The following is a 54318-nucleotide window of genomic DNA, read 5'->3' as shown; positions in this document are numbered from 1 at the left end:
CGGCAATTTCGCCATCGGCTCGGCCGGCTATTTCGGCGTCGTGCTGATGGTGCTGGTGATCGGCGCACTGACGGCGGCAACCTCCCATGCCACCGTCGTCGCCTATCTCAGCGACATCGACGTCCGCCAACCCGACGCATGAAAAGGGAGCGTCTCTGTGGGTTGAGGGCGCGGGTGGAAACGAGACGGATCACGGATGGAGAAACAGCGTAACGCAAAGTGCGTCTTTTACCTATCAAAGGCCGCATTTCGGGATTAACGATATGGCCATGGACGTGCGGGATTCGACCGGGACGGCTGGGCAGATGCCAGTGGTGGTTGCTCGTTCGCGCGACCACGGCAACGTTAGCCGTTTAAAGACGGCAATTCGGATCTCCGCGCTCTCGCTCCTCGTCCTCGCAACCTTGTTCGCCGGCGGCTTCGGCTGGTTCGCCAACAAGGTCAGCCATCTGACCACGCCTGCCAATCCGACCAAGGCCGATGCCATCATCGTGCTGACCGGCGGCCAGTCGCGCCTCGACGCCGCGATGGAATTGCTGGCATCCGGCAAGGGCGAGCGACTGCTGATCAGCGGTGTGCACCCTTCCGCCAGCCGACGCCAGCTCCAGGCGGCTACCGGCGGCGACAAGAAGCTGTTTTCCTGCTGCGTCGACATCGACCGCGCGGCGCTCGACACGATCGGCAACGCCGAGCAAAGCGCCAAATGGGTGACAAACCATGCCTATGGCACGGTGATCCTGGTCACCAACAACTATCACATGCCGCGCAGCCTGCTGGAAATGGGCCGGCTGCTGCATGGCGCAAGGCTCGAGCCCTATCCGGTGGTCAATTCCAATCTCGACAATGGCGGCTGGCTGACCAAGCCGCGGGCATTGCGGGTGCTGTTCACCGAATACACCAAATATCTGCTGGCGCTGGCGCGCGGCATCGTGCCCGTGAAGCCGACCCCAGACGGCATAGCGCTGGCCGAGACCGCGGCTGGCGGCTGAGCCGGTATCAGCCCTCGACCGCAGTCTCTGAAAGTCCCTTGAGACGCGCGATCTCCTGTTCGAGCTGTTGAATGCGCCGGTCCCGCTCTCCAAGCGCCGCCGCGACATCTGCCGCCTCGAAGCGCTGCGGAATGTGCTGCGGGCAATTGGCATCCCAGGCCGAAACCGTGAACAGGATGACTTGCTCGGGCCGCGCCTTGTAGTCCTGCGGCATCAGCCTCGCCATCAGCTCGGCGTCGTTTTCGACAACGCGCGCCGTACCCCATATCTTGATGCGCTGGCGCAGCATATAGTCGATCAGGAACAGGAAGGCCCTCGGATTGTCGGCCAGATTGCCCTGGGTGATGAACTGCCTGTTGCCGGAAAAATCCGCGAAGCCGATCGTCTTTTCGTCCAACACCTTGAGAAAGCCGGCGGGGCCACCCCGGTGCTGGATATAAGGTTGGCCGTCGCCATTGGCGGTCGACAGGAAGACGCTGGTCTGCATCTCGATAAATGCGGCAAGGTCAGGCGTGATGACGCCCTGCCAACCGCCACGCTCCTCGACCCGCGCATAGGACTGGCGCGAGCCCTTGCGGGCCTGGATCGCCTTGACGGTCGGTGTGAAGGCGACGTCGCTGGTGAAAGCATGTGCGTTCATCGAAACCTCCTTGATGTCTCCGGTCCAAACACTTGAGAGACGATGCTAGAGCCCGAGCTCCGACAATGTCGGGTGGTCGTCCGGCCGGCGGCCGAGCGGCCAGTGATATTTGCGGTCGGCCTCGCCGATCGGCAGGTCGTTGATGCTGGCGATGCGCAGGCGCATCAGCCCGTGTTCATCGAACTCCCAATTCTCGTTGCCGTAGCTGCGGAACCACGAACCTGAGTCATCGTGCCATTCATAGGCGAAGCGCACGGCGATGCGATTGCCGTGGAAGGCCCAGACCTCCTTGATCAGTCGGTAGTCGAGTTCGCGGCTCCATTTGCGGGTCAGGAAAGCCTGGATGGCATCGCGGCCCTGCAGGAATTCGGCGCGGTTGCGCCAGCGGCTGTCGGTCGTGTAGGCGAGCGCGACCCGTGCTGGATCGCGGGAATTCCATGCATCCTCGGCCATGCGCGCTTTCTGCGCTGCGGTCTCGGCGGTGAAGGGCGGAAGCGGCGGGCGGCTTTCAGACATGGATTCCTCTGCGGCATAAGGGCGGACCGGCTGACACCGCCGGCCCTGCCCTCATTCAGGCAGCATCGCGGGCGGAAACAACCGGAAAATCGATCGCGGTGCGGGCTACCTCATTGATATAGTTGGTCCAGACGTTCAGGGCGACATGCTGGACGATCTCGATGATCTGCCCGTCATCGTAGCCCGCCAGCCTTACAGCGGCGACATCCTCATCGCCGACATGCCCGCGGCTTTGCGCAACCCTGGCGGCAAAACGCACCGCCGCGGCCGCCTTGGGATCCGTGGAACCGCCAAGGCGATTGGCGACCATCTCGGCGTCGTCGAGCTTGGCGAGATTCTTGCCGAGATAGCTGTGCGCGGAAAGACAATAACTGCAGCCATTGATCTCGGCCACCGCCAGCGCGATGCGCTCGCGCGTCGGCGCCGGCAGTCGGCCCTTGGCCAGCGCACCCGACATGCCGAGATAGCCTTCAAGCGCGGCTGGACTGTTGGCGACCATCCGAAACAGGTTCGGCACGACACCGAGCTGTTTTTCCACTGCCCGCAGCATGGGCTGCGCGGCTGCGGGAGCGGTGGCGATGGATGAAGGCGTGGCGATGCGGGGCATGAGAATTCCTCTGGATTTGCCCCTCCTATATGCATCCTTCCATCTTGCGGATGTAGGTGCCATAATTGCAATTCATCCTTCCAATTTCTGGAAAAACCATGGATCGCCTCGAAGCCATGTCCCTTTTCGTCGCAGCGGCGGAGTCCGGCAGCCTTTCCGCCGCCGCGCGTCATCTGGGCACTCCTCTGGCAACCGTCAGCCGCAAGGTTTCCGAACTGGAACGGCATCTCAAGACACGCTTGTTGAACCGGTCGACACGGCGGCTGACGCTGACCGATGCGGGCCATGCCTATCTTGCCGCGTGCCGTCGTATCCTGGAAGACGTCGGAGACGCCGAGCGTACCGCTGGTGGCGAGTACAGCGCACCGACAGGTGAATTGATCATCACCGCGCCGATCGTTTTCGGCCGCCTCCATGTACTGCCGGTCGTCACGGCGTTCCTGGCCGCTTACCCCCAGGTGGATATCCGCCTGACGCTCGGCGACAGGATAGTCCAATTGGCCGAGGACCATATCGACCTCGCCATCCGCATCGGCAGATTGCCGGACTCGCGCATGGTCGCGACCAGGGTCGGTTCGATCCGGCATGTCGTCTGCGCAAGTCCAGCATATCTGGCCGGGCACGGAACGCCGAAAACGCCGAAAGACCTTGAGACCCATAGCTGCATCACCTTCGAGGGTCTAGGCTCGCTCGCCACATGGACCTTCGCGGCGGACAAGGCTGACGTTCCTGTCCCTGTCCGTTCCAGGCTCCGGGTCAACACCGCAGAGGCGGCGATCGATGCGGCGACTGCCGGGGTCGGGATGACGCGCGTGCTCTCCTACCAGATCGTCGCCGCTGTACGCTCAGGGGCACTGCAGCCCGTGCTCGAGGATTTCGAACCTGAGCCGTGGCCGGTAAACCTGGTGCATGCCGGCCAGGGCCGGCTGCCGGTGAAACTGCGCGCCTTCCTGGACTTTGCCGGCCCGCGCCTCAGGGAACGTCTGGCGCAGGCGACCTGGTAGAATGAGCCGTATTGTAGCGTTTCCTTTTTGCGCCTGCTTGGTGTAACCAACGCACACTTCCTCACCGGACCTCCCCCATGCTCTATGTCAGATCGCTGGCGTTCAATTTCGTCTTCTACGTCAATCTGATCGTCCAGATGATCCTCTGGACCCCCTACTATTTCCTGTCGCCACGTCACCGCGCCTGGTTCGTGCCGAAATTCTGGTCGCGCACCTGCATGTGGCTCTACGACAAGATCGCCGGAACGAAGAACGACATCACCGGGCTGGAAAACCTGCCCGAAGGTTCCTTTATCCTGGCACCCAAGCACCAGTCGTTCTGGGACGCGATCGCCTTCTTCCCATTCCTCCAGGATCCGCTCTACATCCTCAAGCGCGAGCTGACCTGGATCCCGTTCTTCGGCTGGTACATCATGAAGATGCGCATGATCCCGGTCGATCGCGGCAGCCGTTCCAAGGCCCTGAAGGCGGTGGTCGCGGCGACCAGGGAGGAACTGGCGCGCAACCCGCGCCAGCTGATCATCTATCCCGAAGGCACGCGCCGCGCGCCGGGCGACGAGCCGGCCTACAAATACGGCATCGTCGAAATCTACGCGCAGCTTGGCGTTCCGGTGGTGCCGGTTGCCCATGTCGCCGGCCTGTACTGGCCGCGCCGCAAGTTCCTGCGCTATCCCGGCACCATCAAGGCGCGTTTCCTGCCACCGATCCCGCCGGGCCTGGGCAAGGACGAATTCATGGCGCGACTGATCGGCGACACGGAAGCCGCGTGCGACCAGCTCCTCGTCGAAGCGTCCCAAGCGCCGAATCCGCCGGCGTTGCCGCCAACGGCGGTGAAGCGCCTGCGGGAGCTCGGCGCGAAAGCCTGAAGCCTTGCTGCCAGACAAGTCAGCCGAACACAGCCAGCACCGTGGTCAGCACCAGCGTCGCGGCAAAGACCAGATTGATGACCCGAGATGCCACCGGCCGGCGCAGAAAGCGCGCGAACGCGGCACCCGCGAGCAGCCACACGGCATGAATGACAACGATCATCACCGCCAGGACCGTCAGCTTCAACGACAGGCCAAGCTCGGCGGCGCCTTGCTTCGAAGCAGCGCCGGCAAACACGGCGGCGATCGCCACATAGGCTTTTGGATTGGCTATCGCCAGGAGGAACCCGGCCAGCCATGTCGGGCGCGACGTCTCGGCGGCATGCGCCGCCAGCGGCGGAGCGCTGGCGATCCTGAAGGCAAGATAGAGGATATAGGCGGCGGACGCGACAGCCAGCACCGGTGCCAGCTTCGGCATCGAGGTGAGCGCCGCCATGACCCCGGTCGCCACGACCAGCAGCACGGCGACGGTGCCAAGCACGATCCCGCAGGTGTAGAGCAGCGAGTGGCGCAGGCCGAAGGCGGCACCGACGGCGGTGACGCTTATCGTCGCCGGCCCCGGACTGCCCATGACGACAGTGGCGGCAAGCACCAGCGCGAGCAGCTGGCGCCAAAGCTCCGGCTGCGAAACAAGCGGTCCGGCCATCCGATCCTCTATCCTGCCCCGTGCGAAGGACGGTATGGCAGCCGATGCGGATCGTCTTGGACGTTCGTGCGCCGGTGGTTGCCGGAAGCTTCAGCCGCTCGCTTTGTCGAGTTCGGCCATGTCGTCCGCCGTCAGTTTCAGCGACACTGCCCTGATCAGGCTATCCATCTGGTCAGGCTTGGTCGCACTGGCGATCGGTGCGGTGATACCGGGCCGCGCGATCACCCAGGCAAGCGCCACTTCCGCCTGCTTGGCGGAATGCCTTGATGACACCGCGTCGAGTGCCGCAAGGATGCGCATGCCGCGCGCATTCAGATAGCTGCCGACATCTTCGCCGCGCTCGCTTTGGCCAAGATCCTCCTCGCTGCGGTATTTGCCGCTCAGGAAACCCTTGGCCAGGCTGAAATAGGTGATGACGCCGATATCCTCTGCCACGCAGAGATCGCGCAGAGGACCGTCGAAGGACGAGCGGTCGTAGAGATTGTATTCCGGCTGCAGCACTTCGTAGCGCGGCAGGCTGCGCAGGCTCGCCACGTCGAGAGCGGCGCGCAACTGGCCGGCGTCTAGGTTCGAGCAGCCGACATGACGAACCTTGCCCTTGGCGAGCAGCTTTTCGTAGGCGCCTAGCGTTTCCTCATAGGGCGTGGCCGGATCCGGCCAGTGCGATAGGTAGAGGTCGATGACTTCGGTCTGCAGCCGCTTCAGCGACGCATCGACGGCCTTCTCGATATAGGCAGCGGATAGGTCCTTGTGGCCCTGCCCCATGTCAGAGCCGACCTTGGTCACCACGACGACCTTGTCGCGATTGCCGCGGTCTTTCATCCATTTGCCGATGATGGTTTCCGATTCGCCGCCCTTGTGGCCGGGCACCCAGCGCGAATAGGCGTCCGCCGTATCGACCGCGTTCAGGCCAGCGCCGACGAAGCGGTCGAGCAGGTCGAACGAAGTCTTCTCGTCCGCGGTCCAGCCGAAGACATTGCCACCCAGAACCAGGGGCGCGATGGAAAGATCGGTGCGACCGAGACGGCGTTTCTGCAAGACGGATCTCCGTGATTGGCAGGGCGGAGGCCGCCCGTTGGCTGGGTTCGGAGCCTAACCTAGGTCTCGCGGCTTCGAGGTCAAAGGCCTGGCCGCCTTTTCCGCAGAGCCAGCGCTTCACAAAGGCGCTATCTCCCGCGCCACCTCTTCCAGCCAGTGATCGCGAATGCCGAGTGCTTCCAGGTGCTTCAGCGTGCTGAGAACATAATCCTCGTTGTCGCCGGACTGGCCGGCCGCGCCCCGCACCACCGCTGCCGCGTCCGCCGCGTCGAGCGCGCCGGCATATTGCTCATGCTTGCGATCGACGATGTAGGCCACCGCTTCGACTGTCCCGCCACCATCGAGGCGAACCTTCAGCGTCCGCTCGAGATAGACGCTGGTGACGAGCTCCCGCTCGCGCAGATAGGCAATGACCTCGTCGCGCAGTTCGCCGGGGACGCGGAACGCCAGGCCGACGCAGGAACCGCCATGGTCGAGGCCGAGCACCAGTCCGGGCCGCCGGCGCGTGCCGCGATGCACGAAAGAATAGACACAAAGCGAGCGCCGGTAGCCGTGCAGGCGGGCACGTCGTGTCTCGACATGCGCGAAACCGGGCCGCCAGATCAGCGAACCATAGCCAAACACCCAAAAATCGCCCATATCGCCGCGCCTGATTGCAAAAAGAATGACAATGCCGCACCGGAAACCGGTGTTTTTTCCGTCCGTCCCCGTCTACCTGTTCGTCAATATCTACCTGGTGTTGTCGGAATCGAAGGTCCGTCCACGATACCCATTGCGTTAATGAGAGCCAAAGCATGACGTCAAGTGACGAACGCCAACCAAAATCCCGCCGCGGCCTGTTCTGGCTTGTGGCGTTTATCGTTGTGCTGTTCGCCATCTACAGCGCCGGCTGGTTCTATCTGGCCAACAGGGTCAGGACCGAGGCCGACAAGGCGGTTGCCACGCTCAACAAGAGCGGCATCGAGGCCGGTTGCGCCAATCTCCAGGTCAGCGGCTATCCCCTGAACTTCACGGTCTCCTGCGACAATCTCGCCTACGAGGACGATGCCAAGAACATTGCGGCGTCTGCCGGCAGCTTCAATGCCGTCGCCCAGATCGTCCAGCCCTTGTCGCCGGTCGCCAGTCTGCGCGGTCCGCTCAGGACTTCCGTCCCGGGCATGATGCCGCTGTGGATCGACTGGGACAACCTGCAGGCCAATTTCAAATTGTGGTATCCGCTGCCGCACCGCATATCGCTGCAGGCCGAAGGCCTGTCGGGCCAGACCGATCCGGCCGACGACACCGACCCTGTCGAACTGTTCAGCGCCGGCAAGGCATCGGGCCAATTGCAGCCGAATGGCGGGAATCTCGACTATGCCGGCAGCTTTGGCGATCTGGAGATCGACGCCGACGCGATCGGTGGCCGGGTGCTGCCGGCGCTCGATGCAAGCGGCGACGTCACCCTGAACAACGGCGTTGCGCTGGTCGGCACACAGGTAAAAAGCCTGCGCGGCCAGAGCGTCGAGATCCGCAACCTCGATTTGTCGTCGGGGACAGCACGCGTCACCCTTTCCGGGCCGCTGTCGGTCGATGCCGAAGGCCTGGTCAATGCCGATCTGATGATCAGGATCAAGGATCCCAAGGCCGTGGCAGCCATTCTGGCCGGCGCCATACCCGAGCAGAAGAACGCAATCGAACAGGGTTTCGCAGCACTCGCCATGCTCGGCAGCGAACCGTCGATGCCGCTGAAGGTCGTCAAGGGCAAGGCCTCGCTCGGCTTCATTCCGCTGGGCAAGCTCAAGCCTGTCAATTAAGCATTCCGGCATGGACCAACCGGCAAAGCTTCTGAGCGTCGGCGCGCTGACGCTCGATACCATTCTTCGGGTCGACACCCTCCCCGCGCATCAGGGAAAATTCATCGCCTCCGACGGCGTCCAGATCGCCTCCGGCATGGCCACGAGCGCTGCCTGCGCCGCGCATCGCCTCGGCGCGGAAGTGTCGCTATGGGCGAGCGCCGGCGATGATCCGGTCGGCGATCAGCTGATTGCCGGGATCGAGGCGGAGGGCGTCGATTGCACCCATGTCCGCCGCGTCAGCGGCGCCCGTTCGGCGCTGGCTTCGATCCTGGTCGACGCGCATGGTGAGCGCATCATCGTGCCGTTCTACGACAGCAAGGCCCAGGCCGACCCCGAAGCGCTGCCGGTCGCCGACCTCTCCGCCTTCGATGCCGTGCTGGCAGACGTGCGCTGGCCGGGCGCGGCGGCACTTGCCCTGAAGGCCGCCCGCGCCGCCGGCCGTCCGGCCATCCTCGATGCCGACACAGCGCCGCTGGCGGTGGTGGAGCAGTTGCTGCCGCTGGCCTCGCACATCGTCGCCTCCGAGCCGGCGGTCCGCATCATATGCGGCCAGGCGCTGGATCTGGAGACCGCTTGCGCCGACCTTGCCTCCCGCACCGATGCTTTTGTCGCGGTGACTGCCGGCGCGTCCGGAACATGGTGGTCCGATCGTGCGGGCAGAGGTATCCGCCATGTCGAGGCGCCGAGAATAAAGGCGGTCGACACGCTGGCCGCCGGCGACGTCTTTCACGGCGCCTTTGCCGTCGGGCTGGCGGAAGCCATGCCGGCCGAGCAGGCCTTGCGCTTTGCCAGTGCCGCCGCCGCGCTCAAATGCCTGCGCTTCGGCGGCAGGCTCGGCGCGCCAAACCGGGCCGAGACACTGGCCATGGTTGCGGCGACCTGGCCCGAACAGGCTTAGCTTTTCGCGGGATGCTCGACGGCTTGGCGGCCGAAATCGGGCGCGTCGATGTCCTGGCCGGCCTCGATGATCGACCGGCGCACGGCGCGCGTCCGGGTGAACAGGTCGAAGAGCTTGTCTCCGTCGCCCCAGCGGATCGCCCGCTGCAGGAACGCCAAATCTTCCGAGAACCGCGCCAGCATTTCGAGGATGGCATCCTTGTTGTGCAGGCAGACGTCCCGCCACATTGTCGGGTCGGAGGCGGCGAGGCGCGTGAAGTCGCGAAAACCGGAAGCGGAATATTTGATCACTTCCGTCTTGGTCACCGATTCCAGATCGTCGGCGGTACCAACGATGTTGTAGGCGATGATGTGCGGCAAATGCGAGACGATGGCCAGCGTCATGTCGTGATGCTGGGGGTCCATCGTGTCGATGTTGGCGCCGCAGCGGCGCCAGAATTCCGATAGCTTCTCCATTGCGTCCGGATCAGTGTCCGGCAGCGGCGTGAAGATGCACCAGCGATTGTCGAACAGGTCGGCAAACCCGGCGTCCGGCCCCGATTTTTCGGTGCCGGCCAGCGGGTGGCCGGGAATGAAGTGGACGCCATCGGGCACATGCGGCTGCATCTGCGCGATGACCGATGCCTTGGTCGATCCGACATCGGTGAGGATCGCGCCCTTTTTCAGCGCCGGCGCGATTTCCTCGGCGACCGCGCCCGACGAGCCGACGGGTACCGAGACGATGACCAGATCGGCGTCGCGAACCGCTTCTTTCGCATCCGTGGTGTAGGAGGAGCCGAGCCCAAGCTCTTCAGCTCGCGCCAGCGTCGCGGCGCTGCGGGTCGAAATGGCGACGTGACGGGCCAGCCCTTCGCGGTGGATGACGCGCGCCAGCGACGAGCCTATCAGGCCGATGCCGACCAGCGCGATCTTTTCAAACATCGGTGACGTCATGGTGTTTCCAGCTCTGGGCGTTCCAGCTTTTTCGGCGTTCTGGCTTTTCGGCGTTCTAGCTTTTCAGGAATGTCGTGAGCGCGGCGACAACGCCGCGATTGGCCTCTTCGGTGCCGACGGTCATGCGCAGCGCGTTGGGAAATCCGTAGCCGGAAACGCGCCGCAAAATATAGCCGCGCGCCGTCAGGTAGTCGTCGGCCGCCGCCGCGGAATGCTTCTGGTCGTCGCGAAAATGGATGAGGATGAAATTGCCGACGCTGGGCGTCACCCGCAGCCCAAGTCCGGTCATCTCCTGGCTCAGCCAGGCGAGCCAGGTCTCGTTATGCGCCACGCTGCGCTCGACATGGGCACGGTCTCGGATCGCCGCGATGCCGGCCTCGATCGCCGTCGCGTTGACGTTGAAAGGGCCGCGCACGCGGTTGATCGCATCGACGATGTGCATCGGCCCGTACATCCAGCCGAGCCGCGCCCCGCCGAGGCCGATCTTGGAGAAGGTGCGCGTCATCACCACGTTCTCGGTGCTGCCGACCAATTCGATGCCCGCTTCGTAGTCGTTGCGGCGGACATATTCGGCATAGGCCGCGTCGAGCACCAGAAGCACGTTGCGGGGCAGGCCGGCATGCAGCCGGCGCACCTCCTGGAACGGCACATAGGTGCCGGTCGGATTGTTCGGATTGGCGAGGAACACGATCTTCGTGCGCGGCGTAATTGCGGCCAGTATCGCATCGATGTCGGCGCGCTCGTCGGTCTCCTTGACCGCGATCGGCGCGGCACCTGCCGACTGGATGTAGATCTTGTAGACCATGAAGGCGTGTTCAGTGAACACGGCCTCGTCGCCCGGCGCGAGGTAGGTCTGCGCCAGCAGGCCAAGGATCTCGTCGGAACCGTTGGAGCAGATGATGTTCTGCGGGTTGAGGCCATGCACCTCGGCGATCGCCTCGCGCAGCCGCCTCGCCGTGCCATCGGGGTAGACGTCGAGCTTTCCCGCAACCTCCCGCGCGGCCTCGATCGCCTTCGGCGACGGACCGAGCGGGTTCTCGTTCGACGACAGCTTGTAGACCTTGGCGACCCCGGCCGGCGCCGTGCTCTTGCCGGGCACGTAGGCATCTATGTCCATGATGCCCGCGCGCGGCGTTGGACGTGCCCGATCCGGTGTATGGTTCATTTTTTGCAAAATCCGTCGAAACCGCCTCCACCCGGAGGCCGCTGCGGAAATACAAGCCATGGCCCGCAATGTCGAGAGGTGCCATTGGTGCCGGCGGCCGGCCCAGCACCCGGCCCAGTGACCGGCCCAGGACCGGCATTGACGGCGAGCCAGGCGAGTTCTAGAAGGACAGCGACAGTTCCGTGGTGATTTGGCCGGTCGGCTTGCAGCCACGTTAAACAATTCGCTAAAGGGCCGTTTGCGTGACGTAACCGGCTTTGCGAAGGCAATGCCGGTTTTTTGTTGTCCGCTGCCGGCCGGACGAACGCATCGGCGACGCGGAGATCGGCAGCGATTTCCGAGAAAAGCACGGTGCAACAAGAGAGAATTGATGGCCGCTCTGCGCGCAGGAAAGACTAACAACGAGTTCGACACGCCGTCGAGCCCGGTGTTGCGTTTCGGGTCCGACAAGCCGCTCAAGCTCGACGCCGGCACGCTGCTGTCGCCGTTCCAGATCGCTTACCAGACCTATGGCACGCTGAATGATGCTCGCTCCAACGCCATCCTCGTCTGCCATGCGCTGACCGGCGACCAGCATGTCGCCAGCACCAATCCGGTGACCGGCAAGCCGGGCTGGTGGGAAGTCCTGATCGGCCCGGGCCGGATCATCGACACCAACCGTTTCTTCGTCATCTGCTCCAATGTCATCGGCGGCTGCCTGGGTTCGACCGGCCCGGCCTCGACCAACCCCGCCACTGGCAAGCCCTATGGGCTCGACCTGCCGATCATCACCATCCGCGACATGGTGCGGGCGCAGCAGATGCTGATCGACCATTTCGGCATCGAGAAGCTGTTCTGCGTGCTTGGCGGCTCGATGGGCGGCATGCAGGTGCTGGAATGGGCATCGAGCTATCCCGAGCGCGTCTTCTCGGCGCTGCCGATCGCCACTGGCGCGCGCCATTCCTCGCAGAACATCGCCTTCCACGAGGTCGGCCGGCAAGCCGTCATGGCCGACCCGGACTGGCATGGCGGCAAATATTTCGAGCACGGCAAGCGCCCGGAAAAGGGCCTGGCGGTGGCGCGCATGGCCGCCCACATCACCTATCTGTCGGAAGCCGCCCTGCACCGGAAATTCGGTCGCAACCTGCAGGATCGCGAAGCGCTGACCTTCGGCTTCGACGCCGACTTCCAGATCGAGAGCTATCTGCGACACCAGGGCATGACCTTCGTCGACCGCTTCGATGCCAATTCCTATCTCTACATGACGCGGTCGATGGACTATTTCGACCTCGCCGCCGACCATGGCGGCCGGTTGGCGGACGCTTTTGCCGGCACCAAGACCCGGTTCTGCCTGGTGTCCTTCACCAGCGACTGGCTGTTTCCGACCGAGGAGAGCCGCTCCATCGTGCATGCGCTCAACGCCGCCGGCGCCTCGGTGTCCTTCGTCGAGATCGAGACCGATCGCGGCCACGACGCCTTCCTGCTCGACGAACCGGAACTGTTCGCCGCCATCAACGGCTTCATCGGCTCGGCGGCAAGGGCGAGAGGGCTCAGCGCATGACCCCGAACAGTTGTAGACTGTTCGGATCGGGATCATGCGCCAGGCGTCAGCGCATGACCCCGAACAGTTGCAGACTGTTCGGATCGGGATCATGCGCCAGGCGTCAGCGCGTGACCCCGAAAAGTTGCAGACTTTTCGGATCAGGATCATGCGCCAGGCAAGGGGCGACATCATGAGCGTCAACGGCAACCAGCGCGTCGACCTCGAGGTCGTCGCCAACCTGATCCCGCCGCAATCGCGGGTGCTCGACGTCGGTTCGGGCGACGGCTCGCTGCTCGAACTGCTGCAGGACACCAAGCAGGTCGACGGCCGCGGTCTTGAGTTGTCGCAGCGTGGCGTCAACGAATGCGTGGCACGCGGCCTCTCGGTCATCCAGGGCGATGCCGACAAGGATCTCGAATTCTATCCCGACAAGGGTTTTGACTTCGTCGTCCTGTCGCAGACCTTGCAGGCCACCCGCAACCCGAAGCTGGTGCTCGACGAATTGCTCCGGATCGGCAACCGGGCGATCGTGTCCTTCCCCAATTTTGGCCACTGGCGGGTGCGGCTGTCGCTGTTCGTCAAGGGCCGCATGCCGGTGACCTCGGACCTGCCCTATTCCTGGTACGACACGCCCAACATCCACTTCTGCACTATCCGCGACTTCGTCAATCTGTGCGAGGAGCTTGGCGCTACGGTGGAAAAGGCAACCGCGCTCGACGCCAACGGTCAGAAGATCGCCCTGTCGATGCCCTGGTGGTTTTGGAACTTCTTCGGCCAGCAGGCAGTGTTCCTGCTGAAACGATAAGGCACCACGCATCTATTCCAGGACATCGATGGCCTTGTGCGGATGTTCGACACCATCGACGAAGACGACGTCGGATTGCGAATTGTCGGTCCGCAGGGCAAGGATCGCCTGATAGGCCGGCGAATTGTACCAACCGCGCACATGCTCCCTGTCGGGGAATTCGATGACGATGAGGTGGCCTTGCCAGTCGTTCTCGATCACCTCGACATCGCCGCCATGGACCAGGAACCGGCCGCCGAAGGGCTCCAGCGTGGCATCGATCTTGTGCAGATATTCGACAATCTGCGGACCCATTGTAGCTTGGCGCATATGGGCAACGGCGTAGGCGGTCATGATCTTGCTCCCTTCGGATCGAAGCCGATCAGCGGCCTCGCTAGAGCATGATGCCGAAAAGTGTGAAGCGGTTTTCGGATCATGCTCCGTTTCTAGGACAGTCTGCCCAAGCTCCGGCGGCGATGCGATTACGTCTGACGCAAAGGAATGCATGCAATTCCGCTCCGGGTTTGGCCATCTTCGCAAGATTGATTCCCGGGAAGACTGGGGGCGACGGTGTTGCATTTGAACTGCGCGCTGCACCAATTCGTCGTCTCGCGCGGGATTGAACCGTTGCACGACGCGTGACAGGAGTGGCTGTTTTTTATAACTTCACGCCGAACACCACCGAGGAGCACGGAGGGGGAAGTCCGATTCATTCGACCATCCTGAAGATCGATAGACCGGACAGGAAGGGCACATTTGCGCTGGAAGCGGCTAACGCGCCATGACCGCGAAAACGGAACGCTCTCCCCTCATCACGGTCATCACGCCGACCCACAACCGACGCGACAAGGTGTTGCGCGCCGTCGAAAGCGTGCTTTCCCAGAGCATGCCGAGGCTAGAGCATATCGTCGTCGACGACGGCTCCACCGACGGTACGGAGGCGGCGCTGGCCCGTATTCGCGACCCACGGCTGATCTATGTCGGCGCGAAATGGCGGGGCGCCAACGCCGCCAGGAATGCCGGCATCGAGCGGGCGCGGGCGCCGGTGGTGACCTTCCTTGATTCGGACGACGTCTACTTGCCGCATCGGGTCGAACGGACCTTGAAATGGTTTGATGACAATCCGGCGCTTCAGGTGCTGCTCTCTTCATACGTTTCAATGAAGGGAAACCGAGCCACCAACAGCGTCAACCGTACTGCCTTTCTGAGCCCATCGATGCTGGAGCGAGCGGTGGTGGCACAAACGGCCTTCGTCGCCGGGTCCGCGATAACGGCCCGTCGCGACGCCTTGCTGGCGATCGGCGGCTACGACAGCGACATCACCCGGATGCAGGATCGGGAATTGTTGCTGCGCCTGGCAAGACGCTTCGGCGCGCAATTGTCCAGGGATATCGACTGGACGAAGCACAGTTCGCAGAATTCGATTTCTGGCCGCAGGGCGGGTTACGTCGAAGCCTATGCGGACCTGATGGGCAAACATCCGCATATCGCACGCTGCTACCCTCACGTCCCGCCCTTCATGATCACGCGGCAGATCATCGCCGATCTTCTCAAAGGCCGGATACCTGAGGCCTTCGCAGGCTACATGGCTAACCGCTCGTCGGAAGCGCTTGGCTATTCATTGCCGGAACTGATCAATGGCTACGTCCATGGCCGGCGTTGGCGTCGCGATCTCTACGATGAAGTTCGCGACTAGTTTGCCGCAGCGCCGGCGCGGCCGACGATTTACCGGTCGAGTTCCGGGAAATACGGATCTGACAGGAACCGCCTGTCCCGCTCGCCTTGCAGGCAGTCGATCGGCGCATCCGTCTCGATGGGGGTGACCTTGGCCTTGTCCTGAATGCCGCTCACTTCGAGGATCAGCTTGCGCCGGATCGCCGTCGAGAACTCCGCGGACGCATAAATCGGCAGCACGAAGGAACCGGGCCCGCCGGTCACGCACTGCGCATAATACTGGTCGAGATGGCTGAAGGTCGGCGACGGCTTGATCAGGATCGGCAGACCGTTGATGATTATGCCCTTGGCAATGGCCGCATCGCGCGTGGCGGTGACCGGCGGCCCGATATTGTTGGGACCGTCGCCCGATATGTCGATGACGCTGCGTTCGCCGGCGAAATCCGTCCTGTCGAACAGCCCGGCGCCGAAGGCAAGCGCGGTCGAAATCGAGGTGCCGCGAAAACTCCGGAACGGGCGCGCCGCGACCTTGTCGGCAAAGCGGTTGGCGCTCTCGGCGCTGTCGATGACCTGCCAGCTGATGGCCGCGTCATCGCGCACCGTGCCGGCCCATTCGAAATAGGCAATCGCGACACGGCCTGTATTGCCGGAACGGACAGCCTGGATGAAGTCGGGATGCCGCAGCGCTTCGACATAGCCGGCGCGTTGCAGGGCGAACTCCGTCTCGTCCATCGACAAGGAGATGTCGACCGCCAGCACCAACTCGACGTCGACGGCCGATGCCTCAGGTGGCGAGCCGACGGGAGTTGCCTGGGCGCAGGCAAGGCAAGCAAGCAGGCGCAGCGCATCAAGCATGGCCAATGCCAGGTTGTTTCTGCAGGAAATCTTCCATTGCGATCACGGCAAAATAAGGTTTGCGCTCGCAACCGGAGAAAACGCCTATTTTTTGCGATGAGCCGCTGCCGGCGGCGGTTCGATCGCGCCGGCCCTGACACGGACCGGTTTCAGCGCCGGCGCGTCGGGATCCTTGACGATCGTCAGGCCGCGCGGAAAGAATTGGTTATTGTGCTGGCCGCGCCCGATGTTGATGATCGCGGCTCCCTTCAGGTGCTTTTCCAGCATTGCCAGCACCCGCCGCAGCGACGGACCGTCGAACGCGTCCATCGCTTCGTCGATGATCACCCATTTCGGCTGCCGTAAGGCGAGCCTGGCGACGCCCAGCAAGCGCTGTTCGTCATCGCCCAGCTCATGGTCCCAGCGCCCGACGCGGTCGAGCGACCCCGACAGCCGTTCAAGGCCGACCTCGGCCAATACAGCCGAAATCTCGGCATCACTCGCCGGCGCATGCCCGTTCGCGTGGTTGAGCACCTCGCGCAACGTGCCGGCCGGCAAGTACGGGACACGCGGCACGAAGATGAGGGTTTCTCCAGCCGGCAGGCCGATCTTTCCGCTGCCCCAGGGCCAAAGCCCGGCAATGGCGCGGAAGAACAGCGTCTTGCCCGCGCCCGGTTCGCCGGTGATCATGATGCGCTCGCCGGGGCGGATTTCGACATGCTGGTCGGAGAGTTTGGTGCAGCCTTCGGGCGAGGCCACTTGGAGCTTCTCGAACGTCAGGCTGCCATTGGTATTTTGTTCAAAGGTGATGCGCTTTTCGGTGTCGTGCAGCACATCGGTTTCATTGAGCGCGATGCGGAAGTCGGCGACGCGCATCAGCGTGGCGCGCCAGTCGGCGATGCTGCCGATATTGTTGATGAACCATCGCAACGAAGAGTGGACCTGGTTGAAGGCACCGACCGCCATCATCAGCCCGCCAAAGCTGATATCGCCCGAGAAATAGACCGGCGAGGCAACCAGGATCGGCGCCACCACCGTGATCCAGCCATAGGTGTCGGTGACCCAGGACAGGTTGATCTGGGCGGTATAGATGCGCCGCATGGCGCCTAGCACAGTGCCTAGGTCGAGTTCGAGCCGTCGCTTGGCATCGGCTTCGCCGTGGTAAAGCGCGATGGCATCGACATTCTCGTTGACGCGTACCATCGAGGAGCGCAGCTCCGCCTCCCGTGTGTAACGGTCGCTGTTGAGGCGGATCAGCGGCCGTCCGACCAGCCAGCTCAGCCAGGAAGCCGTGCCGGCATAGAGGAAAGCCGCCCAGACCATGTAACCCGGTATGGCCAGCGACCAGCCGTTGACGTGGAAGACGAAGCCCGACGACAGTTGCCACAGCACGCCGACGAAGGACACCAAAAGGATGAGCGACTGTAAGAGACCGACGCCGAGATCGGTCGACAGGTCCGAGAGATGCGCGGCATCCTGCTGCATGCGCTGGTCGGGATTGACGCCGATGGCGCCGGCATTGGCGAGCCTGAAAGCACGCGTCGGCCGCATCCACTGGTCGATCAGGTCCAGCGTCAGCGCCTCGCGCAGCTTCAGCCGGATCATCTGATTGAGCCAGGTCTGACCAATATTGAGCACCAGAAGCCCGCCGGCGATCATCGCAAAGACGACGAGTTGATGCACGAAGGCCGCCATGTCGCGGCGCGCGAGCGCGTCGTAGAAGGGTTGGTTCCAGCGGTTGAGCAGAACCTGGCCGATCGACGTCGCGATGATGACGGCCATGATGCCGACCGACGTCCACAGCAACCATTTGCGAACAGGCGACGCCACCAGCGCCTTTCTGATAGTCGCCACCTGGTCGCGCAGGCTGCTGGCTTCGACGGCGACGGGCTGGACCGTGGCGTCCTTTTCCGGTTGATCAGCCATATCGGAGATTCCTAACGTTCAGAAGCGATGCTGAAACCGGATGAAGACAACAAGCGGCATTCGCATATCAATCTGGCTGCGAATTCACCACGACAGATAGGTTGGGAAATGCCGTACGATGCAAATTTCCGCCGTGATCACGAAGGTTTCACCTGACGGACCGCTGCAGTGCCCTCGGCCCGGCGGCCGAGCCGCGTCGCGCCATGCGGCGACAGCACCGGCACGAAGACGCGGCGAGACGCGCGCTGCGCCACCGGCACGCCTTGATAGAGCCGTTTCTGCGCCTCGACGACGATGACGCCGGAAAAGATCGGCCACAGCCGCCGACCGGCGCGCTCCAGCACATTGTGGAAGCGCATCATGAAGCGCCGCCGCGATGGCGGGAAGAACAGCGCATCCGACCAGGCCGCCGGCGTGAAATTCGCCTCGCGCAGCAATTCGGTGAGCTGCCCGCGCGAGAAGGGCCGTCCATTGCCGAACGGCGTGTGCTCGAAACGCGCCCAGACACCGCGCCGGTTCGGCACGACGATGACGACGCGCCCGGCGGGCGACAGCACCCGCCAGATCTCGTTCAGCGTCTCGCGCGGGTTTTCGACATGTTCGAGCGAATGGACGAGCAGCATGCGGTCGATGCAGGAATCGACCAGCGGCAGTTCCTCGTCGAAAACCAGGGCTGTCGCCGTCGGCCCCGTCGTCGGCCAGACGACGGCGCCCTGCGTCGCCGGCATGAAGGCAAAGACCCGCTCGGCGTCGGAGCCGAACCGCTCCAGCCAGGGCAATGTGTAGCCGAGGCCGACCAGCCGCTCATTCGGGACAGTGGCCCATATCGACGACAGCGCCATGGTGATCGAGTGCTCGGCGAACCGGCCGAGCGTTGTCGAATAGAAGGAGCGAAGATCGACGATGTCGGAATGCATTTGAGGGATGTAGCCGTGATATCGGCCGGATTCAACAAAGGCTCCGAGGCGGCCGCCATATCCCTGGAGTGACACTTGCCATCTCCGGGAGTGGCACTCGTCATCTCCGGGAGTGGCACTCGTCATCTCCCGGAGTGACACTTGTCATCTCCGGGATGACATCCGCACGCCGGCGCCCTATGTCTGCGGCGACAGATGGAGAGATGCAATGCCGGTCGAAATCGAACAGTTCATGTGCCGCAGCGACAATTTCGGCGTGCTGGTGCATGATCGCAAAAGCGGCCAGACCGCGATCATCGACGCGCCCGAGGAGGCGCCTATCCTGGCGGCGATCAAGCGCACCGGCTGGACGCCGACGATGATCCTGACCACGCATCACCACATGGATCACGTCGAGGCCAATCTGGCGTTGAAGGAACGCTTCAAGCTGCGCATCATCGGCCCGGAAGCGGAAAAGGCCAAGATCCCCGGCATCGACGAGACCGTCGAAGAAGGCTCTGTTCTGCATCTCGGCGAGGAGCGCATCGAGGTGATCGCAACCCCCGGCCACACCGCCGGCCATGTCTCCTATCACCTGCCGGCATCGAAGGTGGCGTTCACCGCCGACACGCTGTTCGCGCTCGGCTGCGGGCGGCTGTTCGAGTGCAAGCCGCCGGTGATGTATGAATCGCTGAAGAAGCTTGCGGCACTTCCGGCTGCCACGGTCATCTACTGCGGCCACGAATACACCCTCGCCAACGCCCGTTTCGCGCTGACCGTCGACCCGACCAACTCGGCGTTGAAGGAGCGCGCCGCCAGGATCGAGGCGCTGCGGGCCGACAACAAGCCGACGCTGCCGACGACGATCGGCGAGGAACTGTCGACCAATCCCTTCCTGCGTTGGCACGATCCGGCAATCCGCAAGCATCTCGGCATGGAAAAGGCCGGGGATGCCGAGGTGTTCGCCGAAATCCGCAAGCGCAAGGACAACTTCTGAGCGCCGCGTCAGCATGACCAGCTCCGCGGAAATCATCGCAACGCTCGGCCTGAAACCGCATCCGGAAGGCGGCTGGTACGCCGAGACCTTTCGCGACGCCGCCGGCGGTGCGCGCGGCCATTCGACCGCCATCTATTTCCTGCTGGAACGGCACCAGGTCTCGGCATGGCACCGGGTCAAGGACGCCGCCGAGGTCTGGCATTTCCATGCCGGCGCACCGCTGGCATTGTCGATGTGGGAGGAAGGCAGTGCCGTTGTCGAGCAGGTGCTCGGCATCGAGCTCACGGCGGGTGAACGGCCGCAGATCGTCGTGCCGGCGGGCTGCTGGCAATCGGCACGCAGCCTGGGCGAATGGACGCTGGTCGGCTGTACCGTGGCACCGGGCTTTGATTTCGACGCCTTCGAACTGGCCGCGCCGGGCTGGCATCCTACCCCAGCAGGAAGCCCAACGTGATCGCGAGCTGGGCGGCGTAGTACAGCACCCAGACGGTCAAGCGCATCCAGGCGCGATGCGGCGAGATCGCGGCGACCAGGAACTTTTCCGTGGCGAGCAGAGCATCCGACGCCATGAACAGCACGGCGCCGCCGATCACCCAGCTGCTGCTCGTCGTCAGCGCCGACATGCCCATCGCCAGGATCGCCACGACATAGACTGCGATCGGAACACGCAAGCCTGGACCGACGCGGCGCCAGAGCGCGGCAAGCATGATGATCACGAACACCGCCATCGCCAGCGCGATCGCGCCGCGCCAGGATTCGGCGCCGAGAACGCCCAATCCGTCGCCACTGCGCAGGAACAACGCGACATAGACGATGTGGGCGATGAGAAAGCTCGCCAGCCCGCCCAGAAACGCCTTCTCGCCGTCGCGCGACAGGAAGGCGTCGCCGACGGCGCTGAGCGCAAGGGCGGCCACCAGCAACAGCGGCCCTCCTTGCAGCGCTGAAAGCACGGCGAGCATCGCCACGGCGAGCGTCTTTGCCGCCGAGCGGGCGAGCGACGGCGGCATGCCGAGCGTGAAGGCGTAGATGACCGCTGCCACCAGCGAGAAGATCAGCGTCGCATTGGCGTTGGCGTCGATGCCGCCGGCAAACGGCATCGTCATGCCCGGGCTCCGGTTTCGGATGCCCCGGCCTCGCTTTGGGCCGCTGCCGGCTTGCGCTGGAACAGCGATTTTGCCGCCAAGGCAGCGCCGCCGGTGATGAGCACGCAAGCGGCCAGGATGCGCAGCGACGGTTCGGCGACCCCGGCCGCGATCAGCACCAGCGTCGACAGCAGCGGCGCCGCATAGCTCGCGGCGCCCAGCACCTGGATGTTGCCGCGCTTGACGCCAATGTCCCAGGCGTAGAAGGCGGCGCCCACCGGCATCAGGCCAAGCCCGAGCACCGCCAGCCACTGGCCGGCACCGTTAGGCAGCACCGTTTGTTCCAACAGGAGATGGCAGGCAAGCGACAGCAACGCCGTAGCCGCGCAGAACCAGGTGACGATCGAGGTCGGCACCGACGGAAAACGCCGCGACAAAAGCGAATAGGACGACCATAATACGGCGCAGACGGCGGCCATGGCGTAACCAAAGGCAAAGCGTGCGTCGAAGGCCAAGCCACCGCCCTTGGTGACGATCAGCACCGTGCCCGCAAGGCCAAGCAGCGCGCCGACGACATGGTTCCACGCCAGTTTTTCGCCCGGCATCAGCGCCGAACCGAGCACGATCAGCAGTGGCCAGAGATAGGCGATCAGGCTCGCCTCGACGGCAGGCGCGTTGCGCAGTGCGGTGAAGTAGAAGAAATGGTAGCCGAACAGGCCGGCAATGCCGATCAGCCAGACCTGTGGTGGTATTTTCTGGCTTCTATCCGAGGCCGGCATGAAAAGGCGCGCGACAAGCCCAACCCCGGTGCCGATCGAGAAGGTGATCGCCGACAACAGGAACGGCGGCACCTTTCCGGACGCGTCCGTGAGCAACGCCAAAAGCGCCCACATGGCGACCGCCGAAAAGCCGATCAGTGTTGCGCGCCCCATTCCGTCTCCAGTGGCGCGCCTCATTCTGTCGCCAGTGGCGGGCCTGGTCTATTGCACTGCTTCGAAACGTCCGGCGCTGATGGTCAAGGTGCCGATCTGCGTGCCGACCGTGGCATGGATCGGCGCATATACCCCGGTTTGGCCGAGCGGCGCAAACGTCACCATCATGCGGCTTTTGCTCTTGAGATAATTGAGTGCCTTGCGGCCCTTGCGATAGCCCGCCACCGGCTCGAAGCCCATCCGGCAAGTGACGGTGTCGCCCTTGTAGCCCGGCACCGATATCGTGCCTTTCGAATCGTAGGTCAGCGTCAAGTCGGCGCGCATCTCGCCATCGTAGAACTTGACCTTGCGGCCGCAGACCTGGTCGAGACTGTCGGCATGGATGACGGTCGCCGCCATCGGATCGAGCACCGACGCCAGGTCGCCGGCGCCGATCGGCACCCAGGCCTTCGGGTCGCGCTTGCCAGGTGCCGGGACGACCTGCGTCGAGGTCACGTTGCCATTGGCGAAGCGAATGTCGATCGCCGACGCCTTCTTGCCCGACGTATAGTCGGCGCGGAACGCCTGCGGCACCATCTTCTGGCCTGAAATCGTGCCCTTGGACGAGATCGTGCCGCGCGTATCGTCGAACAGTTTGGCCAGGCCAGCGGCCGAAACGCTGCCTTCGATCGCGTAGGCGCCATTCTCGTAGTGGCTCGCGAAGGTCGATCTCGCGATCGAGAGACCAAGGAACGACACGGTGTACTCGCCCTTGAAGGACTGCGGCGAGGCCGCCGATGCGGCGGAGGGCAAGGCGATGGCAAGCACGGCAACAAATGCGCGAGACGAACGAGGCATGGCGGGATCGGATCCTTGATTTTCGGCCGGAGGCGGGCAACTCCGGTCTGGCATGTCCCTATGAGACTGCTTATAGGGTGAATTCCGGCCTTAATATGAAATGCCGGGCGCTTCCGTGGGGAAGCCGGAGCTTGACGCCCCGGTGAAATGCAACTATGGAACGCCAACTTTTTCCATAAGGCCGCCTGACCAGAACCGCGCGCCACCCGGCGTGGGCACAAAGGTTTGGCAGGTCCCGAGAGAACTGAAGGTTAGAACCATGTCCCGCACCTGCGAACTCACTGCCAAGGCAGTCCAGACCGGCAACAATGTGAGCCACGCCAACAACAAGACCAAGCGTCGCTTCCTGCCGAACCTCGTCAATGTGACGCTGATCTCGGAAGCGCTGAACCAGAACGTGCGCCTGCGCATCTCGGCCAACGCGCTGCGTTCGGTCGAACATCGCGGCGGTCTCGATGCCTTCCTGGCCAAGGCCGACGTCAAGGAACTGTCGCAGCGCGCGCGCCTGCTGAAGAAGCAGATCGCCAAGAAGCTGGCCGAGCAGGTCGCTGCCTGACATCGTTTAAAAGGCGGGGGACTACCGCCCTGGCCAACATCTTGTTGGTCTCTGGCCAACTCCTTGTTGGTCTCTGGCCAAGCTCTTGTTGGCCTCTGGGGCATCGGATAGAAGCCGCAAGGTTTGACAATCCGATGCTCGAATACGAGCGAGCATAATGCTCCGCTGGTTCCATTACCCAGGATAAAAAAATGACTTCATTTTCGCGGTATTTGCCCTTCGTGGCCGCCATGGCGCTTGTCGTCGTGGCATCGAACATTCTCGTGCAGTTCCCGATGCAGGGCCAGCTCGGCAGCCTGTCGCTGGCCGACCTTTTGACCTGGGGCGCTTTCACCTACCCCTTCTCCTTCCTGGTCACCGACCTCGCCAACCGCCGCTATGGCCCCGCCGTGGCGCGTCGGATCGTCTTTGTCGGCTTCATGACGGCGGTGGTCTGCTCGATCCTCGTTCCGCCCTTCCTGTTCCGTCATGGCCTGATCGAATTCGAGACCGCCGCCGACCGGCTGGTACGCATCGCGGCGGCTTCCGGGGCGGCATTCCTCTCCGCGCAATTGCTCGACGTCACCGTGTTCAACCGTTTGCGCCGGCAGAGCTGGTGGCGGGCGCCGATCGTCGGCACGCTGGTCGGATCCGTGTTTGACACGATGGTCTTCTTCACCGTGGCATTTTCGGCCGCTTTCGCCTTTGCTGGCCCCAATGACGGTTTTGCCCTCGAAACGGCGCCGCTGTTGGGTGTTTTCCATGTCGACGCGATGCGCTGGGTTTCCTGGGCGCTGGGCGACCTCTCGGTGAAGCTGATCATTGCCGTGGTGGCACTCATCCCCTACCGGCTGCTCGCTGCCCGCTGGAGCCAGCCGGCGGTCGCGGCTTAAACCATGATCCCGAAAAGTGGCCTCCGGTTTTCCGAAAAGATCGTGGTCAGACAAAGCCCATGATCCCCTGGGTCCAGCTCGATTCGGCAAAGACCGGGGATGGCGCGCAGGAGCTTCGCCTCAAGCGGCGCGGTTCCGAATTCTCGATCATGCTCGGCACCAACGAGCTGATGAACAGCCGCCTCAGCGGCTCCGAGGAAGCGCTGGCCGGGCTTTCCTGCCAGAAGATTGCCCGCCATCGCCAACCGAGGGTCCTCATTGGCGGACTTGGCATGGGTTTTACCCTGCGCGCCGCTCTCGCCGAATTGGGCAGTGACGCCGGTATCGTTGTCGCGGAACTGGTGCCGGCGGTGGTCGCCTGGGCACGTGGCCCGATGGCGGAAGTGTTTGGCGGCTGTCTCGACGATTCCCGGGTCGAGGTTCGGGAGACCGATGTCGGAGATCTGATACGGTCCGAGCCCTCTCGCTGGGACGCCATCCTGCTCGATGTCGACAATGGCCCCGAAGGCATCGTCCACAAGGGCAACGATGCGCTCTACAGCCTGACAGGCCTCAAGGCCGCACGCACGGCGCTGAAGCCTGGCGGCGTGCTGGCGGTGTGGTCGCAAGGCCCGGACAGCGGCTTCACGCGGCGGCTGAAGCAGGCTGGCTTCGTCGTCGAAGAGGTCGCCACGCGCGCCAACGGCAAGCGCGGCGCGCGTCACGTCATCTGGATCGCTACCAACGGCTCGCGATCCTGATCGGACGCCGTCGTAACTCTGTTGATGAGCAGTCGACACCCACTCCGTCGAGCTTCGCTCGCCACCTCTCCCCCGATCGACGGGGGAGAGGAAAGGCTGTCCGAACCGGATAGATAGGTAACAGAATGGACCTGATGGATGGGTGACAGTTTTCTCCTTCGCTGGGAGGACCGGCGATGGTTTGGCGAGAGACTGGCATCATGGACGAGCGACTTCGGTTTGTTGTGGACTGCCTGGCAGGTGAGGAGACGATGAGCGAGATTTGTGCGGCCTACGGCATCTCTCGCAAGATCGGCTACAAGTGGCTTGGTCGCTATCGTGCGTTGGGCCCGGAAGGTTTGCGCGATCTGCCACGGGCGCCGCTCAATCACGGCCGGGCGACGGCTCTGGATCTGGTGGAACGGATCGTGGCGGCAAAGGAGACGCATCCACTGTGGGGGCCCAAGAAGATCGTGGCGCGGCTCAAGCGCACGGCCCCCGAGCTGCGCTGGCCGTCAGCTTCGACGGCGGGTGCCATCCTTGCACGACATGGGCTTGTGGGCGCGCGCAAGCGGCCACGGCTGCGGGCCTGCGGCAACGGCCCCTGGCCGCCGGCCGAGGAACCGAACGCAGTGTGGACTGGCGACCACAAAGGCTGGTTCCCGACCGGCGACAAGCGGCGTTGCGAGCCCTTGACGGTGATGGATGCGTCAAGCCGCTATCTTCTGGCGCTGGAAGCAACGGGCTCGACGGCCGATGCCGAGGCCTGGCCGGTGTTCGAGCGGTTGTTCGAGGAGCATGGGCTGCCGGATCGCTTCAGAAGCGACAATGGCCCGCCGTTCGCGTCGGCCGGCGTCGCCGGGCTGACGCCACTTGCCGCGCGCTTCGTCAAACTTGGCATCGTGCTGGAGCGGATCGCACCCGGCAAGCCGCAGCAGAACGGCCGCCATGAGCGCTTTCATCTGACCATGCTGCCGCTGGCCAAGCACCCGCAAGCCGACAGAACAGCTCAGGGTCGAGCCTTCGAGGCCTTTCGGCGCAGCTACAATGAGGAGCGACCGCATGAGGCGCTGGCCATGGACACTCCAGCCCAGCATTACCGCCGCTCACAGCGCCTCATGCCAAGAACGCCACCCGAGCCCGATTATCCGGCCGAGGCCGCGGTCCGCCACGTGCGCCACAATGGCGAGATCCGATGGAATGGCGGCTTCATCTATGTCTCGCAAACACTGGCCGGTGAAGCGGTCGCGGCCACCGAAACCGAGGATGGCCAATGGGCGCTTTCCTTCTATGCCCATCCCCTGGGCATCATCGACACGAGGCGCATGAAGCTCGTCCGCCGCAGCGCCGCGCCAACCAAACCGCTTGGCGCTGCGGCGGACGAATAGAGGGGAGAAGTGTTACCTATGTATCCGGTTCAAAGTGTTACCTATCTATCGGCTGGACAGGCGCGAACTTATGCCGGGAGGCTGCCTTCCTCTCCCTCCGGAGGGGGGAGAGGTGGCTCGGCGAAGCCGAGACGGAGTGGGGGAAGGCGCCCGACCAAAATCGAATTCCACCGAAGATCGAACCCGCTATTGAAGACCCTCAACGTCAGTCCTGGTGGAGAATAAATTCCAGATAGAGGTTGCGCTGCAGGATCGAGTGGTTGTCGTCGGAGACCAGCGACACCATCAGCGCGCCGTCGTCGCGGGTCCAGACGTCGAGCCCTTCCATATTGTCGATCTGGTAGCCCATGTCGGCTTCCAGCAGAACCTGCCCGTCGGCGACGGCGCCCTTCTCGACACTCTCGCCATAGATGCGCCGCAGCCGCATCTTGAGGCCGCCTGCCATCGAGAAGCTGCGCTCCAGGAGCAGCAGGTCGCCATCCGGCAGGAACGCACCGTCGGTGATGTCGAAATCACCGTTGCGCTTGACGGTGAACACGCCCTTGTGCGGCCCTTCGATGATGGCGGCATAGATGTTGCCTGATTTGTCGAGGCTCTTTTCCGACACCACCACCAGACCGCCCTCATGCTGGCCGTTGACATTGGCATGGGTGACGGTCTCAAAACCGCGATTCTGGCGCAACTCCCAGGCTGGAATGAGGAAATCCAGCTGCTTGAACGGCGCCTTCATGTCACTCGGGTCGATCTTGAACTGGGCGACGCGATGGTTGCGTTCGAAGCCGACGGTGGCGATGCCGTCCTTGACGTCGACCCCTTCGGCGTCGACCATCCATTTCTCGTCGATCGGCTGGCCGTTTTCATCGACCATCTGCTGCATGCGGAAATTCTGGATGCCGGACGGCCGCTTGTCGGCGTCGCGAACCACCGTGCCGAAGAACCAGAAGCCGGTGTCGGCCACCCCGATGAAATCGCCGCCCGCCTTCACGAAGCGGAAGGCCGACAACGCACCGAAATCGCGCGTCGGCGAGGTCATCTCCAGGCCGCCGACAAATTCGAGCGGGCCGAACTGCTTGTCGGCGCGACCGATATGAAACTGGGTGATCGGGCGGGCCGAGATCTCGACCGGCTCGACAGAGCTGGAGCGGACCGGACCGGCCGGCGCCGAAGCCACGCCGGCAAACAGGGCGATGGTGGCGAAAAGCGCTTGCCGAAAACCGCCCCGCGAAAGGATCATCCGGCGCGCCGCATGCCGCCACGCCGCGTGTCGCGCGCGCTTTCCTCGGCAAACAGCGAGGCTAATTGCTCGGTCATGGCGCCGGCCAGTTCCTCGGCATCGACGATGGTGACGGCGCGCCGATAATAGCGTGTGACGTCATGGCCGATACCGATGGCCAAGAGTTCGACCGGCGAGCGCGTCTCGATCAGTTCGATGACGGCGCGCAGATGGCGTTCCAGATAGTTGCCCGGATTGACCGACAGCGTCGAATCGTCGACCGGCGCGCCGTCCGAGATCATCATCAGGATCTTGCGCTGCTCCGGCCGGGCGATCAGGCGGTTGTGCGCCCACAGCAGCGCCTCGCCGTCGATGTTTTCCTTGAGCAGGCCCTCGCGCATCATCAGGCCGAGATTGCGCCGTGCCCGCCGCCACGGATGGTCGGCGGATTTGTAGATGATGTGGCGCAAATCGTTGAGGCGGCCGGGATTCGGCGGCTTGCCGTCCTTCAGCCACTTCTCGCGCGCCTGCCCGCCCTTCCACGCCCGCGTGGTGAAGCCGAGAATCTCGACCGAGACGCCGCAGCGTTCCAGCGTGCGCGCCAGGATGTCGGCGCAGGTGGCGGCGACCGTGATCGGCCGGCCGCGCATCGAGCCCGAATTGTCGAGCACCAGCGTCACCACCGTGTCGCGGAATTTGGTGTCGCGCTCCTGCTTGAAGGACAGCGGCTGCATCGGGTCGATGACGACGCGCACCAGGCGCGCCGGGTCGAGGTAGCCCTCTTCCAGGTCGAAATCCCAGGACCGGTTCTGCTGCGCCATCAGCCGGCGCTGCAGCCGGTTGGCGAGCCGCCCGACGACGCCGGACAGATTGGCAAGCTGCTTGTCGAGGAAGGCGCGCAGCCGGTCGAGCTCTTCCTCTTCGCAAAGCTCCTCGGCGCCGACCGTCTCGTCGAAAGCGGTGGTGAAGACCTTGTAGTCGATTTCCTTCGGCAGGTTGGTGAAGGGATTGTCGTTGCGGCGCGCCTCGCCGGGCGTCTCGGCATCGGCATCGTCGTCGTCGGAGAGATCGTCGGCGGTGGCGTCGGACGCTTCCGTCTCGGACGACTGCTCATCGTCTGCCGAAGCCTCGGCATCCTCGGACTGCGACTGCTCGGAGCCGGAATCCTCTTCGCCCCCCTCCTCGCTCTGCTCCTCGCCTTGCGGCTGGTTGTCGTCATTGTCCTCGGAGTCTTCCGTCTCCTGGTCGTCTCCGAGTTCCTCGGCCATCTCCATCGAGGCGAGCATCTCGCGCACGACCCGGGCGAAGGCCTGCTGGTCGTCGAGCTTGGCCGAAAGCCCGTCGAGATCGGCCTTGGCCTTTTCCTCGACCCAGGGGCGCCAGAGTTCGACCAGCCGCTCGCCGCTCTTCGGGATCGACCGGCCGGTCAGCTTCTCGCGCACCATCAGCGCCAGCGCTTCCTCGATCGGTGCGTCGGCCTTGTCCTTGACGTCGATGAGGTTGGCCTTGGCGTATTTGTCCTCCAGCATCGAGCCGATATTGTCGGCGACGCCTTGCATGGCGCGGCTGCCGATCGCCTCGACGCGGGCCTGCTCGACCGCGTCATAGATGGCGCGGGCCGCCTTGCCCTCCGGCGCCAGCTTGGTGTGGATGCGCTGATCGTGGCAGGCGCGCTTCAGCGCCATGGAATCGCCGAGGCCGCGGGTAATCGCAATGTCGGTCTTCGACGCCTTCTTCGGCAGTTCGGGCAGTCTCGCGCGGCTGCCGGCGAGCGCCGGCCTGTCCTTGGCGAAGCCGACTTCCATTTCCTTGTCGCCGGCAATGGCGCGCATGCAGACGGTGACGGCGCGCTTGAAGCTGTCGGCTTCAGAACCCGTCTTCGACTTGTTGCGCGTGTTGTCGCCCGGACCCGCCATCGAGACTCTGCTTAGCCCAGCACCACGTTGGCGGCGCTCTCCGGCAGATCCTCGCCGAAGGCGCGCTGGTAGAACTCGGCCACCACCGAACGCTCCAGTTCGTCGCACTTGTTGAGGAAGGTCAGCCGGAACGCCATGCCGATATTGCCGAAGATCTCGGCATTCTCGGCCCAGGTGATGACGGTACGCGGGCTCATCACGGTCGACAGATCGCCATTGATGAAGGCCGAACGCGTCATGTCGGCGACGCGCACCATCTTGTTGACGATGTCCTTGCCCTTGCCGTCGCGATAGTGCTTGGCCTTGGCCAGCACGATGTTCACTTCATTGTCGTGCGGCAGATAGTTCAGCGTGGTGACGATCGACCAGCGGTCCATCTGCGCCTGGTTGATCTGCTGCGTGCCGTGATAAAGGCCGGTGGTGTCGCCGAGGCCCACCGTGTTGGCGGTCGAGAACAGCCGGAACGCCGGATGCGGACGGATGACCCGGCTCTGATCGAGCAGCGTCAGGCGGCCCGACGATTCCAGGACGCGCTGGATGACGAACATCACGTCCGGGCGGCCGGCGTCATATTCGTCGAAGCAGAGCGCGACATTGTGCTGGTAGGCCCATGGCAGGATGCCGTCGCGGAATTCGGTGATCTGCAACCCGTCCTTGACGACGATGGCGTCCTTGCCGACCAGGTCGATACGGCTGACATGGCTGTCGAGGTTGACGCGCACGCAGGGCCAGTTGAGCCGGGCGGCGACCTGTTCGATATGGGTCGACTTGCCGGTGCCGTGATAGCCCGAGACCATGACGCGGCGGTTGTAGGCGAAGCCGGCAAGGATAGCCAAAGTGGTCGCCTCGTCGAACAGATAGTCCGGATCGATATCCGGCACATGTTCGCTGGTTACCGAATAGGCCGGCACCACCATCTTGGAGTCGAAGCCGAACTTGTCCTTCACCGAGACCGTCGTGTCGGGCAGGTTGGCGATGTCGCGATCGACCTTGTTCATATCTCTCAACGTCTCCACGGGCGAAACGTCCCGTTTCGCCGGCAATCGATTTTGTTCGGGGGCGGTCTTAAAGCCTTTTCCACCCTTATGAAAGTTGGAAAACGACACAAACCGTAGGGTCGCTCAGCACAGGCCCGCCTGTTTGAGCACGCGATAGGCCTGCAGCACATCGCGGAACCGGTCTTCCGAACCTCTGTCGCCGCCATTCGCATCCGGATGGTGACGCTTCACCAGTTCCTTATAGCGCGCCTTGATATCCTTGCCAGTCGCCTTTGTATCAAGGCCAAGCGTTTCCAGCGCCTTGGCCTCAAGCGGCTTGGCCTTGCGCTCGCGCGCCTCGCGCGGATCCTTCGGCCCCTTGAACAGGTCGAACGGGTCGCGCATGCGGTTGTAATAGCCAGCGCGGCCGGAGCGCATCTGCGCCATGTCGGGCGAAGACCGCGTCGAGGCGCCGTTGACGCCCATCTTCCAGGTCGGCCGGTGGCCGGTCATGGCTTCCTTCTGGAAGCGCGCGACCTCGGTGTCCGGCACGCCGGAGAAGTAGTTGAAGCCCTTGTTGTACTCGCGCACATGGTCGAAGCAGAAGCGGAAATACTCGCCCTCCTTCATGCGCCCGACCGGCGCGCGATGGGTCCCCGCCTCCTTGCAGCCGTCCCACTGGCAAATCGGCGAATGCGACTTCAGCTCCGCGTCCTTGTCAGGGCGGACGCGAATCTTCTCGAAATATTTGGGATACGGCTTCATCTTACCCATTTATGGGGCGTTCGCAGATGCGAAACAAGAATTGACATTTTCGCGATCATCGCCCTAACCGCTGAATCGCGGCATAAAGCAGGCGAATGGCGGATTTTGTTGCGCGGCAGCGGCCCCCTCTGAACCGGTTTGCGGGTTTTCACGCTGGCGCGCCAGTCAAATGTGGTGAACGGAGACGGCGATGTCCATACAGGCGACCATGGAAGACAAGCTCAACAAGGCATTTTCGCCGGAGCGGCTGGTGATCATCAACGAAAGCCATCTCCATGCCGGCCACCATCATGACGGCTCCGACCATCACGGCACTTATGACGGCACCGGCGAAACGCATTTTCGCGTCCGTGTCGTCGCGTCCGCCTTTGCCGGCATGAACCGCATCGACCGCCACCGCGCCGTCAACGAACTGCTCGCCGACGAGTTGAAGGCCGGCGTGCACGCGCTGGCGATCGAACCGGCGGCTCCCGGCGAAAAGATGCGCTGGTAAGTCAGCCGGCCCTGCGACAGGCGCTCAGAGCACCGCCTCGATGAGGAACGGCCCGCGTCGCGACAAGGCACTGTCCAGAAGCGCATCAAACTGTTCGCAGGTCTCGGCGCGCGCGGCCTCCACGCCCATGCCCTTGGCCAGCGAAACCCAGTCCAGCGCGGGATGGTCGAGGTCGAGCATGCGCCTGGCGTTCTCGCCGATCGCCCCGACGCCGACATTCTTCATCTCGCCATGCAGGATGGCGTAGGTGCGGTTGGAAAAGACGATCGTCACCACATCGAGATTTTCCCGGGCCTGCGTCCACAGCCCCTGCACCGTGTACATGCCGCTGCCATCGGCCTCCAGATTGATCACCTTGCGGTCGGGACAGGCGATCGCCGCCCCGGTCGCCATCGGAATGCCGCCGCCGATCGCCCCGCCTGTGCCCATCATGTAGTCGTGCGGTGCGGCAAAGGCCGACAGCGCGAAGAAACGCCGCGCCGAGGTGACCGCTTCATCGCAGACGATCGCATTGTCGGGCAGCTTGCGCGCCACTGACAGCGCGATGGCATCGTCCGTCAGTCCGCCGTTCGGCGTTGCTTCGTCCGGGAAAGCCGTCGCCGATATCGTCTGCTGCGATGGCTTGATGCCGAGTTCCTCGCGAAGCGCTCCCAGAGCCGCATGGAGATCGTCGCCATGGGCGGCGAGCGTCAGCACCTGACAGTCTTCGCGGACCAGCCGTCCGGGCTTTCCCGGATAGGCGAAGAAGGCGACCGGCTCCTTGCCGCCGACCAGCACCAGGACGTCGATGTCCTTGAGCAGCGCCGTCGCCGCATCGACAGGATAGGGGATGCGGGTCGGCGCCACGCGCCCGCGTCCGCGCTGCAGCCGCGCGATCAAGACCTCGCTCAGCAGCCGGACACCGCCAGCGGTGGAAATCTGGCCGGCGATGTCGAGCGCATCGGCGCGCGCCGCGCGGCCACGAACGATCATGCCGACGCGGCCCGGTTTGGCCCGGACCGCTGCCGCCACCGCGCGCACGGCGTCCTTGTCGACGGGTGGTGGTGGCGAAAGAACGACTTTGCCTGGCGCGGCCGGGTTGGCACCACCCCAAGCGGTATCGGCCGGCAGGATCAGCGTGGTGACGCCGGGCGGCGTGAGCGAAGCGCGGAACGCCGCCTCCGTGGCGGGTTGTACATCGGCTGGTCCCGAGATGCGGCGGACCCAATTGGACATCGGTGCCGCGAGGCCCTCGATGTCGCTGGTCAGCGGCGCATCAAGCGGCAAATGGTAGGAGGCATGGTCGCCGACGATGTTGATCATCGGGCTCAGCGCACGCCGGGCATTGTGCATGTTGGCCAGCCCATTGGCCAGACCGGGCCCAGTGTGCAGCAAAGTCGCGGCAGGACGGTCGGTCATGCGCGCATAGCCGTCGGCGGCACCGGTCACCACGCCTTCGAACAGGCCGAGCACGCAACGCATCCGCGGTTTGCGGTCAAGCGCGGCGACGAAATGCATTTCGGATGTGCCGGGATTGGCGAAACAGACCGTCACGTCATTGGCCAAAAGCACATCGCACAGGACATCGGCGCCATTCATGCAATTTTTCTCCCCATTCACGAACACAAATAGCACTCGCCGATGGCCGCACGGCAATATCCCGCCGTCGCTTTTGGTCTGATCCAGTGCAGCTGACGCCTGCCCCTCGTTAAGGTGAGATCAGCCGACCGTCGACTTCAGGAATGCGAGCGCGGCGACAGTCAGCGCGTCGCCGTCCTCGCCGAAATCGCGATTGATCGACATATGCGTATAGGCGCTGCCGTCAAACAGCGTGACCTTGGTACCGGTGGCGCGCAAGCGCTCGGCAAAGGCTTTCGACTCCTCGCCGCGACCTTCGGCGCGAGAATAGGCGATGAAGGTCGGCGGGTGGTTGCGGCCCTCGACATAGTTGGCCGGCGACAATGCCGCCCATTGCGATGGATCGGAAAACACCCGGGCATAGGCCCGCACCATGCCGCCATTTTTCTCAAGCCTGGTGAGATCATAGGCTCTGGTATCGTCGAGAAGCAGCCCGGCGACGCCTGGCAGCCCGCCGCGCATTCCCGTCAGCGCAATCAGATGGCAGCCGGCCGAATGCCCCATGCCGACGATCCGCTTGGGATCGCCGCCATGCCCGGCAATGTTGGCCCTGACATAGGCATAGGCCTTTTCGACATCGCTGGCCTGGGTGGCGACATCCGCCTGCGGCAGCATGCGATAATCGATGGAAACGAAACAGAACCCATTGGCGAGCAGGAAAGCCGCCTTTGCACCCACCTGGCTGCGTTTGCCGAACTGCCAGGCCCCGCCATGGACGAAAAACACCACCGGCAGGTTTTTCGCGCCATCCGGCGCGTAGATGTCGAGCTTGGCCGGGCCGTAATCGAAGGTCGTTGGCACGAGTTGGGGCTCGCACAAACCCGCCGACACACGCAGTGGCAGCAGCGCCGCCATCGAAGCCAGAACAAAGCTTCGTCGATCGATCATCGTGCTCCCACCACCATCAACCATAATCCTCAGCAAACGTCCAAACGCGCGGGGCGGCATCCCGGTTTCATGGCCAAATACGCATACTCGCCTTGATGTGAAGGGAACAACAATGCGTCCCGGCAGTTGAATAGGTGACGAGCCGTCCGGCAGCCAAAACGGCTCTGAGGGCAACCATCATGCGCGAGAATCAGTCCGACATCTTCGATCTGTTTTCGGAGATTTATGCCAATGCGGCTCAGGAAGAGATCAGCCTCCAGCAATATCTCCTGGCCTGCCGCGAAGACAAGTCGATGTATGCCTCCGCCCCCGAGCGGATGGTCGAGGCAATCGGCGAGCCGAACCTGGTCGACACCAGCAAGGATGAACGGCTCGGCCGCATTTTTTCGAACCGCACCGTCAAGGTCTATCCATCCTTCTCCGAGTTCTACGGGATGGAGGATACGATCGAGCGCATCGCCGGATATTTCCGCTATGCCTCCCAGGGATTGGAGGAGCGCAAGCAGATCCTCTATCTTCTCGGCCCCGTCGGCGGCGGCAAATCCTCTCTTGCCGAACGGCTGAAGAAACTGATGGAGGAACGGCCGATCTACACGCTGAAGGTCGGCAGCCAGATCAGTCCGATTTTCGAATCGCCGCTCGGCCTTTTCAATCCCGACCGCATGGGCGACCTGCTGGAAGACAAATACGGGATAGCCCGGCGCCGTCTCAACGGACTCATCTCGCCCTGGGCGGCCAAGCGGCTCGATGAGCTGTCCGGCGATATTTCCAAGTTCAGTGTCGTCAAGCTGATGCCGTCGCGGCTGCGCCAGATCGCCATCGCCAAGACAGAGCCCGGCGACGAGAACAACCAGGACGTCTCGGCCTTGGTCGGCAAGGTCGACATCAGGCAATTGGAAAATTTCAGCCAGTCCGATCCGGACGCCTATTCCTACAGCGGCGGCCTGAACCGGACCACGCAAGGCCTGCTCGAATTCGTCGAGATGTTCAAGGCGCCGATCAAGGTCCTGCACCCGCTGCTCACGGCGACCCAGGAAGGCAGCTACAATGGCACTGAGAATTTCGGCGCCTTCCCTTATCAAGGCATCATCATTGCCCATTCCAACGAATCGGAGTGGCAGCAGTTCAAGAACAACAAAAACAACGAGGCCTTTCTGGACCGCATCCTCGTGGTCAAGGTGCCATATTGCCTGCGGATCACCGAAGAGAGGCATATTTACGAGAAATTGCTGCGCGAGAGCGAACTGGCCGGCAGCCCCTGCGCACCTGAAGTGCTGGACATTCTCAGCCGGTTCACCGTCTCGACTCGCCTTGCCGAGCACGACAATTCGCCGCTCTATACCAAGATGCGCGCCTATGACGGTGAAAACCTCAAGGAGGTCGATCCCAGGGCCAAGTCCGTTCAGGAGTATCGCGACGCAGCCGGCGTCGACGAGGGCATGACCGGCGTAAGCACGCGCTTCGCCTTCAAAATCCTGTCCCAGACGTTCAACTACGACACCAACGAGGTCGCGGCGGACCCGGTGCACCTGATGTACATCCTGGAAGAGGCGATCAAGCGCGAGCAGTTCCCGAAGGAAACGGAAGCCGCCTATCTCGAATTCATCAAGTCGGAACTCGCGACCCGCTATGCCGAGTTCATCGGCCACGAAATCCAGAAGGCCTATCTGGAGTCGTACAGCGAATACGGCCAGAACCTTTTCGACCGCTACATCGCCTATGCCGACGCCTGGATCGAGGATCAGGACTACAAGGACCCCGATACCGGCCAGATCCTCGACCGCGAGATCCTGGACAAGGAACTGTCGCAGGTCGAAAAGCCGGCCGGCATCGCCAATCCCAAGGACTTCCGCAACGAAGTGGTCAAATTCACCTTGCGCGCCCGGGCGCGCAACCATGGCCGCAATCCGTCATGGACCAGCTATGAGAAGCTGCGTGAAGTGATCGAGAAGCGGATGTTCGGCCAGGTTGAAGATCTCCTGCCGGTGATCAGTTTCGGCTCCAAACAGGACAGCGTCACGGAAAAACGCCACAATGAATTCGTGCAGCGCATGGTGCAACGTGGTTACACCGAGCGGCAGGTGCGCCGGCTTGTCGACTGGTACATGCGTGTGAACAAGGCGGGTTGAGGCAGGCCCGGACGCTTCCATGCCGATCTTTATCGACAGACGCCTGAATCCGAAGGACAAAAGCCTGGGCAACCGCCAGCGGTTTCTGAAGCGCGCGCGGGAGGAACTCAAGCGAAATATCCGCGACCAGGTCCGCGCCGGCCGCATCGCCGAGGTTGACCGGGAGCATGCCGTGCCCATGCCCCGCAAAGGCACCAGCGAGCCGGTCTTCAGCGATGCCAGGGACAGCGGCCGGCGCCAGCACATCTTGCCTGGCAACAGAACTTACATTTCCGGAGATCTGATCCCAAAGCCAGGCCTGGGAGGCGTGGGCTCTTCGTCTCCGGGAAACAGCGAATCCGAAGACGATTTTCGTTTCATGTTGTCACGCGAGGAGGTTCTCGATCTTTTCTTCGAGGACCTTGAACTGCCCGATCTGGTCAAGCTCAATCTCAAGCAGATATTGACGTTCAAGCCGAAGCGGGCGGGCTTCAGCGCCAGCGGCTCGCCGACCAACATCAATGTCGGCCGCACGATGCGCAACAGCCATGGTCGCCGCATTGCGCTCCGGCGTCCCAAACAGGCGCAATTGGATGAGATCGCCCGCCAGCTTGCACTGCTCGAAGCGCAACCCCCGAACGCGGCGAGGCGCGAACGCATCGCTGCCCTGCGCGAAGAACTCGATTTGATGGAGCGTCGTCGCCGGCGAATTTCCTATGTCGACCCGGTCGACATCCGCTTCAACCGGTTCGACCCCCAGCCGCAGCCCAATGCCAGCGCCGTCATGTTTTGCCTGATGGATGTGTCGGGATCGATGGGGGAGCGCGAAAAGGATCTGGCCAAACGCTTCTTCGTGCTGCTCCACCTGTTCCTGACGCGGCGTTATGAGCGGACGGACATCGTTTTCATTCGCCACACCCACGAGGCCCAGGAGGTCGACGAGCAGACGTTCTTCTACCATACCCAGAGCGGCGGCACGGTCGTTTCCACGGCGCTCGAGGAAATGCACCGCATCATCGAACAGCGCTATCCCCCGACGGAATGGAACATCTATGCCGCCCAGGCCTCCGACGGCGACAATTTCGCCACCGATTCCGAACGCTGCATCGAGCTGCTCGGCGGCAAGCTGATGCGGTTGTGCCAGTATTTCGCCTATGTGGAGATCATCGACGAGCGCGAAAGCCATATTTTTGGGTCGACCGAAAATGGCACCTCGCTTTGGCGCGCCTACAGCGCCATCGAGCAGAAATGGCCGAATTTCCAGATGCGGCGCATCGCATCCCCAGCGGATATCTACCCCGTCTTTCGCCAGCTCTTCGCCAGGCAGCCGGCGATGCATGCGAGCGCGTGAGGTCTGTCGGATGGCTAGCCAAGCCGGCAAATCCAGGTTGCTTTTCTCAGGGTCCGACTGGGACTTCAAGACACTGTCGCGAGCCTATGACGAGATCGAGGCAATCGCGATCGATCAGCTTCACCTCGACACCTACCCGGTGCAGATGGAGGTCATTTCCTCGCAGCAGATGCTCGACGCCTACTCCTCGGTCGGCATGCCGCTGATGTACCGGCATTGGTCGTTCGGTAAGCATTTCCTGTACAACGAGCTTCTCTACCGCAAAGGCGGACGCGGTCTGGCTTATGAGCTGGTCATCAATTCCGATCCCTGCATCGTCTACCTGATGGAAGAAAACACCATGGCCCTGCAAGCCTTGGTGACGGCCCATGCGGCACTCGGACACAACCATTTCTTCAAGAACAATCACCTTTTCCGCCAGTGGACCGACGCAGGCGGAATCCTGAGCTATCTGGATTTCGCGAAAGGCTACATTGCCCGGTGCGAGGAGCGTTACGGCCTCGCCGCCGTGGAAGCGGTTCTCGATTCGGCTCACGCGCTGATGGAGCAAGGCGTGTTCCGATACCACCGGCCGCCGAAACTCTCGTCGGAGCAGCAACGCGAAGGCCTACGCGAACGTCTCGAATACGAGGAGCGCTCCTACAATGATCTGTGGCGGACGCTGCCTCCGGTGCAGGGCGCCGACAACGCCGAAGCCGGGGAAGAAGTCTTGGCCGAACGGAAAAAATCGCTGAGCCTGCCCCAGGAGAACCTGCTCTATTTCCTGGAAAAGAACAGCCTCGTCCTGGAACCTTGGCAACGCGAGATCCTCCGCATCGTCCGGGTCATCGCACAGTATTTCTACCCGCAGCGGCAAACCCAGGTCATGAATGAGGGTTGCGCCACTTTCGTCCACTATACCTTGATGAACATGTTGTTCGATCGTGGCCGGATCAATGAAGGCACCATGCTCGAAATCCTGCGCAATCACTCGAACGTGATCTTCCAGCCGTCCTTCGACGACCCACGGTTTTCCGGCATCAACCCCTATGCCCTCGGCCTTGACATGATGCAGGACATCCAGCGCATCTCGACCGAGCCGACGGCGGAAGACCGCGACTGGTTTCCCGACATTGCCGGCCGCGGCGACTGGCTCGAAACCTTGCTCGACGCCTGGGCCAATCACCGTGACGAATCCTTTATTCGCCAATATCTCAGCCCGACCCTGATCCGGAAATGGCGGCTCTTCGTGCTGGCCGACGGATCCGACCGACCGCACTACGAAGTCGCATCGATCCACGACGAGCGGGGCTACAACAAGATACGAGCCGCGCTGGCCCAAAACTATGATTGGGGCGCAAACCGGCCCGACATCCAGATCGTGGACGTGGACTTGCTCGGCGACCGGCATTTGCGACTGCAGCACAAGGTGAAGGACGGCGTCCTGCTCGACAATGAGAGCCGCGACGCAACACTTCGACACATCCGAAGCCTTTGGGGCTATGAGGTCAGCCTGGCGTCGGTCGATGCGGAAACAGACGCAACGCTCAGCGAACGCTGGACCAAGGACTGCTGAGCGCCGGACGGGATCCGTTTCAGCGCGACGCGCTTAAGTGTCGGCGGCAGGCCTGATCCTCAACCGGGCAATCCGGTTCTTGTCGCGTTTCATCACGGTGAATCGCTTGCCGTGGAAGGTGAAGGCCTGTTTTTCCTCGGGGATCGACTGCGTCTCGTGAATGACGAGGCCGGCAATGGTGGTCGCCTCCTCGTCGGGCAGGTTCCAATCGAGCGCCCGGTTCAGGTCGCGGATCGGCACCGTGCCCTCGACGACGACGGAACCGTCGGCTTCCTGCTTGACGCCATGGATGTCGACATCATGCTCGTCGGCGATCTCGCCGACGATCTCCTCGATGATATCCTCCAGCGTCACCAGCCCTTCGACCTCGCCATATTCGTCGACGACGACGGCAAAATGCGCCTTGCGGCGCAGGAAGGCGTTGAGCTGTTCCTGCAAGGTCGTGGTGTCCGGCACGAACCAGGGTTTCGAGGCGATCTTCATCACGTCGATCTTGGAAAAGTCGTTGCCGACTTCGTTCAACGCGCGCAGCAGGTCCTTGGCGTGCAGCACCCCGACAATGTTGTCGAGCGAGCCCTTCCATAAGGGCATGCGCGTGTGCGGGCTCTGCAGGATCTCGCGCACCACCGCTTCCGGCGCATTGTCGGCATTGACCGAGCGCATGTTGGTGCGGTGCACCATGACGTCGGAGACTTCGAGCTCCTCGAGATCGAACAGGCCGCCAATGCGATCACGATCCTCGCGCACCACCTGGCCGTCGCGGCGGAAATCGTCGACCGCACCGCGCAACTCGTCCTGGCTCGAGCGCTGCGGCTCGATGCGCGACAGCTCGTAGCCGAACATGGCAAGCAGGCGCGTGCGCACGGCAACGATCAGCAGGATGAGGATTGCAAGGACGGCGACGACGACCCAGCCCGTCTGGTTGCTCATCTCAGCCGGCTTTCCCGTTGGCCGGGTGGTTCTCCCGGAGGAACGACAGCACTTCCGAGGCCGGCACGTCCTTGGCGATGAAGGCCTGGCCGACGCCGCGCGTCAGGATGAAGGTCAGCGCGCCGCGCGACACCTTCTTGTCCTGGGTGATGAAGGCCAGCAGTGCCTCGGCGTCGGGCAGATCGCCGGGAATATCGGCCATGCGCCACGGCAGCCCGACGGCGCGCAGATGCGTCTCGACGCGGGCCGCGTCGTCGGGGCTGGCCAGATTGAGGCGTGAGGAGAACCGATGCGCCAGCGCCATGCCGATGGCGACCCCCTCGCCATGGACGAGGCGGGCGCCATCATACCGCGTGGCGGCTTCCAGCGCGTGGCCGAACGTATGGCCGAGATTGAGCAGCGCCCGGTCGCCGGTCTCGAACTCGTCGCGGGCGACGACGTCGGCCTTGGCGCGGCAGGCCTCGGCAATCGCCTGCGCCCTCTCCGGCCCGCCGGCGAACACCTGCCTCCAGTTTTCTTCCAGCCAGGCGAAGAATTGCGGCCGGTCGATCAGCCCGTATTTGGCGAGCTCGGCATAGCCGGCGCGGAATTCGCGGATCGGCAGCGTGTCGAGCACTTCAGTGTCGGCCAGCACCAGCTTCGGCTGATGGAAAACGCCGACGAGGTTCTTGCCGCGTGGACTGTTGATGCCGGTCTTGCCGCCGACGGAGGAATCGACCTGGGCCAGCAGCGAGGTCGGGATCTGCACGAAATTCATGCCGCGCCGCACGATGCCGGCGGCAAAACCGGCGAGGTCGCCGATGACGCCACCGCCAAGCGCGATGACGATGTCGCCACGCTCCAATCTGGCGGCCAGCACGCCGTCGACCACCTCTTCGAGATGGGCGAAGCTCTTGGTCTTCTCGCCGGGCGGCAGCGTGATGACGGCGGGCTGGATGCCGCCCTTTTCGAGCCCGGCCTTCAGCGCCTCGAGATGCACCGCCGCGACATTGGCGTCGGTGATGACGGCCGCGCGCGTGCCCGGCAGCCGGCGCGAGATCTCCTCACCCGCGCGAGACAGCAACCCTGAGCCGATGAGTATGTCGTAGGCCCGGTCGCCAAGCCCGACTTCGACGGTGACAGGCTGATCCACGCTCACGATTCGACCTCGCCTGTCGCGGCATTTTCCTCGATGCCGAAATGCCGGCAGAGCGCCTCCAGCACCTCGGCGGCGATGATTTCCTTGCGGTCGTCGCGGGTCGGCACGGTGACATCAGCGGTTGCGTAGACTGGATAGCGCTCGCCCATCAGCCGCTCCAGCACGGCACGGGGATCGGCGCTCTTCAACAGCGGCCGGTTCTGCTTCTTGGAGACGCGATCCATCAAGAGGTCGAGTTCGGCCTTCAGCCACACCGACACGCCATGCGTGGCGACGGCCTCGCGCGTCTGTGCGTTCATGAAGGCGCCGCCGCCCGTGGAGAGCACCTGCGGGCCATTTTCCAGCACGCGCAGGATGACACGCTGTTCCAGCGCCCTGAACTCGGTCTCGCCATAGCGCTCGAACAGCTCCGGCACGGTCATGCGCGAGACACTTTCGATCTCCTGGTCGCTGTCGATGAAGGGCAGCGAAAGCATCGTCGCCACCTTGCGGCCGATCGCCGTCTTGCCGGCGCCCATCAGACCGACAAAGACAATGGACCGGCTGCCCAGCCGGCCAAGCAGCGCGGCGCTGGTCTCGCCTGGCGGATTTGCGTGTAGCGCGTTCATGACACCATGACGGTTCCGGGGCCCTCTTTGCCGGCGTATCGACATGAAAAGCCCGTTTGCGTCAAGCATGCCGAGTAAAGGCAAGCCTATATCGGCCGAGGAATGCCTGCGTCAGAAGTTGCTAACAAGCCTCCGCTTCGTCCTTGAATTGGCCGGATTGGCGTCCCATAAGGGCACAGGGTTTGGAAACGCAGAACAAGAAGACGGGCGAAAATTGATGCCGACACTGTTTCGCTTTGTCGTGACCCTCGCGATTCTGGCCGGCATTGCCTATGGTACGATGTTCGCGCTGGTGATGTTCGTCGAGCCGAAAAAAGCGGAGATGAGCGTGCGCATCCCGTTGGAAAAGCTGAATCCCAAGAAGAACTGAGTCCCAAGAAGAACTGATCCTCAAGGATGAACAGCGCCGCCCGCATCGAGGCCTTCCTGGAAATGATGAGCGCCGAGCGCGGTGCCGCCGAGAACACGCTTTCCTCCTATCGCCGCGACCTCGAAGACGCTTCGAACGGGATCGATGGCGGGCTTGCCGGTGCGGCCGCCGCCGACATCCGCGGCTATCTCGACGACATTGCCGCCCGCGGCTTCGCGTCGACATCACAGGCGCGCAAACTGTCTGCGATCCGCCAGTTCTTCAAGTTTCTCTACGCCGAGGGCCTGCGTGGCGACGACCCGACCGGCACGCTGGACAGCCCGAAAAAGGGACGGCCGCTGCCCAAGACGATGTCCGAGGCCGACACCGGCAGGCTGATCGACCGCGCCGCCATCGAAGCCGGTGACGCCGGGCTCGGCCATGCCGACAGGCTGGCGGCCCTGCGCCTGCATGCGCTGGTCGAGGTGCTCTACGCCACGGGCCTGCGCGTTTCCGAACTGGTCGGCCTGCCGGTGACGGTGGCGCAGCGCGACGACCGCTTCTTCATGGTGCGCGGCAAGGGCGACAAGGAACGCATGGTGCCGCTGTCGTCCAAGGCGCGCGTGGCGATGCGAACCTGGCTTGCCGCCCGGGCCGGAGTGCCCGCCTTCGCCGAAAGCCCGTTCCTGTTTCCGGCCGCCTCCGACAGCGGCTATCTCTCGCGCCAGGTCTTTGCCCGCGACCTGAAAGGGTTGGCGGCGCGCGCCGGCATCGCCTCGGCCAAGATTTCACCGCACGTGCTGCGCCATGCCTTCGCCAGCCATCTCCTGCAGAACGGCGCCGATCTCAGGGCCGTGCAGCAGCTGCTTGGCCATGCCGACATATCGACGACACAGATTTACACCCATGTGCTGGAGGAGCGGCTGGTGCGGCTGGTCAACGATCATCATCCGCTTGCCGACTAGGCCTCATATCGCTATGTGAGGACGACATTTCACCGCCCGGGGCCTTGGATTAAACGGTTCCGCAGTCATTGCCTTCCGACGTATCGGTCCGCTCACGCATGTACAATTACCTCGATTTCGAAAAGCCGGTGCAGGATCTTGAGCTCAAGATCCTCGAGCTGAAGAAGCTTGCCGAGAATGGCGAGGCGGTCGACGTCGCCGACGAGATCACCAGGCTGGAGAAGCGGTCGCGCGACGCGCTGCGCGATCTCTACAAGGCGCTGACGCCCTGGCAGAAAGTGCAGGTGGCGCGCCACTCCGACAGGCCGCACTGCGTCGACTACATCAAGAGCCTGTTCAGCGATTTCACGCCGCTCGCCGGCGACCGCAATTTCGGTGAGGACCAGGCGATCGTCGGCGGTTTCGCCCGCTTCCGCGGCGAGCCCATCGCGATCATCGGCCAGGAAAAGGGTTCGGACACGACCAGCCGGCTAAAGCACAATTTCGGTTCGGTGCGTCCCGAAGGCTATCGCAAGGCGGTGCGGCTGATGGAGCTTGCCGATCGCTTCAAGATACCGCTCCTGACGCTGGTCGACACGGCGGGTGCCTATCCCGGCGTCGGCGCCGAGGAGCGCGGCCAGGCGGAAGCCATCGCCCGCTCGACCTCGGCTTGCCTTGCGCTCAAGGTGCCGTCGATTTCGGTGGTCATCGGCGAAGGCGGCTCCGGCGGCGCCATCGCGATCGCCACCGCCAACCGCGTCTACATGCTCGAACACGCCATCTATTCGGTGATTTCACCGGAGGGCGCGGCGTCGATCCTGTGGCGCGACACCACCCGCTCCAAGGACGCGGCGACCAACATGAAGATCACCGCGCAGGATCTTCTGGAATTGAAGATCATCGACGCCATCATTCCCGAGCCGATGGGCGGCGCCCAGCGCGCGCCCGAGACGGTGATTGCCGCGACCGGCGACCTCATTGCCAAGACGATGAAGGACTTTGCCGGCGCCAACACCGATTTCCGCGAGCAGCGCCGCGAGAAATACCTGGCGATGGGCCGCAGCCTCTGACCGGCTGACGCCGGAACGAGGTCATCGGAAGCGGCTTGCCCACCGCAATGTGGCGCCAATGAGCAATTTCGCCACAAAAATGCCGCCGCATTCGGGTCAATGAAGTTGCAACGAAGGGTTGGGAAGTTGCCGTGAGGGGCTAGTCGACGCTTGCGGTAAGGAATTTTCAAGGTTAACGGGCTTACGGTCCGTCGGTGTTCAGCATGTGGGCTCGGCCGTTTCGAAGCCATTGGCCCGAGGGAAAAGACATAGCCGTATCCATGTTTGCCAAGTTCGCCCGTACCGGAGTCCTCGTCGCCTCGATCGCTATCGCCGGCTGCAATGATTCGTCGATGAAGGACTTTGCCCCGGAGGCCAACAAGCCGCTGCCGGACAAGATCCTGGCCGACATGAAGGCCAAGGGCATGGTGCGCACCTCCTCGGTGATGGCGCGCATCTTCAAGGAAGAAGGCAAGCTCGAAATCTGGAAGGCCAAGACCAACGGCCGTTACGACATGGTCGCCAGCTACGACATCTGCAAATGGTCGGGCAAGCTCGGTCCGAAATACACCGAGGGCGATCGCCAGGCGCCGGAAGGCTTCTACACGGTTCGCCCGTCGCAGATGAACCCGCGCTCGAACTACCATCTGTCCTTCAACATCGGCTTTCCCAACGCCTATGACCGTGCCAACGGCCGCACCGGCCAGAACCTGATGGTGCACGGCGCCTGCTCGTCCTCGGGCTGCTATTCGATGACCGACGCGCAGATCGAGCAGATCTATGCCTTCGGCCGCGACGCCTTCCAGGGCGGGCAGACCGAGTTCCAGGTCGAGGCCTTTCCGTTCCGCATGACCGCCGCCAACATGGCGCGCTATCGCAGCGACCCGAACTACGAGTTCTGGAAGATGCTGAAGGTCGGCTACGACAATTTCGAGATCACCAAGGTGCCGCCGAAGGTCGACGTCTGCGAAAAGCGCTACGTCTTCAACCAGGTCGCCCCCGACGGCCAGACATTCGATCCGACCGGACCTTGCCCGGCGACCACGCAGCCGGATTCGCTGAAGAGCGCCTACAATGCCTATCAAAGCACCTATGACGCGGCGTTCACCGGCGCGCTCAAGGCCAGCGCGCCGCCGCCCAAGCCGACCATCGCCGGCATCAAGGAAGCCAGCATCGTCTCCGACTGGTCGAAGCGCCGGGCGCGTGGCGAGCGCGTGCCGATCGACCCGCCGTCGCTGAATTCCAACGGCACGGTGACCGAGACGGCGCGCATGGGCCGCATCGATTCGCCGGCCGGCCGCAAGATGGCTGCACTCGACGCCGAGAAAGCCGCCAAGCAAAAGGCTGAGGAGCAGAGGCTGGCCGCCATAGAGGCTGCCAAGCAGGCCAAGGAAGCCGCCAAGGCACAGGCGCTCGCCGAGAAGGAAGCGGCCAAGGCCGCCAAGGAGGCGCCTGCCGCCACTGCCACCATAGCCGCCCCGACCGAGGCCGCGCCGGAAGCCGAAACGCAGGCCGCCAATGCCGATGAGAGCCGGGTTACCAAGCTCAAGAACAAGCTGCTCGGCATGTTCGGCGGCTGAGGTTCCATCCTTGGCCGGACGCGCTGCGATCTATGATCTCAAGGGGCTGAACTGTCCCCTACCCGTGCTTAAAGCGAAAAAACGTCTTGCCGGCATGCTGCCGGGCAGCAGGCTATGGCTCGAGACCACCGATCCGCTCGCCGTCATCGACATTCCCGCTTTCTGTTCCGACGCCGGCCATCAGTTGATCGAAACGGCGGCTGTCGCGGGCGGCCACCGTTTTCTGGTCGAGCGCGGCGAGCAGGGATCGTAGCGTTTACCGTCCGGCAATCGCCAGCGGATTGTTTTCCAGCGCCGCTCGGTCGGGCGTGTCGATCGAGGGCCGGTTGGTGAAGGCGGCGAACAGCCGGCGCACATAGTCTTCCGGCATGTCGAGCGTGATCAGCACCAGCCGCGTGCCACGTTGGCTGTCCAGCCAGGAGGGCAACTGCACCGGCGGATGCAGGATTTTCTGCACGCCATGCACGACCAGCGGCCGTGACGGATCTTCCTGCAATTCGATGACGCCCTTCATGCGCAAGAGGTGTTCGCCATGCGTCGAACGCAACAGGTCGAGGAACATCTCGATGGCCGAAAACGGCACCGGACCATCATGGACCAGTGAATAGGACCGCACGCGCTGGTCGTGCCGGTGACCGTGATCATGATCGTGCCCGTCATGGTGATCGTGCCCGTTATGGTGATGGTCATGATGGTGGTGGTCGTGCGCCGCTTCCTCGCCGAGCCAGCGCCGCACGTCCGCGGATTTGGTGGCTGGATTGTAGAGGCCGCAGTCGAACAGCGCCGCGACGCTCGTCCCCGTATCGCCGGCATCAAGCAGTTCGGCACCCGGATTGATCTGCCGCAGGCGCGCCCGCAGCCTTTCGAGCTCTGCGGGAGCGGTAACCAGGTCGGCCTTGCTCAGCACGATGCGGTCGGCGACCGCGACTTGCTTGACCGCCTCGACATGGCCATCGAGCGTGGCGTCGCCATTGACCGCATCGACCAGCGTGATGACGCCGTCGAGCCGGAAGGCCTGGACCAGCGCCGGATGCGCCATGATCGATTGCAGCACGGGCGCCGGATCGGCGAGCCCCGTGGTCTCGACGATGACGCGGGCAAGGCGTGCGATGCGCCCGGTCTGCAGCCGGTCGACCAAGTCGGCCAGCGTATCGACCAGTTCGCCGCGCACCGTGCAGCACAGGCAGCCGTCGGAAAGCTGGATGATGCCGTCGGAGGCCTGCTCGACCAGCAGATGGTCGATCGCCACCTCGCCGAACTCGTTGATGATGACCGCCGTGTCGGCCAGCGCCGGATCCTTCAGCAGCCGGTTGAGCAGCGTCGTCTTGCCGGCGCCGAGGAAGCCGGTCAGTACCGAGACGGGTATCGGGAAGCTCGCCATTGCGGTCAGTTCGCGGTCTTGGCGGACTGGTCACCTTGCGCGTCGGCGCCTGCTACCTTGGGACCGGTGCCCGCGGGCTGGGGTTTGTCCGGTCGCCAGGTCGGGATCGGCACGTCGGCATATTCCTGGCTGCCCTGGTCGAGTATCGCCTTCGGCGCCGGGCCGGTGGCGCCGCCAAGACCGACGGCAACCAGCGTCGGCACATGGTCGAGCTTTTCCTGATAGGGCGATTTCGGCGCGTCCTTGGCGACAGCCGGCGGCGCCTCCGATTGCTCATGCGGCTTCTTCTTCTTGCAGATCTCGTCACTCATGTCGTTGGACGAGGTGGTGTCGCCGTAAGGCGCCAGGGTGGCGACCGTGGTCGAGCCGGCGACAGGCGCATCAAAACCCTGGTCGAGCAGTCTGGCCGCGGTCTCGGCACGGCTGACGGCCGACTTCTCGCCAAGCACCACCGCCACCAGGGTGCGCCCGTTGCGCGTCGCCGAACCGATCATGTTGAAGCCCGAAGGGCAGACAAAGCCCGTCTTCATGCCGTCGGCGCCGGGATAGCGGCCGATCAGCAGATTGTAGTTCGGGATCGCCTTTTTGCCGACCGCGAGCCCCTCGATCGAAAACCATGGCGCATATTGCGGAAACTCACGGCGGATCGCCATCACCAGCACGGCAAGGTCGCGCGCCGTGGTGTACTGGTCCGGCGAATAAAGGCCGTTCGGATTGACGAAATGGGTTCCGTTCATGCCGAGCCGGACCGCCTCGGCGTTCATCCGCTCGGCAAAGGCTGCCTGCGAGCCACCGACATTCTCACCGACGGCCATCGCAATGTCGTTGGCCGATTTGACCAGCATCATCTTCAGCGCATTGTCGAGCCGCATCACCGAGCCCGGCTTGAAGCCCATCTTGCTTGGCGGCTCGGCGGCGGAGTGTTTCGTCACCATGATCGGCGAATCGAGCTGGATTTCGCCGGCCGCGATCGCCCGGAAGGTCACGTAAGCGGTCATCAGCTTGCTCAGCGACGCCGGATACCAGCGCTTGAAGGCATCCTGATGCTGCAGGATCTGGCCGCTCTTCAGGTCGAAGACCACCACCGGATTGGCCAGCGCTGGCCCAGCCAGCACCGACAGCACGATCGCGCCAGCCGAGAATAGTTTGAGGAAATGCCTGTGCCGCATGATCAAATCCGAAATCGCCTCTTGCCGTAGTCGCCCCTGGCTCCGTAAGATTTCGTTACGTGACCGGCAGCATAACGAGTCCGCCCCTCAAAAACGGACCGCATCGTTGCGGTGCTATTTACCCTATGTGACGCCAACATGGCAAAAGTGCCTGACGATCACAATTGAAAGGCAGCGGGCCAGCCCGCCTGCTCCAACAGCGAGATGGAACCACCATGCCAATCCTGAACCGAGCCGCCGAGATGCAGGACGAAGTCGCCGGCTGGCGCCAACACCTGCACCAGACGCCAGAACTGAACTTCGACGTCTTCAAGACCGCCGCCTTCGTGACCGAGAAGCTGAAAGAATTCGGCTGCGACGACGTGGTGACCGGCCTCGGCAAGACCGGCGTCGTTGGCATCATCCGTGGCCGCCAGGGTGACGGCGCCACCATCGGCCTGCGCGCCGACATGGACGCGCTGCCGCTCAACGAGATCACCGGCAAGCCTTACGCTTCGACCGTTCCCGGCAAGATGCACGCCTGCGGTCATGACGGCCACACGGCGATGCTTCTGGGCGCGGCGAAATACCTCGCCGAAACACGCAATTTCGCGGGCTCCGTGGCGGTGATCTTCCAGCCGGCCGAGGAAGGCGGCGGCGGCGGCAACGAGATGGTCAAGGACGGCATGATGGAACGCTTCGACATCTCCAAGGTGTTCGGCATGCACAACATGCCGGGCCTGCCTGTCGGCCAGTTCGCCATCCGCCCGGGCCCAATCATGGCGGCGACGGCCGAATTCACCATCACCGTGAACGGCCGTGGCGGCCATGCGGCCATGCCGCACGGCACGATCGACCCGATCGTCATCACCAGCCAGCTGGTAGGCGCGCTGCAGACCATCGCTTCGCGCAGCACCGACCCGGTCGAGGCGGTGGTGGTGTCGGTGACCAAGTTCCATGCCGGCGATGCCTACAACATCATTCCGGAATCGGCCGAGATCGCCGGCACGGTGCGCACCTTGCGCAAGGAAATCGCCAAGAAGTCCGAAGAGCGCATCCGCACCATCTGCGACGGGCTGGCGATCGCCTTCGGCGCCAAGATCGAGGTCGACTACCAGGCCAATTACCCCGTCACCTTCAACCATGCGGAAGAAACGGTGTTCGCCAGCGATGTCGCGGCCAACGTCGCCGGCGACGCCCATGTCCACCGCGGCATCCAGCCGGTGATGGGCGGCGAGGACTTCTCCTACATGCTGGAAGCCCGCCCCGGCGCCTTCATCTTCATCGGCAATGGCGACACCGCCGGCCTCCACAACCCGGCCTATGATTTCAACGACGAGGCCATCCCACACGGCATGAGCTATTGGGTGAAACTGGCCGAAACCGCGCTGGCCGCCTGAGGCGCGCATTGACGGACGATGACAAGAGGCCGCCGAATTGCCTTCGGCCGGCCTCTTGAATTGCCTTCGGCCAGCCTCTTGGCGAAACGATCCGAAGCGGCTATGTGTCGGGCCGCGTGGTCCCGTAGCTCAGTAGGATAGAGCGGCAGATTCCTAATCTGTAGGTCACAGGTTCGATTCCTGTCGGGATCACCATGCTTTTCAATGGCTTAGCGAATTGACGTCGTACTTTTCGCGAAACGGTACGACGAATTGTATTGTCTGCGGGAATGCATCTCCACAGGACGAACGATCCAGCCTTGCCACGAAGAACGACCGCTACAATGGCCTTTTTATCCGGCCGAAGGCTGTCGGCAGGATCATTACGAGGTGATGGTTGACCGTGGTGCGCTGTGACCTAGCTTAAAGTTCATGATGAACAGTCCAGAGCCGGGAGATGGCGAATTGTCCACAGCGACAGACATCGCTTTATGGACTTGACAATACACCCCAGACCGCACGGGCACGGCAATGCCAAATTATCTTGCCGAAATGTATGCGAACGACGTAAATCTGGCCATCCTGGGCGCAGCAGTGACGCTTGTACCGGTGGGCGTCTATTTTGTGCTCAGGCGTATCCTTGCCGCGGTGCGACGACGCCGCCTTGCATCGCTTGACGAAGGCAGATCCGATCTCGCCGACGAGGCTTCTTGGGAATGGGAAAGCCCGGCCAGGCTTGTCGCCGAGCCTGCTTCTTCCAGGGCTGCCAATCCCTTGGGTACCGCCGACCTGGACGTTCGAGCTCAAAACGCCAACTACTCTCGGTTCGGAGTGCGAGTCGAGCATATCAACGTGACGCCCGAAGCCTCGGGAGGTTCGTCGGCGGTCCAGACCAATGCTCCTGCCCCGAACAGGCTGGAACCTGGAAGACTTGCAGCGCCCATCAAGGCGGTCGCGGAACATGGGAAGCGGATTTGCGGATCGGCATGGGACCAACTGCGCCATAAGGCTTCGCCACAAATCGTTCCGTTAGCCTCTGCCGCGGATCGCGGTTTGAATTTCACAGCTCAAACGGGAGAAGCCGACCCAGCGCCTGCTTCACCCCCTGGCGTTCGCAGGCCGGTCGGTCTTGTGCTCCGCCTAGGGTTCGCCGCCATTTGTCTGGCCGCGCCGATTGGTTATGCGACGACGAGACAAATCTGGGTCGAAAGCGCCCCCGCCATTTCGCAAGCCCAAAGCGAAGCTGATCGAGACCTTTCCCACCCCTTGGAGCTTTCGGCGAGTGTCGAATTGCTAGGCCCGGATCTCACGGCTAACCAGGTGCAGGCCGGGACAGATCGTGCTCAGGCGGCCGCCGCGAGACAATTGGCCGACCAGGAGCACCGGGCGGCGGAAGGCGAGCGTGCCAGGAGCGCCGCCCTGCAGGGAGCGCTCCTCGCATCGAGCAAGCAAATCGGTACGCTGAAGGCAAGCATGGCAGCTGCCGACAACGCACGCGAGGAGCGATTGCGTAACGAACTCGCCGCAGCCCGCACCCTTGACGCGTTGCAGCGCATTGCAGGAGATGCCCGCACGCTGGTGGGCGAGGCCACCAGCTATGTCTTCAAGGAGATGCCCGCTGCTCATCTCGAGCAGCAGCAAGCGCAGAGGCAGGCGCGCGATCTATCGCAAGCGCGGGCGCAAATTGAACAGCTTGAGACCGACGCCGCCAAGGATCGCGCCGCGGCCAGGGCTTCACTGGCGCAGGCGGGCGGCATGCTCGACGACGTGCGCCGGAAGTCGGAGCAGCTTCGTGGCGATCTCGCCGAAGCGAACCTGTCCAACGCCGCACTCTCTAAGCGTGCGGATGCGGCTGAGCAGGAGCTGACCGGCGCGGTCAAGGCGAGACAACAAGTGGAGCGGACCGCAGCTGACACGGAGCGGGCGCTGGCACGAGAACGCGCTGCAGCAGCATCGGCCCTTGAAGAGTTGAAACGGGCTCGCATCGAGCGCGAGGCGGCTCAACAGGAGCGCGCCAGAGAAGTCTCAGCGAAAGAGCGTGCCGAGCAGACCACGACCGAGACGGCACAGGCTCTGGCACGGGAACGTGCTGCAGCTGCCTTGAATCGTGAGGATCTCGACAAGGCTCGCATCGAGCGCGTGGCCACCCAAGCTCTTTTGCTGCGTGTCGCCAAGCTGCAGGAGGCCCTGGACAAGCAACGCGAAGCCACTGTTTCTCTTGCCCGCGACTTGACCGCAGCGCGCGCGGACAATGACAGGCTCAGGACCGAGCGCCGCAGCGCGCAGATCGAACCGCCTGCGAAGCCACGTTCTGCCCGCGCGACAGCCGCCGGCCAGGTGAAGGCCGTCAGCCAGAAGACTGGCAAGGTTCGCAACCCTTCGCGGGTGACCCGGGTGCGCTCGATCACACTTCCCTATTCGCTCTTGCCGACATACGCGACATCGCAGTGATTTCCGGCTGATCCGTTGTGTGGAAGGCCATGGGTCTTTGAATGCCCGCACCCCTTCGCAGCACGCGCGAGGCCTGCTGCCATTTCGGGCAAAGGATGAATGCGCTCGAATTCACGCCCTCATCTGCGAGGAATTCTGCGCGATGCGCTAGGTCAGCCCGATCACGCTGCCTGTCGCATTCAATTCGCATTTGATCGGCGCCTGCCGCGTTTCCACGCTGCCTTGCCGTACATAGTCGATGCTGACCTCAAGGGGAGCCGAGATCGTATCCCGACTCAACTGACGTACGAAACCCGCGCTGCTGACGCGCACGCTGGTCGCGCCAAACGGTGCGGCTGCCGACTCGATGGCATCATGGCAGGTCCGAACGACTTCATCCGGGACGCCCGGCACCGCCTCGATTCGGCTGACCGTTGATAGACTGTTGCTGTCGCTGGGAGGCTGGAGAGCAGCCGGGAGGTCGAGCGACTGTCCGCCTCTTGCGGACGCGACAGCGGTGGCAGTGGCCGCCCCAGGGGCCGTCGTCGTGCCGGTTGTGCTGGTCTCATCGTCCGCTGGCGAACCGGAGCCGCCGGGATTGTTACTAGTCCCTTTGTGCGAGCCGCCGTTTTGGCCGCCAGCGCCATGCCCTCCGCCACCACTGCCGCCAGAACCATGGCCGCCGCCGTGCTGGCCGCCGGTTGCAGCTCCTGCGCAAAGCACCGCGATCGAGCAAGCTAAGACGAAATACGCACAGGTGAATCCACGCGATTGATGCACGACGACCTCCATGGATGCGTCGGTCCAACCGTCCTTCCGCGGCATGCAGCCAGAAGGGCGCGAACCGCCGCTGCCCCGAGCAACCTCGCGATTGCCGTGCCCGTGAAGGAACTAGGGGATGAATCCGGTGTATCAAGCTGGCGAGTGCCTCATCGCTGATGTCGAGGTCGTCTGGACAACGCCGCAGACGCCTTCATGACTCAATGGCCGAAGTGGCCTGGCCGATGCCCCGGCGAAGGAAGATGCACAGATCAGCGAACACGCTTAGGCTCAGGGTCAGCGCACCTCCTCCGAGCCATCGGCGACACCCACGCGATGTCGATAGACCATTTCCCAGCCCTTCCAGCCGGTAAACAGGAGGATGAGAACCACAATCAACGACAAGATCAGGCCGGTGGGCACCACCGCCGCCTCGCTGTGGGCGTATCGCGAGTACCAGTTGTAGAGTTCGATCAGGACGACGACCACATTGCCGCCAGCGTGGAGCCATGCATCACTCAGATTGCGGATCTGAACATCGCCCAAGACATCCGTCAGGCCGGCAAGCGCGGCCAAGGCGGCCATTATCAGGCCCGCCCCAAGCAGCCAAAGGCTGGCGGTGACCCATCCCGGATTGCCTGTTCGCCAGAAGATCAGGTCGCAAACGAAGGTGGCGACAAAAAAGGCGATCGGGAACGGAATAAGCATCGGGTGGATGGGATGGCCGGCAACACGTGCCGTGGTTTGTGGGTTGCGGCTCATGGTAGTGCCTCCAAAAGGCGGCGCGCACCCCTTCGCGGCCTGCACTGCATTCCTGAAAGACAGCGTACAAGCAAACGCTGGCACCAGGTGAATGTTCCACAAGCCAGACGGCAGAGCCCCGCAGAGGCACGAAAGGCGTCGCTTGAACACTCGCCCGCCATGGCGAACCATGGCGGGATTTTCATGCGGCCGGACGGATCACCCCGCCTCAGGCAACCCTGACCACAAAATGTTTGGTCACCGGCTCGATGATCTTCCAGGTGCCTTTGAAATCGGCTTCCACCACGAAGGCGTCGCCGGGACCCACTTCGACCGGCGTGCCGCCGTCGGGGGTGATGATGATGCGGCCGGCGATCATGTGCACGAACTCATAATCGGTATAAGTCGCGTGATAGGTGCCCGGCGTCGCCCGCCACGTGCCCGAAATCACCTTGCCATCCTCGGTCGTGTGCTGGACGGCGGTCTGCATGGTCGGCCTGCCCTCGACCACGATCCAGCCGGCGAGATCGCCGGCCTCCGCGTGTTCGACCGGGCCGAATTTGAAGATCGTCTGGTCTGTCATGGCAGGGCTCCGTCTGGTCAATTGTGCTGGCATCATGTGCCTGGACGGTGGGATATCCGATGCACCCGCAACCGGCAATGCCGCCGCAAGCGGCTGACATCCCGGACAGTCGCCTCGACGAACGGACCTATGGCTTGTGCCTGGCCGAGACGAGTTCCGACTTGCGCCGCGCCGTCTCCAGTCCAAGGCCGATGAAGGCGCGCGCGTGCTTGGCGAGCGCCATGTTGTCCGTCCACAGATTGCGCCAGATGGCGGTCTTCT

At 63.4% G+C, this 54318-nt stretch carries 56 protein-coding genes, 1 tRNA gene and 1 riboswitch (2 of these 58 cut by a window edge); of the genes, 27 read left to right on the top strand and 30 right to left on the bottom strand.

The features are described 5' to 3' along the window. Window positions 1-142 carry the 3' end of a cell division protein FtsX gene (locus AC0NIH_RS07665; RefSeq protein WP_023763877.1) on the top strand. The gene continues 851 nt to the left of window position 1, outside the view, so the window shows 142 of its 993 coding nt (coding positions 852-993); its start codon lies off the left edge, out of view; its stop codon occupies window positions 140-142. A 121-nt stretch (window positions 143-263) separates the two neighbouring features. Then, entirely contained in the window at window positions 264-989 is a 726-nt protein-coding gene (locus AC0NIH_RS07660) for a YdcF family protein (protein WP_473463577.1), read from the top strand. A 7-nt stretch (window positions 990-996) separates the two neighbouring features. On the opposite strand, the gene AC0NIH_RS07655 is transcribed toward AC0NIH_RS07660, so the two are convergent. The 3 genes from AC0NIH_RS07655 to AC0NIH_RS07645 are packed head-to-tail and all read right to left on the bottom strand — an operon-like array spanning window position 997 to window position 2752. Further along, window positions 997-1629: a pyridoxamine 5'-phosphate oxidase family protein gene (locus tag AC0NIH_RS07655; protein ID WP_473463574.1), complete on the bottom strand. Its 633-nt coding sequence runs from the start codon at window positions 1627-1629 to the stop codon at window positions 997-999. 45 nt (window positions 1630-1674) lie between these two features. Beyond that, the gene (locus AC0NIH_RS07650) at window positions 1675-2145 is read right to left on the bottom strand and encodes a nuclear transport factor 2 family protein (RefSeq protein WP_023776773.1); all 471 of its coding nucleotides are present in this window, start codon (window positions 2143-2145) and stop codon (window positions 1675-1677) included. A gap of 55 nt (window positions 2146-2200) precedes the next feature. Continuing rightward, window positions 2201-2752 (bottom strand): carboxymuconolactone decarboxylase family protein, encoded by a 552-nt coding sequence (locus AC0NIH_RS07645; protein WP_023776774.1) that lies wholly within the window; start codon window positions 2750-2752, stop codon window positions 2201-2203. A gap of 98 nt (window positions 2753-2850) precedes the next feature. Here AC0NIH_RS07645 and AC0NIH_RS07640 point away from each other — a divergent pair, with 98 nt between their 5' ends. Together AC0NIH_RS07640 and AC0NIH_RS07635 are read left to right on the top strand one after the other, a co-directional pair. Next, window positions 2851-3756 (top strand): LysR family transcriptional regulator, encoded by a 906-nt coding sequence (locus tag AC0NIH_RS07640; protein WP_473463572.1) that lies wholly within the window; start codon window positions 2851-2853, stop codon window positions 3754-3756. A 77-nt stretch (window positions 3757-3833) separates the two neighbouring features. Then, complete coding sequence (locus tag AC0NIH_RS07635; protein ID WP_224686563.1) at window positions 3834-4622, top strand: lysophospholipid acyltransferase family protein; 789 nt, start codon at window positions 3834-3836, stop codon at window positions 4620-4622. Between the two features lie 19 nt (window positions 4623-4641). Here the strand turns inward: AC0NIH_RS07635 and AC0NIH_RS07630 are convergent, their stop codons facing one another. The 3 genes from AC0NIH_RS07630 to AC0NIH_RS07620 form a co-directional block, all read right to left on the bottom strand. After that, window positions 4642-5268: a LysE family translocator gene (locus AC0NIH_RS07630; protein ID WP_473463569.1), complete on the bottom strand. Its 627-nt coding sequence runs from the start codon at window positions 5266-5268 to the stop codon at window positions 4642-4644. A gap of 90 nt (window positions 5269-5358) precedes the next feature. Then, window positions 5359-6306, bottom strand: a complete 948-nt coding sequence (locus AC0NIH_RS07625) for an aldo/keto reductase (RefSeq protein WP_023763869.1) — start codon at window positions 6304-6306, stop codon at window positions 5359-5361. A 117-nt stretch (window positions 6307-6423) separates the two neighbouring features. Beyond that, window positions 6424-6945 carry a gamma-glutamylcyclotransferase gene (locus AC0NIH_RS07620; protein WP_023763868.1) on the bottom strand — a complete coding sequence of 174 codons (522 nt, stop codon included), beginning with the start codon at window positions 6943-6945 and terminating at the stop codon, window positions 6424-6426. Window positions 6946-7100: 155 nt separating this feature from the next. Here AC0NIH_RS07620 and AC0NIH_RS07615 point away from each other — a divergent pair, with 155 nt between their 5' ends. Both AC0NIH_RS07615 and AC0NIH_RS07610 read left to right on the top strand, forming a co-directional pair. Continuing rightward, window positions 7101-8099 carry a DUF2125 domain-containing protein gene (locus tag AC0NIH_RS07615; protein WP_473463567.1) on the top strand — a complete coding sequence of 333 codons (999 nt, stop codon included), beginning with the start codon at window positions 7101-7103 and terminating at the stop codon, window positions 8097-8099. 10 nt (window positions 8100-8109) lie between these two features. Further along, entirely contained in the window at window positions 8110-9039 is a 930-nt protein-coding gene (locus tag AC0NIH_RS07610; RefSeq protein ID WP_473463564.1) for a sugar kinase, read from the top strand. On the opposite strand, the gene AC0NIH_RS07605 is transcribed toward AC0NIH_RS07610, so the two are convergent. Further along, entirely contained in the window at window positions 9036-9971 is a 936-nt protein-coding gene (locus AC0NIH_RS07605) for a prephenate/arogenate dehydrogenase family protein (RefSeq protein ID WP_473463562.1), read from the bottom strand. The genes AC0NIH_RS07610 and AC0NIH_RS07605 overlap by 4 nt on opposite strands. Before the next feature lie 55 nt (window positions 9972-10026). Beyond that, on the bottom strand, window positions 10027-11136 hold the full coding sequence (hisC, locus tag AC0NIH_RS07600; RefSeq protein ID WP_287271350.1) for a histidinol-phosphate transaminase: 1110 nt from the start codon (window positions 11134-11136) through the stop codon (window positions 10027-10029). A 172-nt stretch (window positions 11137-11308) separates the two neighbouring features. Then, window positions 11309-11386, top strand: a riboswitch (SAM riboswitch). Window positions 11387-11506: 120 nt separating this feature from the next. Here hisC and metX point away from each other — a divergent pair. Then, window positions 11507-12676 carry a homoserine O-acetyltransferase MetX gene (metX, locus tag AC0NIH_RS07595; protein WP_224686555.1) on the top strand — a complete coding sequence of 390 codons (1170 nt, stop codon included), beginning with the start codon at window positions 11507-11509 and terminating at the stop codon, window positions 12674-12676. Window positions 12677-12848: 172 nt separating this feature from the next. Then, a complete protein-coding gene (metW, locus tag AC0NIH_RS07590; protein WP_084018396.1) occupies window positions 12849-13463 on the top strand; it encodes a methionine biosynthesis protein MetW in 615 nt (204 codons plus the stop codon). A 12-nt stretch (window positions 13464-13475) separates the two neighbouring features. On the opposite strand, the gene AC0NIH_RS07585 is transcribed toward metW, so the two are convergent. After that, the gene (locus tag AC0NIH_RS07585) at window positions 13476-13796 is read right to left on the bottom strand and encodes a DUF1330 domain-containing protein (protein WP_473463559.1); all 321 of its coding nucleotides are present in this window, start codon (window positions 13794-13796) and stop codon (window positions 13476-13478) included. 427 nt (window positions 13797-14223) lie between these two features. On the opposite strand from AC0NIH_RS07585, the gene AC0NIH_RS07580 reads away from it, so the two are divergent. Further along, on the top strand, window positions 14224-15138 hold the full coding sequence (locus AC0NIH_RS07580; RefSeq protein ID WP_473463557.1) for a glycosyltransferase family 2 protein: 915 nt from the start codon (window positions 14224-14226) through the stop codon (window positions 15136-15138). Window positions 15139-15167: 29 nt separating this feature from the next. On the opposite strand, the gene AC0NIH_RS07575 is transcribed toward AC0NIH_RS07580, so the two are convergent. The 3 genes from AC0NIH_RS07575 to AC0NIH_RS07565 all read right to left on the bottom strand — a co-directional run bounded on the left by AC0NIH_RS07575 (window position 15168) and on the right by AC0NIH_RS07565 (window position 18793). Beyond that, window positions 15168-15971 (bottom strand): DUF1194 domain-containing protein, encoded by an 804-nt coding sequence (locus AC0NIH_RS07575; protein WP_473463554.1) that lies wholly within the window; start codon window positions 15969-15971, stop codon window positions 15168-15170. Between the two features lie 84 nt (window positions 15972-16055). Continuing rightward, a complete protein-coding gene (locus AC0NIH_RS07570) occupies window positions 16056-17876 on the bottom strand; it encodes an ABC transporter ATP-binding protein/permease (RefSeq protein ID WP_473463552.1) in 1821 nt (606 codons plus the stop codon). Window positions 17877-18013: 137 nt separating this feature from the next. Beyond that, entirely contained in the window at window positions 18014-18793 is a 780-nt protein-coding gene (locus tag AC0NIH_RS07565; protein ID WP_287271359.1) for a class I SAM-dependent methyltransferase, read from the bottom strand. Window positions 18794-19001: 208 nt separating this feature from the next. On the opposite strand from AC0NIH_RS07565, the gene gloB reads away from it, so the two are divergent. Then, a complete protein-coding gene (gene gloB, locus AC0NIH_RS07560; protein ID WP_023763858.1) occupies window positions 19002-19769 on the top strand; it encodes a hydroxyacylglutathione hydrolase in 768 nt (255 codons plus the stop codon). A 13-nt stretch (window positions 19770-19782) separates the two neighbouring features. Continuing rightward, window positions 19783-20223, top strand: coding sequence for a cupin domain-containing protein (locus AC0NIH_RS07555; RefSeq protein WP_473463549.1), 441 nt, complete (start codon window positions 19783-19785; stop codon window positions 20221-20223). Here AC0NIH_RS07555 and AC0NIH_RS07550 read toward each other — a convergent pair. Genes AC0NIH_RS07550 through AC0NIH_RS07540 form a run of 3 tightly spaced genes read right to left on the bottom strand, consistent with a single transcriptional unit; the run spans window position 20198 to window position 22620 of the window. After that, a complete protein-coding gene (locus tag AC0NIH_RS07550) occupies window positions 20198-20872 on the bottom strand; it encodes a lysoplasmalogenase family protein (RefSeq protein WP_473463547.1) in 675 nt (224 codons plus the stop codon). The genes AC0NIH_RS07555 and AC0NIH_RS07550 overlap by 26 nt on opposite strands. Next, a complete protein-coding gene (yddG, locus tag AC0NIH_RS07545; protein ID WP_473463544.1) occupies window positions 20869-21783 on the bottom strand; it encodes an aromatic amino acid exporter YddG in 915 nt (304 codons plus the stop codon). The genes AC0NIH_RS07550 and yddG overlap by 4 nt, the downstream gene beginning before the upstream one ends. A gap of 48 nt (window positions 21784-21831) precedes the next feature. After that, the gene (locus tag AC0NIH_RS07540; RefSeq protein ID WP_473463541.1) at window positions 21832-22620 is read right to left on the bottom strand and encodes a DUF3108 domain-containing protein; all 789 of its coding nucleotides are present in this window, start codon (window positions 22618-22620) and stop codon (window positions 21832-21834) included. Window positions 22621-22879: 259 nt separating this feature from the next. On the opposite strand from AC0NIH_RS07540, the gene rpmB reads away from it, so the two are divergent. The 4 genes from rpmB (at window position 22880) to AC0NIH_RS07520 (ending at window position 26155) form a co-directional block, all read left to right on the top strand. Next, the gene (gene rpmB / locus AC0NIH_RS07535; protein ID WP_010911765.1) at window positions 22880-23176 is read left to right on the top strand and encodes a 50S ribosomal protein L28; all 297 of its coding nucleotides are present in this window, start codon (window positions 22880-22882) and stop codon (window positions 23174-23176) included. Between the two features lie 191 nt (window positions 23177-23367). Next, complete coding sequence (locus AC0NIH_RS07530) at window positions 23368-24048, top strand: queuosine precursor transporter (RefSeq protein ID WP_473463538.1); 681 nt, start codon at window positions 23368-23370, stop codon at window positions 24046-24048. A gap of 59 nt (window positions 24049-24107) precedes the next feature. After that, window positions 24108-24788, top strand: coding sequence for a spermidine synthase (locus tag AC0NIH_RS07525; RefSeq protein WP_473463536.1), 681 nt, complete (start codon window positions 24108-24110; stop codon window positions 24786-24788). A gap of 176 nt (window positions 24789-24964) precedes the next feature. Next, window positions 24965-26155: an integrase core domain-containing protein gene (locus AC0NIH_RS07520; RefSeq protein WP_023767545.1), complete on the top strand. Its 1191-nt coding sequence runs from the start codon at window positions 24965-24967 to the stop codon at window positions 26153-26155. Between the two features lie 205 nt (window positions 26156-26360). Here AC0NIH_RS07520 and AC0NIH_RS07515 read toward each other — a convergent pair whose 3' ends face one another. From AC0NIH_RS07515 to AC0NIH_RS07500, 4 genes are all read right to left on the bottom strand, one after another. Further along, on the bottom strand, window positions 26361-27389 hold the full coding sequence (locus AC0NIH_RS07515; RefSeq protein ID WP_473463134.1) for an esterase-like activity of phytase family protein: 1029 nt from the start codon (window positions 27387-27389) through the stop codon (window positions 26361-26363). Beyond that, entirely contained in the window at window positions 27386-29284 is a 1899-nt protein-coding gene (cobT, locus tag AC0NIH_RS07510) for a cobaltochelatase subunit CobT (protein WP_224686542.1), read from the bottom strand. Before cobT ends, AC0NIH_RS07515 begins: the two co-directional genes overlap by 4 nt. Window positions 29285-29295: 11 nt before the next feature. After that, window positions 29296-30282 (bottom strand): cobaltochelatase subunit CobS, encoded by a 987-nt coding sequence (cobS, locus tag AC0NIH_RS07505; protein ID WP_473463130.1) that lies wholly within the window; start codon window positions 30280-30282, stop codon window positions 29296-29298. 123 nt (window positions 30283-30405) lie between these two features. Further along, a complete protein-coding gene (locus tag AC0NIH_RS07500) occupies window positions 30406-31035 on the bottom strand; it encodes a J domain-containing protein (RefSeq protein ID WP_032927598.1) in 630 nt (209 codons plus the stop codon). A 181-nt stretch (window positions 31036-31216) separates the two neighbouring features. Between AC0NIH_RS07500 and AC0NIH_RS07495 the strand changes: the two genes are divergently transcribed. Continuing rightward, window positions 31217-31519, top strand: coding sequence for a BolA family protein (locus AC0NIH_RS07495; RefSeq protein ID WP_473463127.1), 303 nt, complete (start codon window positions 31217-31219; stop codon window positions 31517-31519). 24 nt (window positions 31520-31543) lie between these two features. Here the strand turns inward: AC0NIH_RS07495 and AC0NIH_RS07490 are convergent, their stop codons facing one another. Together AC0NIH_RS07490 and AC0NIH_RS07485 are read right to left on the bottom strand one after the other, a co-directional pair. Beyond that, a complete protein-coding gene (locus AC0NIH_RS07490; protein ID WP_473463125.1) occupies window positions 31544-33097 on the bottom strand; it encodes an acetolactate synthase large subunit in 1554 nt (517 codons plus the stop codon). Between the two features lie 120 nt (window positions 33098-33217). Then, window positions 33218-34024 carry an alpha/beta hydrolase gene (locus AC0NIH_RS07485; protein ID WP_473463123.1) on the bottom strand — a complete coding sequence of 269 codons (807 nt, stop codon included), beginning with the start codon at window positions 34022-34024 and terminating at the stop codon, window positions 33218-33220. 179 nt (window positions 34025-34203) lie between these two features. On the opposite strand from AC0NIH_RS07485, the gene AC0NIH_RS07480 reads away from it, so the two are divergent. Genes AC0NIH_RS07480 through AC0NIH_RS07470 form a run of 3 tightly spaced genes read left to right on the top strand, consistent with a single transcriptional unit; the run spans window position 34204 to window position 39038 of the window. Continuing rightward, the gene (locus tag AC0NIH_RS07480) at window positions 34204-36153 is read left to right on the top strand and encodes a PrkA family serine protein kinase (RefSeq protein WP_023763843.1); all 1950 of its coding nucleotides are present in this window, start codon (window positions 34204-34206) and stop codon (window positions 36151-36153) included. Between the two features lie 19 nt (window positions 36154-36172). Next, the gene (locus AC0NIH_RS07475) at window positions 36173-37483 is read left to right on the top strand and encodes a YeaH/YhbH family protein (RefSeq protein ID WP_287271385.1); all 1311 of its coding nucleotides are present in this window, start codon (window positions 36173-36175) and stop codon (window positions 37481-37483) included. 10 nt (window positions 37484-37493) lie between these two features. Further along, a complete protein-coding gene (locus AC0NIH_RS07470; RefSeq protein ID WP_023763841.1) occupies window positions 37494-39038 on the top strand; it encodes a SpoVR family protein in 1545 nt (514 codons plus the stop codon). A gap of 33 nt (window positions 39039-39071) precedes the next feature. Here AC0NIH_RS07470 and AC0NIH_RS07465 read toward each other — a convergent pair whose 3' ends face one another. From AC0NIH_RS07465 to AC0NIH_RS07455, 3 genes are read right to left on the bottom strand one after another with little or no spacing between them, the layout of a single operon-like run. Then, window positions 39072-39968, bottom strand: a complete 897-nt coding sequence (locus tag AC0NIH_RS07465) for an HlyC/CorC family transporter (protein WP_224730062.1) — start codon at window positions 39966-39968, stop codon at window positions 39072-39074. 1 nt (window position 39969) lies between these two features. Beyond that, window positions 39970-41106 carry a 3-dehydroquinate synthase gene (gene aroB / locus AC0NIH_RS07460; RefSeq protein ID WP_023763839.1) on the bottom strand — a complete coding sequence of 379 codons (1137 nt, stop codon included), beginning with the start codon at window positions 41104-41106 and terminating at the stop codon, window positions 39970-39972. Beyond that, entirely contained in the window at window positions 41103-41714 is a 612-nt protein-coding gene (locus AC0NIH_RS07455; protein WP_473463121.1) for a shikimate kinase, read from the bottom strand. The genes aroB and AC0NIH_RS07455 overlap by 4 nt, the downstream gene beginning before the upstream one ends. Window positions 41715-41931: 217 nt before the next feature. Between AC0NIH_RS07455 and AC0NIH_RS07450 the strand changes: the two genes are divergently transcribed. The 5 genes from AC0NIH_RS07450 (at window position 41932) to AC0NIH_RS07430 (ending at window position 45889) form a co-directional block, all read left to right on the top strand. Beyond that, the gene (locus AC0NIH_RS07450; RefSeq protein ID WP_013892767.1) at window positions 41932-42084 is read left to right on the top strand and encodes a hypothetical protein; all 153 of its coding nucleotides are present in this window, start codon (window positions 41932-41934) and stop codon (window positions 42082-42084) included. A 26-nt stretch (window positions 42085-42110) separates the two neighbouring features. Continuing rightward, window positions 42111-43028: a site-specific tyrosine recombinase XerD gene (locus AC0NIH_RS07445; protein ID WP_287271393.1), complete on the top strand. Its 918-nt coding sequence runs from the start codon at window positions 42111-42113 to the stop codon at window positions 43026-43028. 98 nt (window positions 43029-43126) lie between these two features. Further along, window positions 43127-44077, top strand: coding sequence for an acetyl-CoA carboxylase carboxyltransferase subunit alpha (locus tag AC0NIH_RS07440; protein WP_023763836.1), 951 nt, complete (start codon window positions 43127-43129; stop codon window positions 44075-44077). Window positions 44078-44337: 260 nt separating this feature from the next. Next, entirely contained in the window at window positions 44338-45636 is a 1299-nt protein-coding gene (locus AC0NIH_RS07435; protein WP_473463119.1) for a L,D-transpeptidase family protein, read from the top strand. A 10-nt stretch (window positions 45637-45646) separates the two neighbouring features. Next, window positions 45647-45889: a sulfurtransferase TusA family protein gene (locus tag AC0NIH_RS07430; protein WP_473463116.1), complete on the top strand. Its 243-nt coding sequence runs from the start codon at window positions 45647-45649 to the stop codon at window positions 45887-45889. Window positions 45890-45892: 3 nt separating this feature from the next. On the opposite strand, the gene AC0NIH_RS07425 is transcribed toward AC0NIH_RS07430, so the two are convergent. Both AC0NIH_RS07425 and AC0NIH_RS07420 read right to left on the bottom strand, forming a co-directional pair. Beyond that, entirely contained in the window at window positions 45893-47017 is a 1125-nt protein-coding gene (locus AC0NIH_RS07425; RefSeq protein ID WP_473463113.1) for a CobW family GTP-binding protein, read from the bottom strand. Between the two features lie 5 nt (window positions 47018-47022). Then, a complete protein-coding gene (locus tag AC0NIH_RS07420; RefSeq protein WP_473463111.1) occupies window positions 47023-48186 on the bottom strand; it encodes a D-alanyl-D-alanine carboxypeptidase family protein in 1164 nt (387 codons plus the stop codon). Window positions 48187-48401: 215 nt separating this feature from the next. Between AC0NIH_RS07420 and AC0NIH_RS07415 the strand changes: the two genes are divergently transcribed. The 3 genes from AC0NIH_RS07415 to AC0NIH_RS07405 all read left to right on the top strand — a co-directional run bounded on the left by AC0NIH_RS07415 (window position 48402) and on the right by AC0NIH_RS07405 (window position 51995). Next, complete coding sequence (locus tag AC0NIH_RS07415; protein WP_287271402.1) at window positions 48402-49565, top strand: M20 aminoacylase family protein; 1164 nt, start codon at window positions 48402-48404, stop codon at window positions 49563-49565. 118 nt (window positions 49566-49683) lie between these two features. Then, window positions 49684-49760 (top strand) — tRNA-Arg (locus AC0NIH_RS07410). A gap of 315 nt (window positions 49761-50075) precedes the next feature. Then, window positions 50076-51995: a hypothetical protein gene (locus AC0NIH_RS07405; RefSeq protein ID WP_473463109.1), complete on the top strand. Its 1920-nt coding sequence runs from the start codon at window positions 50076-50078 to the stop codon at window positions 51993-51995. Window positions 51996-52142: 147 nt separating this feature from the next. On the opposite strand, the gene AC0NIH_RS07400 is transcribed toward AC0NIH_RS07405, so the two are convergent. The 4 genes from AC0NIH_RS07400 to AC0NIH_RS07385 form a co-directional block, all read right to left on the bottom strand. After that, window positions 52143-52766 carry a hypothetical protein gene (locus AC0NIH_RS07400; protein ID WP_473463106.1) on the bottom strand — a complete coding sequence of 208 codons (624 nt, stop codon included), beginning with the start codon at window positions 52764-52766 and terminating at the stop codon, window positions 52143-52145. Window positions 52767-53030: 264 nt separating this feature from the next. Continuing rightward, window positions 53031-53495, bottom strand: coding sequence for a DUF2231 domain-containing protein (locus AC0NIH_RS07395; protein ID WP_023763828.1), 465 nt, complete (start codon window positions 53493-53495; stop codon window positions 53031-53033). 208 nt (window positions 53496-53703) lie between these two features. Then, complete coding sequence (locus AC0NIH_RS07390; protein WP_473463103.1) at window positions 53704-54057, bottom strand: cupin domain-containing protein; 354 nt, start codon at window positions 54055-54057, stop codon at window positions 53704-53706. Window positions 54058-54184: 127 nt separating this feature from the next. Beyond that, window positions 54185-54318 carry the 3' portion of a sugar phosphate isomerase/epimerase family protein gene (locus AC0NIH_RS07385; RefSeq protein ID WP_473463101.1) on the bottom strand. It continues 760 nt past the right edge of the window, so the window shows 134 of its 894 coding nt (coding positions 761-894); its start codon lies off the right edge, out of view — the gene reads right to left on this strand; the stop codon is at window positions 54185-54187.

The sequence above is a fragment of the Mesorhizobium sp. WSM1386 genome, from assembly GCF_055901595.1.
Note: the sequence above shows the minus strand (reverse complement) of the source record. Positions and strands in the feature narration are given on the sequence as shown.

What these genes read in the sequence shown, in the direction of transcription:
- AC0NIH_RS07495 (WP_473463127.1), top strand. Translation starts at nt 31,217, where the DNA reads ATGTCCATACAGGCGACCATGGAAGACAAGCTCAACAAGGCATTTTCG.
- AC0NIH_RS07390 (WP_473463103.1), bottom strand. Translation starts at nt 54,057, where the DNA reads ATGACAGACCAGACGATCTTCAAATTCGGCCCGGTCGAACACGCGGAG.
- AC0NIH_RS07610 (WP_473463564.1), top strand. Translation starts at nt 8,110, where the DNA reads ATGGACCAACCGGCAAAGCTTCTGAGCGTCGGCGCGCTGACGCTCGAT.
- AC0NIH_RS07555 (WP_473463549.1), top strand. Translation starts at nt 19,783, where the DNA reads ATGACCAGCTCCGCGGAAATCATCGCAACGCTCGGCCTGAAACCGCAT.
- AC0NIH_RS07520 (WP_023767545.1), top strand. Translation starts at nt 24,965, where the DNA reads ATGGTTTGGCGAGAGACTGGCATCATGGACGAGCGACTTCGGTTTGTT.
- AC0NIH_RS07485 (WP_473463123.1), bottom strand. Translation starts at nt 34,024, where the DNA reads ATGATCGATCGACGAAGCTTTGTTCTGGCTTCGATGGCGGCGCTGCTG.
- hisC (WP_287271350.1), bottom strand. Translation starts at nt 11,136, where the DNA reads ATGAACCATACACCGGATCGGGCACGTCCAACGCCGCGCGCGGGCATC.
- AC0NIH_RS07650 (WP_023776773.1), bottom strand. Translation starts at nt 2,145, where the DNA reads ATGTCTGAAAGCCGCCCGCCGCTTCCGCCCTTCACCGCCGAGACCGCA.
- AC0NIH_RS07440 (WP_023763836.1), top strand. Translation starts at nt 43,127, where the DNA reads ATGTACAATTACCTCGATTTCGAAAAGCCGGTGCAGGATCTTGAGCTC.
- AC0NIH_RS07550 (WP_473463547.1), bottom strand. Translation starts at nt 20,872, where the DNA reads ATGACGATGCCGTTTGCCGGCGGCATCGACGCCAACGCCAATGCGACG.
- AC0NIH_RS07645 (WP_023776774.1), bottom strand. Translation starts at nt 2,752, where the DNA reads ATGCCCCGCATCGCCACGCCTTCATCCATCGCCACCGCTCCCGCAGCC.
- AC0NIH_RS07515 (WP_473463134.1), bottom strand. Translation starts at nt 27,389, where the DNA reads ATGATCCTTTCGCGGGGCGGTTTTCGGCAAGCGCTTTTCGCCACCATC.
- cobT (WP_224686542.1), bottom strand. Translation starts at nt 29,284, where the DNA reads ATGGCGGGTCCGGGCGACAACACGCGCAACAAGTCGAAGACGGGTTCT.
- AC0NIH_RS07620 (WP_023763868.1), bottom strand. Translation starts at nt 6,945, where the DNA reads ATGGGCGATTTTTGGGTGTTTGGCTATGGTTCGCTGATCTGGCGGCCC.
- AC0NIH_RS07405 (WP_473463109.1), top strand. Translation starts at nt 50,076, where the DNA reads ATGCCAAATTATCTTGCCGAAATGTATGCGAACGACGTAAATCTGGCC.
- AC0NIH_RS07450 (WP_013892767.1), top strand. Translation starts at nt 41,932, where the DNA reads ATGCCGACACTGTTTCGCTTTGTCGTGACCCTCGCGATTCTGGCCGGC.
- AC0NIH_RS07475 (WP_287271385.1), top strand. Translation starts at nt 36,173, where the DNA reads ATGCCGATCTTTATCGACAGACGCCTGAATCCGAAGGACAAAAGCCTG.
- AC0NIH_RS07580 (WP_473463557.1), top strand. Translation starts at nt 14,224, where the DNA reads ATGACCGCGAAAACGGAACGCTCTCCCCTCATCACGGTCATCACGCCG.
- AC0NIH_RS07630 (WP_473463569.1), bottom strand. Translation starts at nt 5,268, where the DNA reads ATGGCCGGACCGCTTGTTTCGCAGCCGGAGCTTTGGCGCCAGCTGCTC.
- metW (WP_084018396.1), top strand. Translation starts at nt 12,849, where the DNA reads ATGAGCGTCAACGGCAACCAGCGCGTCGACCTCGAGGTCGTCGCCAAC.
- yddG (WP_473463544.1), bottom strand. Translation starts at nt 21,783, where the DNA reads ATGGGGCGCGCAACACTGATCGGCTTTTCGGCGGTCGCCATGTGGGCG.
- AC0NIH_RS07525 (WP_473463536.1), top strand. Translation starts at nt 24,108, where the DNA reads ATGATCCCCTGGGTCCAGCTCGATTCGGCAAAGACCGGGGATGGCGCG.
- AC0NIH_RS07575 (WP_473463554.1), bottom strand. Translation starts at nt 15,971, where the DNA reads ATGCTTGATGCGCTGCGCCTGCTTGCTTGCCTTGCCTGCGCCCAGGCA.
- cobS (WP_473463130.1), bottom strand. Translation starts at nt 30,282, where the DNA reads ATGAACAAGGTCGATCGCGACATCGCCAACCTGCCCGACACGACGGTC.
- AC0NIH_RS07635 (WP_224686563.1), top strand. Translation starts at nt 3,834, where the DNA reads ATGCTCTATGTCAGATCGCTGGCGTTCAATTTCGTCTTCTACGTCAAT.
- AC0NIH_RS07400 (WP_473463106.1), bottom strand. Translation starts at nt 52,766, where the DNA reads ATGGAGGTCGTCGTGCATCAATCGCGTGGATTCACCTGTGCGTATTTC.
- AC0NIH_RS07445 (WP_287271393.1), top strand. Translation starts at nt 42,111, where the DNA reads ATGAACAGCGCCGCCCGCATCGAGGCCTTCCTGGAAATGATGAGCGCC.
- AC0NIH_RS07660 (WP_473463577.1), top strand. Translation starts at nt 264, where the DNA reads ATGGCCATGGACGTGCGGGATTCGACCGGGACGGCTGGGCAGATGCCA.
- AC0NIH_RS07425 (WP_473463113.1), bottom strand. Translation starts at nt 47,017, where the DNA reads ATGGCGAGCTTCCCGATACCCGTCTCGGTACTGACCGGCTTCCTCGGC.
- rpmB (WP_010911765.1), top strand. Translation starts at nt 22,880, where the DNA reads ATGTCCCGCACCTGCGAACTCACTGCCAAGGCAGTCCAGACCGGCAAC.
- AC0NIH_RS07565 (WP_287271359.1), bottom strand. Translation starts at nt 18,793, where the DNA reads ATGCATTCCGACATCGTCGATCTTCGCTCCTTCTATTCGACAACGCTC.
- AC0NIH_RS07465 (WP_224730062.1), bottom strand. Translation starts at nt 39,968, where the DNA reads ATGAGCAACCAGACGGGCTGGGTCGTCGTCGCCGTCCTTGCAATCCTC.
- AC0NIH_RS07640 (WP_473463572.1), top strand. Translation starts at nt 2,851, where the DNA reads ATGGATCGCCTCGAAGCCATGTCCCTTTTCGTCGCAGCGGCGGAGTCC.
- AC0NIH_RS07570 (WP_473463552.1), bottom strand. Translation starts at nt 17,876, where the DNA reads ATGGCTGATCAACCGGAAAAGGACGCCACGGTCCAGCCCGTCGCCGTC.
- AC0NIH_RS07605 (WP_473463562.1), bottom strand. Translation starts at nt 9,971, where the DNA reads ATGACGTCACCGATGTTTGAAAAGATCGCGCTGGTCGGCATCGGCCTG.
- AC0NIH_RS07585 (WP_473463559.1), bottom strand. Translation starts at nt 13,796, where the DNA reads ATGACCGCCTACGCCGTTGCCCATATGCGCCAAGCTACAATGGGTCCG.
- AC0NIH_RS07490 (WP_473463125.1), bottom strand. Translation starts at nt 33,097, where the DNA reads ATGAATGGCGCCGATGTCCTGTGCGATGTGCTTTTGGCCAATGACGTG.
- AC0NIH_RS07415 (WP_287271402.1), top strand. Translation starts at nt 48,402, where the DNA reads ATGCCAATCCTGAACCGAGCCGCCGAGATGCAGGACGAAGTCGCCGGC.
- AC0NIH_RS07500 (WP_032927598.1), bottom strand. Translation starts at nt 31,035, where the DNA reads ATGGGTAAGATGAAGCCGTATCCCAAATATTTCGAGAAGATTCGCGTC.
- AC0NIH_RS07530 (WP_473463538.1), top strand. Translation starts at nt 23,368, where the DNA reads ATGACTTCATTTTCGCGGTATTTGCCCTTCGTGGCCGCCATGGCGCTT.
- AC0NIH_RS07395 (WP_023763828.1), bottom strand. Translation starts at nt 53,495, where the DNA reads ATGAGCCGCAACCCACAAACCACGGCACGTGTTGCCGGCCATCCCATC.
- metX (WP_224686555.1), top strand. Translation starts at nt 11,507, where the DNA reads ATGGCCGCTCTGCGCGCAGGAAAGACTAACAACGAGTTCGACACGCCG.
- AC0NIH_RS07480 (WP_023763843.1), top strand. Translation starts at nt 34,204, where the DNA reads ATGCGCGAGAATCAGTCCGACATCTTCGATCTGTTTTCGGAGATTTAT.
- AC0NIH_RS07420 (WP_473463111.1), bottom strand. Translation starts at nt 48,186, where the DNA reads ATGCGGCACAGGCATTTCCTCAAACTATTCTCGGCTGGCGCGATCGTG.
- AC0NIH_RS07655 (WP_473463574.1), bottom strand. Translation starts at nt 1,629, where the DNA reads ATGAACGCACATGCTTTCACCAGCGACGTCGCCTTCACACCGACCGTC.
- AC0NIH_RS07455 (WP_473463121.1), bottom strand. Translation starts at nt 41,714, where the DNA reads ATGAACGCGCTACACGCAAATCCGCCAGGCGAGACCAGCGCCGCGCTG.
- AC0NIH_RS07540 (WP_473463541.1), bottom strand. Translation starts at nt 22,620, where the DNA reads ATGCCTCGTTCGTCTCGCGCATTTGTTGCCGTGCTTGCCATCGCCTTG.
- AC0NIH_RS07470 (WP_023763841.1), top strand. Translation starts at nt 37,494, where the DNA reads ATGGCTAGCCAAGCCGGCAAATCCAGGTTGCTTTTCTCAGGGTCCGAC.
- AC0NIH_RS07615 (WP_473463567.1), top strand. Translation starts at nt 7,101, where the DNA reads ATGACGTCAAGTGACGAACGCCAACCAAAATCCCGCCGCGGCCTGTTC.
- AC0NIH_RS07435 (WP_473463119.1), top strand. Translation starts at nt 44,338, where the DNA reads ATGTTTGCCAAGTTCGCCCGTACCGGAGTCCTCGTCGCCTCGATCGCT.
- gloB (WP_023763858.1), top strand. Translation starts at nt 19,002, where the DNA reads ATGCCGGTCGAAATCGAACAGTTCATGTGCCGCAGCGACAATTTCGGC.